Source organism: Janthinobacterium sp. JF4 (assembly GCF_059617925.1).
The window spans coordinates 1-57,368 of sequence record NZ_JCAQAV010000037.1; the positions used below are offsets into that span (position 1 = coordinate 1).

General features: G+C 64.6%; 45 protein-coding genes and 1 tRNA gene. 27 read left to right on the forward strand and 19 right to left on the reverse strand.

The features are described 5' to 3' along the window. The first annotated feature begins 464 nt into the window (after positions 1–464). The 5 genes from rnr (at position 465) to udk (ending at position 6,107) form a co-directional block, all read left to right on the forward strand. A complete protein-coding gene (rnr, locus tag AC54AF_RS21555) occupies positions 465–3,011 on the forward strand; it encodes a ribonuclease R (protein WP_496638161.1) in 2,547 nt (848 codons plus the stop codon). Positions 3,012–3,026: 15 nt separating this feature from the next. Then, a complete protein-coding gene (rlmB, locus tag AC54AF_RS21560; RefSeq protein WP_131686828.1) occupies positions 3,027–3,770 on the forward strand; it encodes a 23S rRNA (guanosine(2251)-2'-O)-methyltransferase RlmB in 744 nt (247 codons plus the stop codon). A gap of 134 nt (positions 3,771–3,904) precedes the next feature. After that, a complete protein-coding gene (gene cysE, locus AC54AF_RS21565; RefSeq protein ID WP_496638162.1) occupies positions 3,905–4,654 on the forward strand; it encodes a serine O-acetyltransferase in 750 nt (249 codons plus the stop codon). Between the two features lie 10 nt (positions 4,655–4,664). Then, positions 4,665–5,363, forward strand: a complete 699-nt coding sequence (locus AC54AF_RS21570) for a YceH family protein (protein WP_496638163.1) — start codon at positions 4,665–4,667, stop codon at positions 5,361–5,363. 108 nt (positions 5,364–5,471) lie between these two features. After that, positions 5,472–6,107, forward strand: a complete 636-nt coding sequence (gene udk / locus AC54AF_RS21575) for a uridine kinase (protein WP_496638164.1) — start codon at positions 5,472–5,474, stop codon at positions 6,105–6,107. Between the two features lie 9 nt (positions 6,108–6,116). Here udk and AC54AF_RS21580 read toward each other — a convergent pair whose 3' ends face one another. The 7 genes from AC54AF_RS21580 to AC54AF_RS21610 all read right to left on the reverse strand — a co-directional run bounded on the left by AC54AF_RS21580 (position 6,117) and on the right by AC54AF_RS21610 (position 20,878). Next, positions 6,117–7,286, reverse strand: a complete 1,170-nt coding sequence (locus tag AC54AF_RS21580) for an HlyD family type I secretion periplasmic adaptor subunit (protein ID WP_496638165.1) — start codon at positions 7,284–7,286, stop codon at positions 6,117–6,119. Further along, positions 7,283–9,415 carry an ATP-binding cassette domain-containing protein gene (locus AC54AF_RS21585; protein WP_496638166.1) on the reverse strand — a complete coding sequence of 711 codons (2,133 nt, stop codon included), beginning with the start codon at positions 9,413–9,415 and terminating at the stop codon, positions 7,283–7,285. The genes AC54AF_RS21580 and AC54AF_RS21585 overlap by 4 nt, the downstream gene beginning before the upstream one ends. Before the next feature lie 28 nt (positions 9,416–9,443). Next, entirely contained in the window at positions 9,444–10,667 is a 1,224-nt protein-coding gene (locus AC54AF_RS21590) for a TolC family protein (RefSeq protein WP_496638167.1), read from the reverse strand. A gap of 179 nt (positions 10,668–10,846) precedes the next feature. Then, positions 10,847–17,872 (reverse strand): hypothetical protein, encoded by a 7,026-nt coding sequence (locus AC54AF_RS21595; protein WP_496638168.1) that lies wholly within the window; start codon positions 17,870–17,872, stop codon positions 10,847–10,849. 758 nt (positions 17,873–18,630) lie between these two features. After that, positions 18,631–19,632, reverse strand: coding sequence for a hypothetical protein (locus AC54AF_RS21600; protein ID WP_496638169.1), 1,002 nt, complete (start codon positions 19,630–19,632; stop codon positions 18,631–18,633). After that, positions 19,629–20,501, reverse strand: a complete 873-nt coding sequence (locus AC54AF_RS21605; RefSeq protein WP_496638170.1) for an ABC transporter ATP-binding protein — start codon at positions 20,499–20,501, stop codon at positions 19,629–19,631. The genes AC54AF_RS21600 and AC54AF_RS21605 overlap by 4 nt, the downstream gene beginning before the upstream one ends. Then, positions 20,498–20,878, reverse strand: coding sequence for a GntR family transcriptional regulator (locus AC54AF_RS21610; protein ID WP_496638171.1), 381 nt, complete (start codon positions 20,876–20,878; stop codon positions 20,498–20,500). The genes AC54AF_RS21605 and AC54AF_RS21610 overlap by 4 nt, the downstream gene beginning before the upstream one ends. A 219-nt stretch (positions 20,879–21,097) precedes the next feature. Here AC54AF_RS21610 and AC54AF_RS21615 point away from each other — a divergent pair, with 219 nt between their 5' ends. Further along, entirely contained in the window at positions 21,098–23,359 is a 2,262-nt protein-coding gene (locus tag AC54AF_RS21615; protein ID WP_496638172.1) for an NHL repeat-containing protein, read from the forward strand. Here AC54AF_RS21615 and AC54AF_RS21620 read toward each other — a convergent pair. The 4 genes from AC54AF_RS21620 to AC54AF_RS21635 form a co-directional block, all read right to left on the reverse strand. Further along, a complete protein-coding gene (locus AC54AF_RS21620; protein WP_496638173.1) occupies positions 23,356–24,075 on the reverse strand; it encodes a DUF72 domain-containing protein in 720 nt (239 codons plus the stop codon). The two genes, AC54AF_RS21615 and AC54AF_RS21620, sit on opposite strands and share 4 nt — an antisense overlap. 69 nt (positions 24,076–24,144) lie before the next feature. Continuing rightward, entirely contained in the window at positions 24,145–24,900 is a 756-nt protein-coding gene (locus AC54AF_RS21625; RefSeq protein WP_496638174.1) for a UDP-2,3-diacylglucosamine diphosphatase, read from the reverse strand. An 86-nt stretch (positions 24,901–24,986) separates the two neighbouring features. Next, the gene (locus AC54AF_RS21630) at positions 24,987–25,478 is read right to left on the reverse strand and encodes a peptidylprolyl isomerase (protein WP_034756945.1); all 492 of its coding nucleotides are present in this window, start codon (positions 25,476–25,478) and stop codon (positions 24,987–24,989) included. A 73-nt stretch (positions 25,479–25,551) separates the two neighbouring features. Beyond that, positions 25,552–26,181, reverse strand: a complete 630-nt coding sequence (locus AC54AF_RS21635) for a peptidylprolyl isomerase (RefSeq protein ID WP_496638175.1) — start codon at positions 26,179–26,181, stop codon at positions 25,552–25,554. Between the two features lie 278 nt (positions 26,182–26,459). Here AC54AF_RS21635 and cysS point away from each other — a divergent pair, with 278 nt between their 5' ends. The 13 genes from cysS (at position 26,460) to AC54AF_RS21700 (ending at position 38,183) form a co-directional block, all read left to right on the forward strand. Beyond that, positions 26,460–27,857, forward strand: coding sequence for a cysteine--tRNA ligase (gene cysS / locus AC54AF_RS21640; protein WP_496638176.1), 1,398 nt, complete (start codon positions 26,460–26,462; stop codon positions 27,855–27,857). Further along, a complete protein-coding gene (locus AC54AF_RS21645; protein WP_496638197.1) occupies positions 27,857–28,576 on the forward strand; it encodes a DNA-3-methyladenine glycosylase family protein in 720 nt (239 codons plus the stop codon). Before cysS ends, AC54AF_RS21645 begins: the two co-directional genes overlap by 1 nt. A gap of 54 nt (positions 28,577–28,630) precedes the next feature. After that, positions 28,631–29,605: an acetyl-CoA carboxylase carboxyltransferase subunit alpha gene (locus tag AC54AF_RS21650; RefSeq protein WP_034756951.1), complete on the forward strand. Its 975-nt coding sequence runs from the start codon at positions 28,631–28,633 to the stop codon at positions 29,603–29,605. Positions 29,606–29,752: 147 nt separating this feature from the next. Then, the gene (gene tilS, locus AC54AF_RS21655) at positions 29,753–31,171 is read left to right on the forward strand and encodes a tRNA lysidine(34) synthetase TilS (protein WP_496638177.1); all 1,419 of its coding nucleotides are present in this window, start codon (positions 29,753–29,755) and stop codon (positions 31,169–31,171) included. 196 nt (positions 31,172–31,367) lie between these two features. Next, on the forward strand, positions 31,368–32,615 hold the full coding sequence (locus AC54AF_RS21660; protein ID WP_035817435.1) for an aspartate kinase: 1,248 nt from the start codon (positions 31,368–31,370) through the stop codon (positions 32,613–32,615). A gap of 110 nt (positions 32,616–32,725) precedes the next feature. Next, a tRNA-Ser gene (locus AC54AF_RS21665) sits at positions 32,726–32,818 on the forward strand. Positions 32,819–33,086: 268 nt separating this feature from the next. Then, positions 33,087–33,680, forward strand: a complete 594-nt coding sequence (locus AC54AF_RS21670) for a hypothetical protein (protein WP_496638178.1) — start codon at positions 33,087–33,089, stop codon at positions 33,678–33,680. A gap of 276 nt (positions 33,681–33,956) precedes the next feature. Continuing rightward, the gene (locus tag AC54AF_RS21675; RefSeq protein WP_496638198.1) at positions 33,957–34,484 is read left to right on the forward strand and encodes a DUF2325 domain-containing protein; all 528 of its coding nucleotides are present in this window, start codon (positions 33,957–33,959) and stop codon (positions 34,482–34,484) included. Between the two features lie 59 nt (positions 34,485–34,543). Continuing rightward, positions 34,544–35,374 carry a TlpA family protein disulfide reductase gene (locus AC54AF_RS21680; RefSeq protein WP_496638179.1) on the forward strand — a complete coding sequence of 277 codons (831 nt, stop codon included), beginning with the start codon at positions 34,544–34,546 and terminating at the stop codon, positions 35,372–35,374. A gap of 37 nt (positions 35,375–35,411) precedes the next feature. Beyond that, positions 35,412–35,687 carry a metal/formaldehyde-sensitive transcriptional repressor gene (locus AC54AF_RS21685; protein ID WP_496638180.1) on the forward strand — a complete coding sequence of 92 codons (276 nt, stop codon included), beginning with the start codon at positions 35,412–35,414 and terminating at the stop codon, positions 35,685–35,687. Positions 35,688–35,697: 10 nt separating this feature from the next. Then, positions 35,698–36,654, forward strand: coding sequence for a CDF family Co(II)/Ni(II) efflux transporter DmeF (dmeF, locus tag AC54AF_RS21690; RefSeq protein ID WP_496638181.1), 957 nt, complete (start codon positions 35,698–35,700; stop codon positions 36,652–36,654). Between the two features lie 91 nt (positions 36,655–36,745). Then, positions 36,746–37,087 carry a zinc ribbon domain-containing protein YjdM gene (locus AC54AF_RS21695; RefSeq protein ID WP_131686765.1) on the forward strand — a complete coding sequence of 114 codons (342 nt, stop codon included), beginning with the start codon at positions 36,746–36,748 and terminating at the stop codon, positions 37,085–37,087. A gap of 64 nt (positions 37,088–37,151) precedes the next feature. Then, positions 37,152–38,183: an RNA methyltransferase gene (locus AC54AF_RS21700; protein ID WP_496638182.1), complete on the forward strand. Its 1,032-nt coding sequence runs from the start codon at positions 37,152–37,154 to the stop codon at positions 38,181–38,183. Here the strand turns inward: AC54AF_RS21700 and AC54AF_RS21705 are convergent. Then, positions 38,180–38,584, reverse strand: coding sequence for a hypothetical protein (locus AC54AF_RS21705; RefSeq protein WP_496638183.1), 405 nt, complete (start codon positions 38,582–38,584; stop codon positions 38,180–38,182). The two genes, AC54AF_RS21700 and AC54AF_RS21705, sit on opposite strands and share 4 nt — an antisense overlap. 258 nt (positions 38,585–38,842) lie before the next feature. Between AC54AF_RS21705 and AC54AF_RS21710 the strand changes: the two genes are divergently transcribed. After that, positions 38,843–39,520 (forward strand): phosphoribosylanthranilate isomerase, encoded by a 678-nt coding sequence (locus tag AC54AF_RS21710; RefSeq protein ID WP_496638184.1) that lies wholly within the window; start codon positions 38,843–38,845, stop codon positions 39,518–39,520. A gap of 387 nt (positions 39,521–39,907) precedes the next feature. Here the strand turns inward: AC54AF_RS21710 and AC54AF_RS21715 are convergent, their stop codons facing one another. From AC54AF_RS21715 to AC54AF_RS21740, 6 genes are all read right to left on the reverse strand, one after another. Further along, a complete protein-coding gene (locus tag AC54AF_RS21715) occupies positions 39,908–40,468 on the reverse strand; it encodes a 4'-phosphopantetheinyl transferase family protein (RefSeq protein ID WP_496638185.1) in 561 nt (186 codons plus the stop codon). Next, a complete protein-coding gene (locus AC54AF_RS21720; protein WP_496638186.1) occupies positions 40,468–44,523 on the reverse strand; it encodes a Pls/PosA family non-ribosomal peptide synthetase in 4,056 nt (1,351 codons plus the stop codon). The genes AC54AF_RS21715 and AC54AF_RS21720 overlap by 1 nt, the downstream gene beginning before the upstream one ends. A 146-nt stretch (positions 44,524–44,669) precedes the next feature. After that, positions 44,670–45,374: an anaerobic ribonucleoside-triphosphate reductase activating protein gene (locus AC54AF_RS21725; protein WP_496638187.1), complete on the reverse strand. Its 705-nt coding sequence runs from the start codon at positions 45,372–45,374 to the stop codon at positions 44,670–44,672. Further along, a complete protein-coding gene (gene nrdD / locus AC54AF_RS21730) occupies positions 45,367–45,564 on the reverse strand; it encodes an anaerobic ribonucleoside-triphosphate reductase (protein ID WP_071078116.1) in 198 nt (65 codons plus the stop codon). Before nrdD ends, AC54AF_RS21725 begins: the two co-directional genes overlap by 8 nt. Next, positions 45,561–47,309: a ribonucleoside triphosphate reductase gene (locus AC54AF_RS21735; RefSeq protein ID WP_496638188.1), complete on the reverse strand. Its 1,749-nt coding sequence runs from the start codon at positions 47,307–47,309 to the stop codon at positions 45,561–45,563. Before AC54AF_RS21735 ends, nrdD begins: the two co-directional genes overlap by 4 nt. Before the next feature lie 118 nt (positions 47,310–47,427). Further along, the gene (locus AC54AF_RS21740) at positions 47,428–47,844 is read right to left on the reverse strand and encodes a hypothetical protein (protein WP_496638189.1); all 417 of its coding nucleotides are present in this window, start codon (positions 47,842–47,844) and stop codon (positions 47,428–47,430) included. A 161-nt stretch (positions 47,845–48,005) separates the two neighbouring features. Between AC54AF_RS21740 and ubiU the strand changes: the two genes are divergently transcribed. From ubiU to ubiT, 3 genes are read left to right on the forward strand one after another with little or no spacing between them, the layout of a single operon-like run. Then, the gene (ubiU, locus tag AC54AF_RS21745) at positions 48,006–49,043 is read left to right on the forward strand and encodes a ubiquinone anaerobic biosynthesis protein UbiU (protein ID WP_496638190.1); all 1,038 of its coding nucleotides are present in this window, start codon (positions 48,006–48,008) and stop codon (positions 49,041–49,043) included. Between the two features lie 9 nt (positions 49,044–49,052). After that, on the forward strand, positions 49,053–49,949 hold the full coding sequence (gene ubiV / locus AC54AF_RS21750; protein WP_496638191.1) for a ubiquinone anaerobic biosynthesis protein UbiV: 897 nt from the start codon (positions 49,053–49,055) through the stop codon (positions 49,947–49,949). Positions 49,950–49,969: 20 nt separating this feature from the next. Further along, entirely contained in the window at positions 49,970–50,497 is a 528-nt protein-coding gene (ubiT, locus tag AC54AF_RS21755; RefSeq protein ID WP_131686755.1) for a ubiquinone anaerobic biosynthesis accessory factor UbiT, read from the forward strand. 20 nt (positions 50,498–50,517) lie between these two features. Here the strand turns inward: ubiT and AC54AF_RS21760 are convergent, their stop codons facing one another. Beyond that, complete coding sequence (locus tag AC54AF_RS21760; RefSeq protein WP_496638192.1) at positions 50,518–50,781, reverse strand: heavy-metal-associated domain-containing protein; 264 nt, start codon at positions 50,779–50,781, stop codon at positions 50,518–50,520. 248 nt (positions 50,782–51,029) lie between these two features. Between AC54AF_RS21760 and AC54AF_RS21765 the strand changes: the two genes are divergently transcribed. From AC54AF_RS21765 to AC54AF_RS21780, 4 genes are all read left to right on the forward strand, one after another. Further along, positions 51,030–51,899: a substrate-binding periplasmic protein gene (locus AC54AF_RS21765; RefSeq protein ID WP_496638193.1), complete on the forward strand. Its 870-nt coding sequence runs from the start codon at positions 51,030–51,032 to the stop codon at positions 51,897–51,899. Positions 51,900–52,161: 262 nt separating this feature from the next. Beyond that, positions 52,162–53,844, forward strand: a complete 1,683-nt coding sequence (gene aspT, locus AC54AF_RS21770) for an aspartate-alanine antiporter (protein WP_496638194.1) — start codon at positions 52,162–52,164, stop codon at positions 53,842–53,844. Positions 53,845–53,900: 56 nt separating this feature from the next. Next, positions 53,901–55,589: an aspartate-alanine antiporter gene (aspT, locus tag AC54AF_RS21775; RefSeq protein ID WP_496638195.1), complete on the forward strand. Its 1,689-nt coding sequence runs from the start codon at positions 53,901–53,903 to the stop codon at positions 55,587–55,589. Between the two features lie 56 nt (positions 55,590–55,645). Beyond that, a complete protein-coding gene (locus tag AC54AF_RS21780; protein ID WP_496638196.1) occupies positions 55,646–57,256 on the forward strand; it encodes a bifunctional aspartate transaminase/aspartate 4-decarboxylase in 1,611 nt (536 codons plus the stop codon). The last annotated feature ends 112 nt before the right edge of the window (positions 57,257–57,368 follow it).

A 57,368-nucleotide genomic window follows, 5' to 3' on the forward strand; every position in this document is an offset into this window, starting at 1 on the left:
CCCGAAGGCACATGGACCTGAACCATGCGCGTCTACCAATTCCGCCACGTGGGCACTGATGCTGCTGTGACTTACAACATTTTACTGCTCGAGTACTTGTCGCAAAATAACTTCACAACAATTCTGCTATTATAGCGGTTTGAAGAGTTTTGCGCCAGATGAGCTTTCGCTCCATACTGCACATCAACCCTGTACCGCTTTCCTGCAACCGCATTCCCGTGAAGGTTTGTCGCTGCAAGAGACCAAGATTATAGAGCAATATTTGCCGAAGTCAAATGCATTGCGCAGCTTTTCCCCTTTTTTTCATCGGCGGGGCACTTGTTCGGTTTCCGCTACGCTGTCCGTTAGGCAAACCAAGGCGTCCTCCGGTACACTATCGAACATCACCGTGTCAATATTGACGGTGATGTCATCGGTCTTTGTTCTCCGTTTGATCACTGTCAATAACAACTATAGAAATACTTTTGAGCCAAAATACCCACACCATCCCCAGCCGGGAGGACATTCTCGGCATATTCCGCAGCGTCAACGCGCCTCTCGACCCGCAGTCTCTCGGGAAAACGCTGCAAGTGCATGCCGATTCCATGGATGTCCTGGTCCGTCGCCTGAAGGCGATGGAGCGCGACGGCCAGCTCAAGTCTGATGCCAGCGGTGTTTTCAGCCTGGCCGACCAGAGCGCGCTTGTCGCCGGTCGCGTCACCAGTCACCGCGATGGCTTCGGCTTTGTCATTCCCGACGACGCCAGCGCCGACCTGTTCCTGCCTGAGAAAGAAATGCAGAAAGTACTGCATGGCGACAAGGTCATGGCCCGCATCGTCGGCACGGACCGCCGCGGCCGTCCGGAAGGCACGATCGTCGAAGTCACCTACCGCGCCAATACCCACGTCATCGGCCGCCTGATCCAGGAAAACGGTACCTGGGTCGTGGCGCCGGAAGACCAGCGCATCGGCCAGGACATTGTAGTCACCGGTTCGGTGGGCAAGGCGAAGGCCGGCCAGATCGTCAGCGTCGAGCTGACCGAGCAACCGATGCGCTTCAAGCAGCCGGTCGGCAAGATCGTCGAAGTGCTCGGTGCGCTCGATGATCCCGGCATGGAAATCGAAATTGCCGTGCGCAAATTCAACGTGCCGCATATCTTCTCCGCCGCCGCCCTCAAGCAAGCTGAGAAACTGCCGTTCGAAGTGCGCGCCGCCGACCTGAAAGACCGCGTCGACTTGCGCGACGTGCCATTGGTGACCATCGATGGCGAAGACGCGCGCGACTTCGACGATGCCGTGTATTGCGAACCCGTCAAGATCGGCCGCGCCAACTGCTTCCGCCTGATCGTGGCGATTGCCGACGTCAGCCATTACGTGAAGCCGAACGACGCGCTCGATGCCGATGCGCTCGAACGCAGCACGTCCGTCTACTTCCCGCGCCGTGTGATCCCGATGCTGCCGGAAAAACTGTCGAATGGCCTGTGCTCGCTGAACCCTGCCGTCGACCGTTTGACCCTCGTCTGCGACGCCGTCGTCAGCGACAAGGGCGAGCTGAAGGCGTACCAGTTCTACCCGGCCGTGATCCATTCGGCCGCGCGCCTGACCTATGACGAAGTCGCTGCCGTGCTGGGCAACACCCAGGGACCCGAAGCGGCACGCCGCGCGGACATCCTGCCGCATTTGCAGAATCTGGACGCCGTCTACCGCGCCTTGCTGAAAGCGCGCACGGAGCGTGGCGCCATCGATTTCGAGACGACGGAAACGTACATCGTCTGCAATAGCGCCGGCAAGATCGAAAAGATCATCCCCCGCACGCGCAACGAAGCGCACAAGATCATCGAAGAGTGCATGCTGGCGGCCAACGTATGCGCGGCCGATTTGCTGCTGCGTAACAAGCATCCAGGCACCTACCGCATCCACGCCAGCCCGACCAAGGAAAAGCTCACGCAAGTGCGCACCTTCCTCAAGCAGGTCGGCCTGAACCTGACGGGTGGCGACACGCCATCGGCCTCGGATTACCAGGCCCTGATGCAGCAGATCAAGGCGCGTCCCGACGCGGCCCTGCTGCAAACGATGCTGCTGCGCTCGATGCAGCAAGCCGTCTACAGCCCGGACAATATCGGCCACTTCGGCCTGGCCTACGAGGCGTATGCCCACTTTACCAGCCCGATCCGCCGCTACCCCGACCTGCTGACGCACCGCGCCATCAAGGCTATTCTGCAAGGCAAGAAATACGAGCCGAAGCTGTCCGAGAAGACCGTGCTGAACACGAACGTGTCGAACGCCACGCGCAAGCAGCAGGCCAAGGACAAGGCCGACGGCAAGCCGAAGAAGACGGACCTGACCATCTGGGACGCGCTGGGCGTGCATTGCTCGGCCAACGAGCGCCGTGCCGACGAAGCGTCGCGCGACGTGGAAGCGTGGCTGAAGTGCTACTTCATGCAAGACAAACTGGGCGAAGAGTTCACCGGCACCATCACCGGCGTGACCACCTTCGGCGTGTTCGTGCAACTCGACACCCTGTTTGTCGAGGGCCTGGTGCACGTCACCGAGCTGGGCACCGATTACTTCCAGTACGACGATGCGCGCCATGAATTGCGCGGCGAACGCACGGGAAAACGTTATCAATTGACGGACCGTCTGACGGTGCAAGTGGCGCGTGTCGACCTGGAAACGCGCAAGATCGACCTGCGTCTGGTGACCGATGCGGAGCTGGCGGGCGAAGAAGCGCCGGCCAAGCCGCACGGCGGCGGCAAGCGCAAGGGCGACAAGAAATCGATGGTCAAGCCCGGTCCTGCGACCGAGCAGCGCCACGAGATCAAAGCCAGCGTCACAACCGGCAAGGCTGGCAATGGTTCCGGCGGCCGTTCCAATGGCACCAAGGCGCAAGCCAAGCCTGCAGCCAAGGCAGCCCCGAAGGAAGCCCCCAAGGCCGCCGCGCCAAAGCGCAGCAATAAACCAGCCGCGGCACCCGCCGCGGCGGCACCACGTGCAGCAAAAACTGTATCAAAATCAAGCAAGAACAAGCGATAAAAGAAACGATAACAAATGAAGAATAAAATGATTTTCGGCTTCCACGCCGTCACCTCGCGCCTGCGTCATGAAGCGTCGTCCGTGGAAGAAATTTTCGTCGATGCCAGCCGCGTCGACGGCCGCATGAAAGACATGATTGCCGCCGCCAAGGCTGCCAACGTGCGCGTCATGCCTGTCGACTCGTCGCGTCTGGACAAGATCGTCGGCACGCGCCGCCATCAGGGCGTGATCGCGTTTGCCTCGCAGCTGTCGCTGGCACGCAATCTCGATGAGCTGCTGGACGCCATCGATGGCCCGCCGCTGCTGTTGATTCTCGACGGCATCACCGACCCGCACAACCTGGGCGCCTGTCTGCGCGTGGCCGACGGCGTCGGCGCACATGCCGTCATCGTGCCGAAGGACCGCGCCGTGGGCTTGAATGCCACGGCCGCCAAGGTCGCCAGCGGTGCCGCCGAAACCGTCCCGTACATCACCGTGACGAATCTGGCGCGCACCATGCGTGAACTGAAAGAACGCGGCATCTGGCTGATCGGCACCACCGACGACGGCGAAAAAGGCTTGTATGAAGCCGATTTCACGGGCCCGACGGCCCTGGTCATGGGTTCCGAAGGCGAAGGCATGCGCCGCTTGACGCGCGACACCTGCGACATCCTCGTCAGCATCCCGATGTTCGGCTCCGTCGAGAGCTTGAACGTGTCGGTCGCTTCCGGTGTCTGTCTGTACGAAGCCCGCCGCCAGCGCATCGCTTTAGAAGCTTAAGTTAGCGTTATTTGGGGCCAGACCCGCCGGGTCTGACCCCAGCTTGCCGTTGAGCAGCTTCTCAACGGCAGCCCCCTCCAGCAGTCCCCCTCCGAATACGCTACCATTTGCGTTCCACCTTATTCATTTTCATTATGTTCCACCACCTGCGCGAAGACATCAACAGCATCATCGAACGTGACCCGGCCGCCCGCAATGGCTGGGAGGTGCTGACCTGTTATCCTGGCTTGCACGCCATTGTCATGCACGGCTGGGCGCACTGGTGCTGGACGCGGCGCATGAAGTGGGTAGGGCGCTTCATTTCGTATATCGCCCGCATCATCACGGGCATCGAGATCCATCCTGGCGCGCTCATCGGCCGGCGCGTCTTCATCGACCATGGCTTCGGCGTGGTGATCGGCGAGACGGCCGTCGTCGGCGACGATTGCACCATCTACCAGGGCGTGACTCTGGGCGGCACCTCGCTGCACAGCGGCAGCAAACGCCATCCGACGCTGGAGCGTGGCGTCATCGTCGGCGCCGGCGCCCAGGTGCTGGGCAGTTTCACGGTGGGCGAGTACGCCAAGGTGGGCTCGAACGCCGTGCTGCTCAAACCCGTGCCGGCCGGCGCCACGGCCGTCGGCAATCCGGCCCACGTCGTGCAGAAAGACGTCAATGCGCTGCGCGAAGGCAGCACGGCGCACCTGTTCGCCGCGTATGGCGTCACGCCCAACGGCGACGATCCGCTCTCCAAGGCTCTGCAAGGCCTGATCACGCATGCCGTGGCGCAGGAACAGCGCATCGAAACCATCCTCGCTACCCTGAAGGCGGCGGGCATCTGCTGCCAGGGCGTGCCCGAGTGTGATAAATTCGATTCCGAGCAAATGAACAAGCTGGTTGATTAAGGATACAGGCATGACTACAGATGCAAACGCAGCAGAAAAAAGCAGTGACAATCCGAATCTGCTCGACCCGTTCGAGATCCGCGTGCTGGCCGTGCTGGCCGAAAAGGAAGCGCTGACGCCGGACAGCTACCCGCTTTCCCTGAATGCCCTGACGAACGGCTGCAATCAATTGTCCAGCCGCGACCCCGTCATGGCCCTGTCCGAGGAAACCGTCTACGACGTGCTGCAGCGTTTGATGCAGCGCAAGTTCGTCAACGGCATCACGCAGGCGGGCGCCAGGGTCGCCAAGTATGAACACCGCATGCGCATCAAGTGGTCGCTGGAGCAAGATAAGCTGGCCATCCTGGCGATCTTGATGCTGCGCGGCTTGCAGACGGCCGGCGAAATCCGCAGCCGCAGCGGCCGCGTGCATGAATTCAGGTCGGTGGCGGAAGTGGAATCCGGCCTGCAGTTCCTGATCGACAAATACCCGCCGCTGGTGGCCAAGCTGGCAGTCGCCCCCGGCGCCAAGGAGCCGCGCTATGGCCACTTGCTGGGCGGCGAGGCAGCGCTGGCGCAGATCGAGACGGCAGCCGGTTTCGCCGGCGCCGTCAGCGCGCCGCAGCAGGGCAGCAGGGTGGCCCAGCTGGAACAGGAAGTGCTGCAATTGCGCAGCGACTTCGATGGCCTGGCGGCGCAGTTCGAGGCGTTCCGCAAGCAGTTCGAATGATGGTGCAGCCCGGATGACGCGGCGTGCCGCCGCGCATCCGAGCTGCGGAACATCATTCTGCATCGGCCGCTCCCTGTCAGTCCGGCCCCGTTTCCGGTATCATTCGGCATGAATACTATTTCCTTCCAACCGTTTGTTATTGGTGTCGCTGGCGGAAGCGGCAGTGGCAAGTCAACCGTATCCCAACAAGTGCTGGCGTCCTTTGGCGCCGACATGGTCTCGGTCGTGATGCAGGACGACTACTACTGCGACCAAACCCATCTCTCCCCTGAAGTCCGGCGCCAGCAGAATTACGACCATCCGCAGGCGTTCGAATGGCCATTGCTGGTGCAGCATATCCAGGCCTTGCGCAATGGCGAGGCGATCGAGATGCCCGAGTACGATTTCACGCTGCACAATCGTTCCAGCAGGACCATTCCCGTCAAGCCGGCGCCGGTGATCGTCATCGAAGGCTTGTTTGCCCTGTATGACGAAAACTTGCGCGACATGATGTCGCTGAAGATCTTTGTCGACACCGCCTCCGACGTGCGCTTCATCCGCCGCATGCAGCGCGATATCACGGAACGTGGCCGCTCGGTGGAAAGCGTCATCGAGCAGTATCTGGAAACGGTGCGCCCGATGCACAAGCAATTCATCGAACCGACCAAGCGCAATGCCGACGTCATTTTGCCGCACGGCGCCAACGGCCCCGCGGTCGACATGATCACGGCCAAGGTGGCCAGCGTCATCGGCCAGTTGAAATAGCCCGCGACATTACCGCTCCCCCATCGACTCTGAAATCGTCTTGGTGATCGGTTTCGTCAGGTAGCGCAAGACCGTCTTGCGGCCCGTGTTGATTTCCACGGTGGCCGTCATGCCGGGCTGGATCAAAATCGGCTCGCCATTCTTGCCCATCAGCTTGCGCCCGCTGGTCTTGATCTGCACGCGGTAGTACGGCTGCTCGTTGCCCTTGTTGTCTTCACTTAAGGTGTCCGCGCTGATGTAGCTGACGGTGCCGCGCAGGCGCCCGTAGATGCCGTAGTCGTAGGCGTCCAGTTTCACGGCCGTGGGCAGGCCGGGCTTGATGAAGGCGATGTCGGCCGGTTTGACCTTCGCCTCGATGATCAGGTCATCGTCCGTCGGCACGAGCTGCAGGATTTCCTCGCCCGGCCTGGCCACGCCGCCCAGAGTGGTGAGGCGCACGTTGCGCACGATGCCGTCGGTGGGCGCGTAGATATCCGTCGAGCCCAGCTGCTCCTTGCGCTGCGTCACCGTCTGCAGCACGCCGGCCAGGTCTTCCTGGGCCTTCACCAGGTCCGTCTGGCTGTCTTGCAGGTATTTGTTGCGCCGGTTGGTGATCTGCGCCTGGATGTCGACCACTTGCCGCCGCAGTTTCAGCACTTCGGCGCGGCTGACGTCTCCCGTTTCCAGCAGCGGCAAGTTCATTTCCAGCTCTTCCTTGATCAGCTTCATGGCGCTGTCCAGCGAGCTCACTTCCGCCTGCACGGCGCCCTGGCGCTTGCTGAACAGGGCCAGCTGGTTGGCGCGAAACTCGGGGAATGCCTGCAGCTCGGGCGGGAACTTCGGCGCGCCGCCAAACACCTCGGCTTGCAGGCGCGCCACTGCCGCCTTCAGCCCGGCCGCCTTGGCCGTGCTTTCCAGATAGCTCGTTTCGGCCCGCGTGCGGTCGAAGCGCGCCAGCAATGCTCCCTTTTTCACGACGCTGCCTTCATGCACGCGCAACTCGGCCAGCACGCCGCCATCGGCCACCTGGATGATCTGGTTGCGCGAACTGGCGATCACCTGGCCGTTGGCGCGCGTGACCTGGTCCAGCTGCGCCCACGACGCCCAGGCGATGACGCAAGCCAGCGCTAGCGCGCAGCTCCAGATCAGCACCCGGCCCCGTTTCGCTTCCTCTTTGGCTTCGGCCTTGGCCAGTCTCATGCGACGGCTCCTCGCGCCACCGGCGCAGTGGCGGGACTGGGCACGCCCTGCGGCTTGCCCGACAGCTTGGCCAGGACAAGGTCGCGCGGGCCGTCGAGCAGCACCCGTCCCGCCTGCAGCACCACCAGGCGGTCGAGCAGGGGCAGCAGGGCGTTCTTGTGCGTGGTGGCGACCATGGTCACGCCTTCGGCCGCCAGTTCGCCCAACAGCCCCACGATGCGCGCTTCCGTCTTCGCATCCATGGCGCCCGTCGGTTCATCGAGCAGCCAGATGCGCGGCTTGGCCAGCAGCAGGCGCGTGACGGCGATCAACTGGCGCTGGCCACCCGACACGCCGCGCCCGCCTTCGGTCATACCGAGCGCCAGGCCCCGCGGCTGGCCCAGTATCAGCTCGATCAAGCCCGTGCGTTTGGCCGCCGCCAGGATCGCTTCCTCGCCCGGGTCGGCCAGTCCCAATAGCAGGTTGTCGCGCAGGGTGCCGCTGAACAGCCGCGTTTCCTGCGGCAGGTAGCCGACCATTTCGCGCACCACGGCCGGCGCCAGCAGGGCCATGTCGACGTCGCCCAGGTAAGCCTTGCCTTCGGCCGGCTGGTACAGGCCCGAGGCCAGTTTCAGCAGGGTGCTCTTGCCCGAGCCGATGGCGCCCACCAGGCCCACCCGCTCGCCGGGATGGATGGCGAGGTTTTCCACTTCCAGCGCCACCTTTTGCGCGCCGCCATACGTAAAGCGGATGCGTTCGAAGCGCAAGCCCGTATCCAGGCTGCGCGGCGTCAGCGCGAATTGCGCGTTGTCCGCTTCGTTGGGCAGGCTGATGACCTGTTCCAGGCCGTCGATCGAGGCGCGCGCATGCGCCCACTGCACCATCACGGCGGGCAGCTGCACGATGGGCATCAGCGCGCGGTTACTGATGATGGTGCAGGCCATCAGGGCGCCCATGGTCATCTGGTTTTCCGCCACGAACCAGGCACCCATGGAGATCAGCGCCACGTTGGTCAGCTGCTGGAAGGCGGCCGTGATGTTGTGCGACAGGGCCGCATAGTCGCGGATATTCTGTTCCGCGTGGCTGCTCTCTGCCACCAGTTCGGCCCAGCGCGCCTGCATCATCCATTCGGCGCTGCTGCCCTTGAGCGTTTCCACGCCATCGACGGCTTCCACCAGCAAGCCGGCCTTGCGGTTGCTGGCGTCGAGGTTCTTGCGCGTGTGATTCTCGATGGCGCGCTGGAACATCAGGCCGCACACGAGGGCCAGCGGCAGGGCCACCAGCGGCACCACCACCAGCGGCCCGCCGATGATGGCGATCATGGCGAGAAAAATCACGGCGAAGGGCACGTCCGTCAGCACGAACAGCGATGTCGACGTCAGCACGCCGCGCACCATTTCGAAGCCTTTCACCTGCGCCGCCAGCGTGCCGACGGAAGCGGGGCGCGCCTCCATGCGGATGCCCAGCATGCGCTGGAAAAACCACTCGGACAGTTCATGGTCGACGTCATTGCAAGAGTGGTCGACGATGCGGCTGCGCACCTGCTTGAGGATGAATTCCAGGCCGATCGACAGGGTCACGCCCATCACCAGCACCCACAGGGTGCTGAAGCTCTGGTTCGGGATCACGCGGTCGTACACCTGCATGGAAAACAGCGAGGTGGCCATCGTCAGCAGGGTCACCAGCGCGGTGGCCAGCACGGCGTCGACAAACACGCTTTTCTTCAGCCACAGGGCGTTGCGCACGAGGCCCATGGCGCCGGGGCGGGCGCCGCTTTTTTCGCTGCGGCGCGGCAAGCCGACGCAAGCCAGGCCTGCCAGTGTCGCCAGCTGCAAGGCGCGCCCGTCGACGCCTTCGCCGCGCCAGGCGCCGTCGGCGCCGCGCGACTGCAGCAAGCCCCAGCCCGTGCTGGCGCTGTAGACGGCGAACGGCAGCGCGCCCGGCGTCGGCTCGTGCAGCGGACGGGCCGCGCCTTCCAGCCCGGCCGCCTGCCAGAGGGTGGTCAGGAGCATGGCGGGCGCGCCGCTGTCGTCGGCGTCATCGATCTGGCGCTGCAAATTGGCCAGGCGCGCGGCCGGCACGTGCTGGCCCGTCAGGCGGGCGGCCCGCTCGATGAGTGTCGGCAAGCCATGTTTGATGGAGGTATCCACGCTGTCTCCTGTCTGCATCATGTCGGTGTCAATGCGCGTGTGCCCTGGCCGCCGGTGCCGTGCGCCCGGCCAGGGTGCCCGTTTGCGCTGCCAGGCGCAGGCTGGCGGCAATCGCTTGCGCGCGCGTGTCTTCCAGCGAAAACTGCGCCTGGGTCGCTTCGCGCACGGCGTTGAGCACGTCGTTCCAGCTCTTGCGGCCGATCACGTACTGGCGCGCATATGATTCGAATACCTGCGTCGAGGTGGTGCTGGCCTCGCCCGCGTTGTCCAGGCGCTGGCGGCTCGCTTCGGCCTCGTTCCAGTCCAGCGTGAAACGCTCGCGCACCTCGCGTTCGGCCACGTCGTGCGCGGCGCGCGCGCCTTCGCGCCGGGCCACGGCGGCATCCACGCCAGCCTTGGCCGACAGGCCGGCGCCCGGCTGCGCCTGCAGCACCAGCATGGCGCGCGCGCGGTTGTCGGCATTGATGCCGCCCGTGGGCTTTTCCATGCGCAGCACCACCTTCGGCATGTAGGCCGAGCGCTGCAGGGTGATCTCGGAATCGGCTGCCTGCGCCTCGAAAGCGAGGCGCTGCAGGGTGGGGGAATAGCCGATGGCCTGGCGCATGACCCGTTCCAGGCTGGTGTCGGGCAAAGGTTCTCCCACGCCGACGCCCGTGGCGCTGACCAGGCGTACGGGTTTGCCGGCCAGCTGCGACAGCTGCGCCAGCGCGTTTTCCAGCGCCTGGCGAGCATTCGATACGTCGTTGGCCGCCTGGTAGGCGCGCGATTCGGCCAGGCGCTGGTCCGTTTGCGAGCTGACCGACTGCGCGACGCGGCGCTTGATCATGTCGAGCAGGCGCTGGTGCTCGGCCAGGCCCGCCTGCGCCGAGCGCACGCGCGCCGTCTGGCGCAGCGCTTCCGTGTAGGCGGCGATCACGCGCAGGGACAGGGCCAGGCGTTCTTCCTCGATGGCGGCGCCGGCCGCATCGACCCGGCTGCCGGCCGCATCGATGCCGGCGTCGATGCGCCCGCCGCTCCACAGCGGCTGCTCGACGCGCACCACGCCGCCCGTTTCCTGCGAACCGGTGGGCACTTCTGCCGACAGGCTGGGAAAGCGCTGCCACTGCGCGCCATCGAGCTCGGCGCGCGCGGCCGCCTGCGCCGAGCGCTTGCCCTGCACGGCGGGATGGCTTTGCAGCGCCTGCTGCAGGACCTGGTCGAAGCTCCAGGCGGTGGCGCCCTGGGCGCCGGCGAAAGAGGATGCCGATGCCATGGCCACGGCCGCCAGCAAGGCCGCGATGCGTGGCAGTGAGGACCATGCTGGGAAACCGCGTAATCTCATCCCGTATTTTTCCGGCACCAGGCCTGACGCATTTCAAGGTGTGGCGGGAGCGCGCTGTTTTGCGCTCCCGCCGCCGTGCCAGGCGCGGCGCCTGGCGTGGGTGCCCCGCCTCAGACGACGAAGTTGGCCGCCGTCAGTTGCGTGATGTTCACCCCGCTCAGCAGCACCAGCGCCGTGTCGATGGCGTTGGCGTTGCTCAGGTCACTCGAGTGATACACCGTCACGGCACCGCTGTTTTGCACATCGGCGATGACGATGTAGCCCTGGCCCGACAAGACGCTGCTGTCGGCCGCGATGGCGCCGGCCGCCGCGCCGATCGACACGGACGTGCCGTCGAAGATGAACAGGTTGTCGTTGTTAAAGTCCGTGCTCAGATTGACGCCCACGGCCACCGCTGCCGTCAGGTCGGCGATGGCCGACATGTCGATCACGTCGCCGCCGGCGGCCGGCAGGCCGGTGCTGAAGTCGGCCACCGTCAGCGGGTTGTGCAGGGCATTCTGGCTCAGCACGAACAGCTGGCTCGCGTCCGTCAGGTCGGCCAGGGCCTGGGCCGCCGCCGCTGCGGCGGCATCGGCATTTGCCGCCACCGTCAGCGAGTCCGCGTCCGTCAGGTCCGCCTGCGCCTGCGCCTGCAGGGCGGCGGCCGCTGCCGCATCGGCGGCCAGGTGCAGGGCGTCGGCATCGGTCTGGGCGGCCGTTTGCGCCGCTGCCAGCGCCGCTGCCGCCGCCGCATCGGCAGCCTGGGTGAGGGCTGCGGCATCGGTCTGGTCGGCCAGGGCTTGCGCGGCGGCGGCGTTGGCGGCGTCCGCATTCGCCACGACGGCCAAGGCACTGGCGTCGGTCTGCGCGGGGAGGGCATTGGCTTGCGCCAGGGCTGCGTCGGCAGCCTGCGCGTCGGCATTGGCCTGGGCCGCCGCCGCGTCGTCCGCCTGCGCTGCGTTGGCATTGGCATGCGCTTGCGCCGCTGCTGCCGCCGCGCCGGCGGCGGCGGCATCGTCGGCCTGCGCCGCTTGCAGGGCCAGCAGGGAAGCGGCGGCCTGCGCCTGCGCCAGCGGCGCGGCCGCATCGGCGGCATGGGCTGCCAGCGCCGCCGCCGCCGCGTTGCTGGCGTTGACCGTGGCCGCCGCTGCCGCCGCATCGTCGGCCTGTGCCGCCTGGGTCAGCGCCAGCGAGGCGGCGGCCTGGGCGGCAGCTGCCGCGGCGGCGTCATCGTCGTTCTGCGCTGCCGTGGCTGCCGCCAGTGCGCTGGCCGCCGTTGCCGCCGTACTGACGGCGAGGGCGTCGGCGGCGATGGCGGCCGTGTGCGCGGCGGTGGCGGCGGCGGCATTCGCCGCTGCCTGATTGGCGGCCGTGTCATCGGCCTGCGCCGCCTGGGCGGCCAGCAGCGACGCTGCCGCTGCGGCGGCGCTGGCGCCGGCGGCGGCATCGGCGGCGGCAGCGGCCGTGGCAGCCGTTTGCGCCAGCGCGGCGGTGGCGGCGGCGTCTGCTGCGGCCTGGTCGTCGGCGACAGCGGCGTTGTGGGCCGCCTGGGCGTTGGCGGCATTGGCCGCTGCCAGCGCGGCTGCCGCGTCATCGGCCTGCGCCGCTTGCGTGGCAGCCAGGGTAATGGCGGCCGCGACGGCCGCTGCCGCTGCCGCCACGTCGGCGTCATGCGCGTTTTGCGCCGCCAGCTGGGCGGCCGCAGCCGCTGCGGCGGTGGCGGCGACGTCGGCGTCGGCGGCCAGGGCCGCATTGAGCGCCAGTTGCGCATTGGCGGCGGCCGTGGCTGCCGCCGCGGCGGTGGCGTCGTCCGCCTGGGCATTGAGGGTGGCGGCCAGGGAACTGGCCGCTTGCGCCGCCGCCGCTGCTGCTGCAGCATCGGCGTTTTGCGCGGCGACGGCCGCCGCATGCGCGGCCGCCGCATTGTTGGCGGCGGTGACGGCCGCCGCATCGTCGGCCTGGGCCGCCGCCAGCGCCGCATGGGCGGCCGCCGCATTGGCATTGGCCTGGGCCGCGTCATCGGCCGCAGTCTGGGCGGCGAGGAGCAGGTTCAGTTTCAGCGTCTTGTCATTGTCGGCATCCAGGGCGTTGGTATCGGCCGTCACGGCGGCGTTCAGGTTGGCGATGGCCGCGTTGAGCGCCGCATGCGCGTCGAGCGCTGCCGTGTCGGCCAGTTGCGCCGCCATGGTGGCGGCCGCCGACAGGGCGGCCGTGTGCGCGGCATTGGCGGCGGCATCGTCGGCGGCCAGCGCCGCGCTGGCTGCTGCCAGCGCGTTGTTGGCTGTCGTGGCGAGCAAGGCCAGGGCGCTGTCGGCCAGCAGCGCGGCATCGGCGATGAGCTGGGCCGCTGCCGCCGCTGCCGCCGTGCTTGCCGCCGTGGCGTCGTCGGCATCGGCGGCATTCGTGGCGGCGAGCGAGGCGCTGGCCGCCACTATCGCCGCGTTGAGGGTGGTGGTGGCGGTATTCAGGGCTGTCTGGGCGTTGCTCGCCGCCGTCGCCGCAGCGCCAGCGGCATTGTCGTCTGCCAGCGCCTGGTTCAGCGCGGCCAGTGCGTTCGCTGCCGTTGCCGCAGTCGTGCCGACGGCGAGATCGGCAGCCTGCGCGGCCTGCGTGGCTGCCAGCGAGATGGATGCCGCGAGGGCGGCGGCGGCAGCGGCGATATCGTCCGCTTGCGCATGCTGCGTGGCGGCGGCCGAGATGGCTGCCACGGCGGCGGCAGCGGCGGCTGCCGTGTCGGCGGCGGTGGCGGCCACGGCGGCTGCCGTGGCATTGGTCGAGTTCAGCACGGCGGCGGCGGCAGCCGCATCGTCGGCCAGGGCCGCATTCAGGGAGGTCAGCGCGTTGGCGGCGATGGTGGCGGTGCTGGCGGCGGCATTGTCGGCCAGTTGCGCCGCTTGCGCGGCCGCTTGAGACGCATTGGCGATGGTGGCGGCCGTGGCGGCCGCCAGATCATCGGCGACGGCGGCGGCGGTGGCCGCGCTGGCCGTCACGGCGGCGGCGGCCGTGGCGGCCGCATTCGCGTCCGCCTGCAAGGCCGCATTCAGGGCGGCCAGGGCATTGGCCGCCGTCGCTGCCGTTGCGGCGGCGGCGCTATCGGCCGCCTGCGCCGCCTGGGCCGCGGCCAGCGAGGTGGCAGCCACGCCGGCGGCGGTGGCCGCGAGCGTGTCGTCCAGCGCCGCCGCCGTCGCTGCGGCCTGGGAAGTCAGGGCCAGGGTGGCGGCGGCGGTGGCGGCATTGTCGGCCGCCACCGCATTGTTCAGGGCGGTCAGGGATGCGGCGGCGGCCGCCGCTGTCGAAGCGGCCGCCGCGTCATCGGCCTGCGCCGATTGCGCGGCGGCAAGCGACAAGGAGGCCGTGGTGGCGGCGAGGGTGGAGGCCAGTGCCGCCACCAGATCGAACGGATGGGCGGCCGAATAGGCGGCCAGGGCCGCGGCATTCGCCGCATCGTTGTTGGCGACGGTGGTCAGGGCGGCCGCATCCGTCAAGGCGGCCTTGGTGGCTGCCACGGTGGCGGCCGTGACGTCGAGCGTGTGGGCAGTACCCAGCAGGACGGCGTCGGTGAGGCCGGCGACGGTGGCCGCCGCCGTGGCGGCGGTGGCATTGACGGTCGCCACCAGGCCCAGGGCGACGGCATCCGTCAGGTTGGCCGTCGTTTGTGCGGCGGTGGCGGCGGCCGCATCGACGGTGGCCGTCAAGCCCAGGGCCACGGCGTCGGTCAGGGCGGCCGTGGCCGCTGCCGTGTTGGCGGCGGCCGTGGCGGCGGTCGAGACGGTGCCCAGGGCGACGGCATCGGTCAGGCTGGCAACAGCGGCAGCGGCGCTGGCGGCCGTGTTGGCGACCGTCGAGACGAGGCCCAGTGCCACGGCGTCCGTCAGGTTGGCCGTCGTTTGCAGGGCGGTAGCGGCAGCCGCGTCGGCCGTGGCGACCAGGCCCAATGCCGTGGCATCTGTCAGCGCGGCGGTGGCGGCAGCCGTATTGGCGGCCGTGGTGGCCGCTGTCGAGAGCGTGCCCAGGGCCACCGCATCGGTCAGGTTGGCCACATTCGTCGCCGTATTGGCGGCGGCAGCGGCGGCCGTGGCGAGCAGGCCCAGGGCGGCTGCATCGGTCAGGTTGGCCGTTGCCTGCAAGGCGCTGGCGGCGGTCGCGTCGGCCGTGGAAAGGAGTCCCAGCGCCGTGGCATCCGTCAGCGCGGCCAGGTTGGCGGCGGAGGTGGCGACCAGCGCATCGGCGTTCGAGATAAGGCTCAGCGCGATGGCATCCGTCTGGCCAGCCGTCGTGACGGCCGCAGCGGCAGCCGCATCGGCGGCCGACGAGACCAGGCCCAGGGCTGCGGCGTCGGTCTGGTTGGCAACAAATTGTGCCGCCGTCAGCGCGTTTTGCGCCAGCGTATTGGCGGCCGTCAAGGAGGTGACGGCCGCCTGGGCGGCCAGTTCAGCGGCAGCGTCGGCGGTGGATAGCAGGCCCAGCGCGCCGGCATCGGTCAGCGCGGCCGTGGCGGCGGCAGCCGCAGCGGCGGCCTGTGCCGCGGCAGCTGCGCTGACGGCCGAGATATCGACGCCGCCCAGCGCGGCGGCAGCTTCCGCCGTCGAGACGGCGGCCGCCGCAGCGGCGATGAGCGCATCGGCATCGGTCAGGGCGGCGGTGGCTTGCAAGCCGGCTGCCGTCAGCGCATCGGCGGTGGAGATGCCGGCCAGGATGGTGGCATCGAACAGGGCGGCAGTGATATCGGCATTGTCGGCGCCGAGCTGCAAGGAGTTGACGGTGGCCGTCAGATCGAGCACGCTGGTCTGGCCGGCCGTGACGTTGGCGGCCAGGGCGGCGAGGTTGGCCAGATTGAAGGCATTCAGGGCGACGTTGACGTCCAGCAGGCTGGCTTGCGCATTGGCGGCGGCCGCATCGGCATCGGCCTGGTCAGCTGCTTGCTGCAGGGCGACGACATCGGTCTGGTCGGCAACCGTCTGCGCATTGGCGGCATCGCTGGCGGCCGCCGCGTCGGCAGCGGCCAGGGCGGCCGCATCCGTCTGGTTGGCCGTCGTTTGCGCCGCCAGCGCGGCGGCGGCATCGGCGTCGGAAATCACTTGCAGGGCTGCCGCGTCCGTCAATGCCGCTTGCGCGGCGGCGCCAGCGGCCGTGCTGGCTGCCGCATCGGCCGTGATTTGCAGGGCGGCCGCGTCGCTCAGGCTGGCAGTGACGACGGCATTCGCGGCCACGGTGGCGGCAAGGGCTGCTGCGGCGTCAAGCGCTGCGGCATCGCTACTGGCGGCCAATGCGGCGGCCGCCGCCGCGGCAGCATCGGCGTCGGAAATCAGGGCCAGCGCAGCCGCATCCGTCAAGCCGGCCTGGAGTTGTGCTGCGTCCGACGCCGCGGTGGCGGCGTCGGCGATCAGTCCCAGGGTGGGCGCGTCCGTCATGTTCGCTTGCGTCTGTGCATTGGCGGCGCTCGTGGCGGCGGCAGCAGCGGCGGCTTGCAGGGCGACGGCGTCAGTAGCGTTGGCGATGGCAGCGTCCTGGGCAGCAACGCCGGCAGCGGCGTCCGCTGCCATGCTCAAGGCGACGGCATCGGTCAGGCCCGCTTGCGTGCTGGCCGCAGCGGCGGCATTCGCGGCGGCGGTGGCGGCGATACCGAGTGCTGCAGCGTCGCTGGCATTGGCGGCGGCTGCCGCATTCGCTGCTGCGGTGGTGGCGGCATTCGAGGCGGCGGCCAGCGCGGCGGCATCGGTGGCGGCGGCCACGCTGGCGGCTGCGGCCGCATTGGCGGCATCGGCATCGGAGACCAGCGCCAGGGCGGCGGCATCGGTCAGGCTGGCCTGGATGCCGGCCGCGACGGCGGCATTGGCGGCGGCCGTGGCCGCCAGGTCCAGCGCGGCGGCGTCCGTGGCATTGGCCAGCGCCGTGGCTGCGGCAGCGGCGGCGGCATCATTGGCCGCGATGACGCCGAGCGCTGCCGCATCGCTCAGCGCCGCCTGGGTGCTGGCTGCTGTGGCGACGACATCGGCTGCATCGGCGATGGCCTGCAGTGCCGGAGCGTTGCTCTGGTCCGCTTGCGTTTGCGCCGCATCGGCAGCGGCGTGCGCGGCGGCGGCGTTGGCAGCGGCCGTGGCGGCAGCCGCATCAGCATTTTGCGCCGACGTGGCGGCGGCCTGGGAGATGGCGGCGGTAGCGGCCGCGGCAGCGGCAGCGTTGTCGTCATTCGTGGCGGCGCCAGCGGCCGCTTGTGCGCCGGGGACGACAGCGGCCGTGCTGGCCGCCAGGGTATCGTCGCTGGTGGCGGTATTGGCAGCGAGCAAGGCTGCCGCCGCTGCAGCGGCTGCCTGTGCCGCCAGTTGGTCGGCCAGGATGGCGGCATTCGCCGCTGCCAGCGAAGCTGCTGCCGTGGCTGCCGCCGCAGCGGCGCTGGCGTCATCTGCCAGAGCGTTGTTGGCGGCGGCGACAGCCGCAGCGGCGGCCAGCACGGCCGCGTCGGTCACGACGGTGGTGGTGGATTGATTTCCCGTGCCCCCCTGGCCGCCGGTCGAGCCACCCGTGCCGCCGGTGCCGCCCGTACCCGTGCCGCCTGTACCGCCTGTCCCCGTGCCACCGGTGCCTCCTGTCCCCGTCCCACCCGTACCGGAACCGCCAGCTGCGGCGCCACCTCCGCCGCCACCACCTGCCGCGGCGGCAACGAGGCCAAGGCCACCGAGCGCACCGAGCACGCCAAGTCCGCCCAGGCCACCCGCAGCGCCGGCGCCGGCACCTGCGCCAGCCGATGCGCCGGCGACATCGACGACACTGCCGCTGGGGATGCCAGCGGCGCCAGCACCAGCGCCAGCGGCACCACCGTTGTTATCGCTTTGTGGCGTGCCGGAATCGGCGCCGCCGTTGCCAGCCTGGCCTGCGGCCGCGCCACCGCCACCGGCTGCCAAGGCGGCTGCTGCAGCCACCGCTGCGGCCGTGCCCAGGGCGGCGGCATTGCCGCTATCGGTGCTTCCCGTGACTTCCACGACATTTTCAGGCGGCATGGTCGCGCTGGCATCGGCCCCTTTGATCAGTTCATCTTCGTCATATTGCTTGCGGTCGCCGGCTTTTGGATTGACGGTTTTTTTTGCGGGCGTTGCGATCTTGGCGGCAGCGCCTTCTGCATTGACGGGAACTTGGGCTGGATTTTGGATGGTGGCCATTTTGAAGTCTCCGGAATAGGTTGTATGTTTGTTCAATTTCTTTGGATATTAAAAAATCAATAATATGATTCGGTTCCTTTTATTACTCCGGCGAGGCTTGGGCCGTGGTTGAACTCAGGTGTTTCCGATGTTGATAGTGGCAAGTAAAACATAATTGGAAAAAAAACGCTGGCGGAAGAGAGCGCTTCTTCAGCACTATTAAAAATGTCATTTTTATATATCTTTGTTGTGTCGCCGCTTTCCTGTCTTTTGTGGTGCCGGCAACTGGCTTGCCAGGAGATACTCGCTGCCAGGCTGTGGCCTCCGCACGAAGAATGTACTGGCGCTCACTCTGAAGGTAGTTTCATATTTGAAACTTATAATTCCATTTTGATTATTTTGCATGCCATTATTTTCGCTAGCGTTGCGCAAGGGAATAGTCACGAATTGTCACGAAATGGGTGTTTCCTGCTGAGTCTGCTGTAGAGCTTCCCTATTTCGCCGCCTTTTATCTTGAAAAGCATCTTGCTATCGAAGTGCTAGTTGTTGTTTTTTGACTGCCGATTATAAAATGTGGCCGTAATAAAATATTACAGAAATAATTATTTGCAATTTTCATATCGATTAATGCTATCAAATGAATAGCCTTGATATGGCGAGGGGGATTTTTGATAATAACTATCAGCCAGGTAGTTATTATTTCAGGGAGCAGAACGGCGTGGAAATGGAAAACGCCCCGGCGGACGGGGCGTTTTGTCGGGGATGGTGATAATGTGGTGTCAGCCTTCCTCGCGCCAGCTACGCAGGCGGATGGCGGCGTAAATCAACGCCGCGCCTGCCGCCGCGCCCAGCCAGACGGCTGGCAAGGCCAGGCTGGACCAGGAATTGCTGAACACGTCGATGCGTGTCATGTGCGATCCTCCCTCAGTCAGGGCGTGCATGCGCGGCAGCAGTTCCGGTTCGAACAGGTACCAGCTGCCGGGGAGGGTGCCCAGCAGGGCGCGGCCGATGACGTTCATCTGTATCCATTCGACGCCGCTTTCCGTCTGCGTCAGCTTGCCGGCCCAGACTGTCAGGATGAGCAACAGCAGCGGCACGCCGACGGCCCACAGGAAGACTTTCGACCTGGCCCAGCTCGATACCATCAGCAGCCAGCCTACCGTCGGCAAGGCCCACAGGCAATACACGGGCAGCAAGCCGAACACGCGCAGCGGTCCCAGGTAGAGGCCGGAAGAGCCGAGCAGTTCGGCAAACACGTGGATGCCGTTGGCTGCCAGCACGCCGCTGAGGATCAGGATCAGGGCCAGCGAAGTCAGGCTGGCGGTGGCGGCCACGATCAGCGGCGCGACCAGCAGGGCGATGGCCGCTTTCGACAGCACCGTCTGCGCGTCCGAGATGGGCAGCGATTTCCAGAACAGCACGCTGCGGTCGCGGCGGTCGTCATGCAGGGCGCTCAGGCAATAGAAGAACACGAGGAAGCCCAGTGCCAGGAACAGCGGCGCGGCCGCATACGTGTAGTTGTTGGCGACGGCATCGATGATTTCCGTGCGGCGCGGACCGAAGGTGCGGGTACTGAAGATGGTGCTCCAGGAAATTTCCTCGCCATTGACGATGAGCGCCGTGTGCATCTTGGTCCTTGCGACGGTCGCGGCCGCCATCAGGGCGCCCAGCACCGTCATGACGACGCCGATCACGGCAGGCGTCCACAGCAGCATGCCCTTGTGTTCCCACAACTCACGCCGGATCAGCCATTGCATCTTGTTTGCAGGGGAAATACTCATTGGTACGATCCTTTCATGGTCGCGACAAACAGGTCAGCCAGGCTGGGCGTGCGCACTTCGCCCAGGGCGGCCAGCTGGGTGCGGGCGACGCCGTCGAACAGCATCACCGACTTGCCGAATACGCTGCGTTCGCTGATCGGCTGCAGGGCGCGCGCCGGATTGACGTGCTGCGGTCCCACCATCACCTCGATGTAGCGCTCGCCCACTTCTTCCATGCTCGATGCCAGCACGATCTTGCCGTCGCGGATGAACATCAGGTCGCTGAGGATGTGTTCCACTTCCTCGATCTGGTGCGTGGTGATGACGATGGTCTTGTTTTCATCGAAATAATCTTCCAGCAAGTTCTGGTAGAACTGCTTGCGGTACAGGATGTCCAGGCCCAGGGTCGGCTCGTCGAGCACCAGTAGTTTGGCGTCGATCGCCATCACCAGTGCCAGGTGCAGCTGCACCACCATGCCCTTGGACATGGCCTTGACCTTCATCTTCGGCGACAGTTTGGTATGGGCCAGATAGCGTTCGGCCTTGCTGCGGTCGAAACGTGGATGCACACCGGCAACGAAATCGATGGCGTCGGCCACGCGCAGCCAGCCTGGCAGGATGGCCACGTCGGCGATGAAGCACACGTCTTCCATCAGCGCGTCGCGCTGCACGCGGGGATCGCGGCCCAGCACCGACAAGTCGCCATCGAAGCCCGTCAGGCCCAGGATGGCTTTCAGGGTGGTGGTCTTGCCGGAGCCGTTAGGCCCGATCAGGCCGACGATGCGCCCCGGCGCGATATCGAAGCTGATGCCGTCGATGGCCGTCTGCTTGCCATATTGCTTGCGCAGGCCGCGCGCGCTGATGACGCAGTCTTTGTTCAATGCATTCATGCGTTCTCTCCGTGTGCGCCACTGTCGCGGCTCGCTTGCAGCAGTTGATCGAGGTCCAGGCCCAGGCGGGTGATGTGCTCCAGCAAGGCCGGCCATTCTTCGCGCAGGAAGCGCTCGCGTTCACTGGCCAGCAATTTGTCGCGGGCGCCTTCCAAGACATACATACCGAGTCCTCTGCGTTTTTCCACCAGGGCATCGTCGACCAGTTCCTGGTAAGCGCGCGAAACCGTGATGGGATTCAATTGATAATCGGCCGCCACCTGGCGCACCGAAGGCAAGGCGTCGCCGGACTGCAGCACGCCATCGAGCATCATGCCCACCACCCTGGCCTTGAGCTGGCGGTAGATGGGGCTATTGTCATTCCATTCCGCGCTCATGGGATGCGCTCCGACAAGGGCGGGGCGGCGCGGCGCGTAAAAAGTGCTGTAGGCATCGAAGCTCCGTGATGTAGTTGATCAGTGTTGTAGTTAACTATAACAGTAAAAAATCGCATGTCAATACAATCTGTGTATTTTCAACATTGTTAAACGGGTAATATGCTGGCTCCAGAATAATTCCTAATGGCAACTATTCGGAGGAAATCTTCCTCAATAGCCATGAAAGCAATGATGAGAATGACGTGTATGGAGAAACAGAATCTGCTAGGGCGCGCGGCCTGCGGCATGGCCTTGCTAATCGGACTGAGCGCCTGCGGCGGCGGATCCGATGGTTCCAGCGCTGCCGGTGCGCCGGTCGTTCCGGTGGCTGAGGCACCGAGCTACCTGGTGGGCGGCACGGTGAGCGGCCTGGTGCCCGGCACCCAGGTCGTGCTGGCGAACGGTAACGACAAAGTCACTATTACCGCCAACGGCGCCTTTCACTTTGCCGGCAAGCTGGTGCCGGGCGCCAGCTACGAAGGCAAGATCGAGAGCACGTCCGAAGGCCTCGGTTGCAGCATCGCCAAGGGCGCGGCGACGGTGGGCAATGCCGACGTCAACACCTTGGCCGTGCGTTGCCTGCCCGTCGTGCTGGCGGGCGTGCAGGAGAAAATCCAGAATGTGTCCGGCATGGTGCAAGATGCAGCGGGCAACTATTACATCGCCGATGCTGTCCGGCAAGTCATCCATAAGGTCACGCCGGCCGGCGCCTTGAGCGTGCACGCGGGTATCTCGGGCAAGCCTGGCGCCGAAGATGGCGCCGCTGCCACAGCCACTTTCCACATGAGTAGCGGAATTTCGATCCTGACCATCGATCGCGCGGAAAATCTCTATCTTTTCGAGAATTGCAATGCACTCTTGCGCAAGATTACGCCAGCCGGCGTGGTCAGCACGGTGGCGGGACAGCGCAGCGCGGCATGCGACTGGTCTGCCCCGGAAGCGGTGGTCGCTGATGGAAAAGGGGCACTGGCGCAATTCGGCTGGACTACGGGCATGGCCATGGATAGCAATGGCGATGTCCTGCTTGCTGATGCTGAGCGGCAAATGATTCGCCGCGTGACACCCGGAGGGCTCGTCAGTTCCGAGAAGCTGGTTGATAGCCGGGGATATCGGATATCCCCATCGCAACTGGCTGCCGATGCCAGCGGCACGATCTACTTCAGCGACGGGATTGGCAGCCGGATATATCGTTGGCAGCAGGGAGTGGTCGTCGTGGTTGCGGGAAGCAACAAGCGTGTGAGCGAGGACGGCAAAGGCGCCGCCGCCAGCTTCCGCAATATTCGCGGCATGGCGGTCGACCGTGACGGCAATGTGCTGGCGGCAGACGTCACCACTATTCGCCGTATGACGCCGGATGGTGACGTGACGACCCTGGTTGGAGGGGCGGTGACGGACGCGGCTGGCGTTTCCGCCGGCTGGACGTATCTCAATTCCCTATTGTTGGAGTCTTCAGGCGCCATGATAGTCCACGATGCCAGCAAGCACCGTTTGGTCCGTTTCGACGCGACAAAGGTGTTGTCCGCCATGCCATTCATGCCAGGAAATATGGGTGTGACTGAGGCTGTGGGCGGGGCTGCCCGTGTGGGATATGTGGGTAGCTCTGGCATGTGCAGCGATCCTGCGGGTAACGTCTATCTGCTCGATATGACAAACAAGGTGCTGCGCCGTGTCACCCCGGATGGCGCATTCAGCGTCTACGCGGGCATGGCTGGTGTCGCCGGCAGCAATGACGGGCCGCGCGCAAGCGCGACCATGCTTGGGCCTGTCGCGATCGCCTGCGACAAGGATGGCGCCGTGTATTTTGCCGACAAGGCAGCGGCTGGCACTGCGTTTAATTTGCGCAAGATCTGCAAGGATGGCCAGGTATCCACGCAAGAAGCTTTGCCTGCCGGCAGCGGTAAGCCTTTGCAGTATCGGCTGGCGATCGACAAGGACGGCTATGTGGCCTGGCTGGGCTGGGGGGCCGACGGCATCTTCCGCCGCCCTCCCGGGGGAGCGTTCTCGGCTTTCCTGTCATTTGAAACCCTGACGCACTCACTGGGCGACACTGGGTATGGCTGGGAATATATGGACCCGGGCAGCCTTGTTTTTGACAGCAAGGGCAATCTGTATTTTGACGATCATGTGCATCAAGTTGTCTTCAAGGTTGATCGTGCAGGCAAGGCTGGCGTTTTTGCCGGTACCTTGAACAAGGGCAGCGGTGGCGATGGCCCGCCAGGCGTAGGTGGCCTGTCGTTTACGGGGGCGCCCAGCCTAGCCTTCGATGCGAGCGATAATCTGTATCTGAGCGGCCAGGGCTGGGTGCGCAAGATCGATGCGGCTGGCGTCATTTCCACGCCAGCATTGGCATGGGGCCGTCCGGACATTAGTATCCTTGCCTTCGGCAGCGGTACCTTGTATGGCTTCACGACCCAGGCGGTGCTGCAGACGCCGTTGCATTAGGCGGTGCTCTGCGCTTGCAAGTCCAGCGCATTGAACAGGGCGGCCCCGGCCGCCGTGTTGTCGAAGATGCACCAGCTATCCGCCTGCGCCGATGCGTGCAATTCGGCGGCCAGCGCCGCCAGGTAGCTGGCCGGATAGTCCGAATAGTATATTGTCGGGCTGCCGTGCAGGCGCAGGTAGGCCACGCTGGTGGTGGGCACGTGCGGGCCCGGCTGTCCCGCAGGCGGATCGGCGCGCACGCGCGTGATCCCTTGCATCGTTAACAGCTCGGTCGCGCCTGCGTCGAACCAGCTGGGGTGGCGCGCTTCGCAAGCAAGCATGCCGTCGAAGCGCTGGCGCAGCGCATGGAAAAATGCGGCGGCCACGTCCGCCTCGAAACGCAGGCTGGGCGGCAGCTGCACCAGCACGCAGCCCAGTTTATTCCCCAGTTGCATGACTTCTCCCGCAAAGCGATCCAGTTCGGCCTCGCCATCGCGCAAACGCCGTTCGTGCGTGATGCTGCGCGGCAATTTCACGCTGAAGCGGAAATGTTCAGGCACGCTGGCGGCCCAGCGCGCGTAAGTGGCGCTCTGGTGCGAGCGGTAGAAGGAGCTGTTGATTTCCACGCAGGGCAAGACACTGGCATAGCGCTGCAGGTGGCTGTCATCAAGGGGGAAGCGGCTGGCGGCGGCGCTGGAAATGCTCCAGCCGGCCGTGCCGATGTAAACAGTATGCATGGCGCCATTACAGCAAGTGCAGGCGGGCGCGGCTATAGGACAAACGCCCGTGCGGCGGTCGGCGCAAGCCTAGTCGATGACGTCGCCGTTCAGATCGTGGCGCGTGATGTTGCCGCGCGCGTCGATGGCGATCCAGCCGCCGCGCGGCTGTTCCGGCGCCGTCACGTCGCATTCCCAGTCTGGCAGAACATAGCGCAAGGTGTTGCCGACCTGGTGCAGGGCAGGGCGGTGCGTGTGGCCGTGAATCATCACGGTGCTCGCGTGTTCGGCAAATACTTGTGCGACAGCATCGGGCGTGACATCCATGATATCCATGGATTTTTCGCCATTGTGCTCGCGGCTGCTTTGACGCAAACCGTCGATGATGGCCTTGCGCTGCGCCAGCGGCATGGACAGGAACTGTTTTTGCCAGGCGGGCTGGCGCACCATGGCGCGAAACTCCATGTAGCTGACGTCTTTCGTGCATTCGGCGTCGCCATGCAGCAAGACGATGCGCCGGCCGGCGATCGTGGCCACGTGCGGTTCGCTCAGCAAAGTGGCGCCGGCGGCGGCGGCGAAGCCGGAGCCGACCAGAAAGTCGCGGTTGCCGGCGATCCAGTAGACGTGTACGCCTGCATCGCTGACGGCGCGGATGGCGGCCGTCATGCGCGCATTGAACGGGTCTTCCAGGTCATCGTCGCCGGCCCAGTATTCAAACAGGTCGCCTAACAGATACAGCGCTTGCGCGTATTGCGCATGATGTTCCAGGAAAGAAAGAAACGCCGCGCTGGTGCGCGGGTGCGAGCTCTGCAGATGCAGGTCGGAAATAAAGAGTGCGGCAGGCATTGTCATCGTTCAACGCTCCCAAGAAGTGATGTGCATGGAGAGGCGAAAACGCTGCAATGCCTGTTATTCATGATGCTGAAGCCTGATTAAGCGGCTTCTACCTTCTCGATGATGACGTCCGTCACTGGCACATCGGCGAACATGCCGGCGCGCGAGGTTTTCACGGCGCGGATGGCGTCGACGACTTCCTTGCCTTCGGTGACTTTACCGAATACGGCGTAGCCCCAGCCGTCCTGGCCTGGATAGTCGAGGAAGCTGTTGTTCTTGATATTGATGAAGAACTGGGCCGATGCCGAATGCGGATCCGACGTGCGGGCCATGGCCAGCGTGTAGGTGTCGTTTTTCAGGCCGTTCTTGGCTTCGTTTTCTACGGTGGTGTCGGCCGGCTTTTGTTTCATGCCTGGCTCGAAGCCGCCGCCCTGGATCATGAAGCCGTCGATGACGCGGTGGAAAATCGTGTTGTCGTAGTGACCGGCTTTCATGTAGGCCAGGAAGTTGGCAACCGTTTTCGGCGCTTTCTCGGCGTCCAGTTCAGCGGTGATCTTGCCCAGATTGGTGGTGATGATGACGGAGGTCATGATGATCCTTAATAAATTGGATGAATAATTGATTCAGCGGCGCCAGGCAGGCCGGTGCCGCAAAAACGCTATTTTACAGTTTTGCGGGCGCTGTCTTGAGTAAAGTCGCCGATTCGATCACCACGGGGGTGACGGGCACGTTCTGGTGCGGGCCCTTGTCCGCCACGGGCACGGCCTTGATCTTGTCGACTACGTCCATGCCACTGACGACTTTGCCGAACACCGTGTAGCCGAAGCCGTCGCGGCCAGGGTAGTCGAGCGCGCCATTGTCGCCCACGTTGATAAAAAACTGCGCGGTGGCCGAATGCGGGTCGCCCGTGCGCGCCATGGCGATGCTGTAGGTGACGTTGTGCAAGCCGTTTTGCGCTTCGTTCTTGATCGGCGCCTTGGTGGCTTTCTGCTTCATGTTCTTGTCGAAGCCGCCGCCCTGTATCATGAAACCGTTGATGACGCGGTGAAATACGGTGCCCTTGTAGTAACCGCTGTTGACATACTGCAGGAAATTGGCCACGCTTTTCGGGGCTTTTTCCTGGTCCAGTTCCAGCACGATCTCGCCCATGCTGGTTTTCAGGGCCACGTGCGGCGTGGGGTCGACGGCGGTTGCCGGCGCGGCTGCCACGACGGCGCTGCCCAGTGTCAGGCCGGCAAACAGGGTGCAAAAGCGGGCCAGAAAAGACAGGCGTTTCGATTTGATTTCTTGCATGAAGGCGTCCTTGATCGTTATTTTTCTCTAAACTTGCTTTATTGCTAAAAGAAGTGAGTTTCGGTTGAACATCGTAAAAACCTGATCCATATCGGGCCAGTATGGTTTTTATCAATGTTATACTTGACCGCTAACGCCCTAATTCTAACAAACAAGAACAACAATATAGCGGGTCGACCAGTCTCGGCGCACACGGCAGTTCTGTGGCGCGGCACCCCCGGTGTCCGCGCCTGTCTGTCGTTTTGCCAGGCTGGCGGCCGCTCCACTTGCAAAGTACGATGAGCAATCTAAAGATTTACAACACCCTGGCTCGCGAGAAGCAGGTATTCGTCCCGATGGAAGCGGGCAAGGTACGCATGTACGTGTGCGGCATGACCATCTACGATTATTGTCATATTGGCCATGCGCGCATGATGATGGCGTTCGATGTCATCTACCGCTGGCTGAAAGCCTCCGGCTTCGACGTCACCTATGTGCGCAACATTACGGACATCGACGACAAGATCATCCGCCGCGCCGTGGAAAACGGCGAGACGATTTCCCAGCTGACGACGCGTTTCACCCAGTACATGGATGAAGACACGGCCGCGCTGGGTATCTTGACGCCCGACCATACGCCGCGCGCCACCGAATACGTGCCGCAGATGCTGCGCCTGATCGAACAGCTGGAAGCGAAGGACCTCGCTTACCAGGGTTCGGATGGCGATGTGAACTATGCCGTGCGCAATTTCCCCCACTACGGCAAGCTGTCGGGCAAGTCGCTTGACGACCTGCGCGCAGGCGAAAGAGTCGACGTGAACACGGGCAAGCGCGATCCGCTCGACTTCGTGCTGTGGAAGTCGTCGAAGGATGCCGAGCCGGAAGAGGTCAAGTGGGATTCGAAGTGGGGCAAGGGGCGCCCGGGCTGGCATATCGAATGCTCGGCCATGTCGTGCGCCCTGCTCGGGGAACAGTTCGACATCCATGGCGGCGGCGCGGACTTGCAATTCCCGCACCACGAAAACGAGATTGCCCAATCCGAAGGCGCGTTCGGCCATACCAGCGTGAATTACTGGATCCATAACGGCTTCGTGCGCCTGGACAATGAAAAAATGTCCAAGTCGCTCGGCAATTTCTTCACCATCCGCGAAGTGCTGCAAAAGTTCGATGCCGAAGTGATCCGCTTCTTCATCCTGCGCGCACACTACCGCAGCCCGCTGAACTATTCGGACGTGCATCTCGATGATGCGCGCCTGTCCCTGACCCGTTTGTACACGGCGCTGGCTGACGTGGCGGTGGAAGAGGGCGCCATCGACTGGAGCGAAGCGCACGCCGTGCGCGTGGCCGAGGCGATGGATGACGATTTCAACACGCCGCTGGCCGTGGCAGCCCTGTTCGACCTGGCGACGGAAGTCAACAAGAGCAAGTCGCCATCCCTGGCGCGTCAATTGAAGGGTCTGGCGGGCGTGTTCGGCTTGCTCGAGCGCACGCCGCAGCAATTCCTGCAGGCGACCGTCGGCGCTGCCGCTGGTGGGCAGGACGAGGCTGCCGGCATCGAAGCGGCCATTGCGGCGCGCAGCGCGGCGAAAAAGGCGCGCGATTTTGCGCAGTCCGACAAGATCCGCGCCGAACTGCTGGCGGCGGGCATCATTCTCGAAGACAAGCCTGACGGCTCGACCAACTGGCGCCGCGCATGATGGCTACGTCCAGGGAAAATGGGGAAGCGCCCAAGGTGACGGACTTGGCGCAAGTGATCCAGGTGCCGCACTACTGGGAAGAGGCGAAGATCGAGCTGATGAAGCGCGACCGCATCATGAAAAAGCTCATCCCGCAATTTGGCGACCTGCATCTGGTCGGCCACAGCGACCCGTTTACGACCCTGGCCCGTTCGCTGGTGGGGCAGCAGATCACGCCCAAGGCGGCCGATGCCGCCTGGAAAAAGCTGCTGGCCGCTTGCCCGAAATGCACGCCTTCGCAAGTATTGAAGGCAGGCGCCGAGCAGTTGTCCGCTTGCGGCTTGTCCAAACGCAAGACCGAATACATCCTCGACCTGGCCGATCATTTCAAGGCCAAGCGCGTGCACGCGAGCCAGTGGGATCAGATGGATGACGAAGCCGTCATCGCCGAACTGGTGCAGATCCGCGGCATTGGCCGCTGGACAGCCGAGATGTTTCTGATATTTAATCTGCTCCGGCCGAATGTCTTGCCGCTCGACGACCCCGGTTTGATCCAGGGCATCAGCGTCAATTACTTCTCCGGCGAACCAGTTTCCCGCAGCGATGCGCGCGAGGTTTCCGCCAATTGGGAACCGTGGCGCACCGTGGCGACGTGGTATCTGTGGCGCAGTCTCGACCCTGCAGCCGCCCCTGCCGCAACCGATGCAGCCCCCGGCGCAGCAGCCGGTACGGTAAAATAAACATAGATGACGCCGCGCGCCCTGGCGCCGTGGCCGGTAAAACCTGGAGGTACAATGACTAAAACGACTTTCCTCAATTTTGAACAGCCGATCGCGGAACTCGATTCCAAGATCGAAGAGTTGCGTTTCGTGCAAGACGATTCGGCCGTCGACATCTCGGAAGAGATCGACCGCCTGGCCAAGAAGAGCCAGCAGCTGACCAAAGATATCTACGCCAAGCTGACGCCTTGGCAAGTGGCGCAGATCGCGCGCCACCCGCAGCGCCCCTACACCATGGATTATGTGAATGAAATCTTTACCGATTTTCACGAATTGCATGGCGACCGCAGCTACGCGGACGATCTGTCCGTCGTCGGCGGCCTGGCCCGCTTCAACGGCCAGCCGTGCATGGTCATTGGCCACCAGAAGGGCCGTGACACGAAGGAGCGCGCCATGCGCAATTTCGGCATGCCGAAACCGGAAGGCTACCGCAAGGCCATGCGCCTGATGAAAGTGGCTGAAAAGTTCAACCTGCCCATCTTCACCTTCGTCGACACGCCCGGCGCCTTCCCCGGCATCGATGCGGAAGAGCGCGGCCAGTCGGAAGCCATCGGCCATAACCTGTACGTGATGGCCGAGCTGAAAGTGCCGCTGATCGCCACCATCATCGGTGAAGGTGGTTCCGGCGGCGCGCTGGCGATTGCCGTGGGCGATGCCGTGCTGATGCTGCAATACTCGACCTATGCCGTGATTTCGCCGGAAGGCTGCGCCTCGATCCTGTGGAAGAGCGCCGAGCGCGCCTCCGATGCGGCCGAAGCGCTGGGCCTGACGGCCCACCGCCTGAAAGCCATGGGCCTGATCGACAAGATCATCAACGAACCGCTGGGCGGCGCCCACCGCGATCCGAAACAGATGGCCACCTTGCTCAAACGGGCGCTGGCCGACACCCTGCGCCAGTTCCATGGCATGAAAACCAAGGACCTGCTGGCCGCGCGCCATGAAAAACTGCTGAGCTACGGCAAGTTCAAGGAAACCACGCCCAGCGAGTAAGCCGTCGCAGGTCGGCGTAGGTCGGCTTAGCGCAGCGTAAGCCGACATGACGTAAGCCGACAAGACAGTAGAACACACCAGGGACAGTCCGCTAAACGACACCATCCGTTTAGCAGCCTGTCCCTCTTTGCATTCCCGGAGTCCTGATTGAAAAAGCAACAAACCGCCACCGTCGCCGATACCTTCACCCGCGCGCTGGACGCCTGCGCGATGCCAGCGGGCGGCCCCGTCGGCATCGCCCTGAGCGGCGGCCTCGATTCCTCGGCCCTGCTGCACCTGGCGCATGCGTGGGCGCAGCAGCACGGCGTGGTTCTTTACGCGTTTCACGTGCACCACGGCCTGAGCCCGAATGCGGATGCCTGGCTGGCCCATTGCGAGCAGTTGTGCGCCAGCATGGGCATCGCCTTCGAGGCACGCCGTGTCACCCTGGAAAAAAATGCGAAGACGGGCACGGAAGAGGCGGCCCGCAAGCGCCGTTATGCAGCCCTGGGCGAACTGTGCGCCACGCATGGCGTGCGTCTGCTGCTGACGGCCCACCACCAGGACGATCAGGCCGAGACGGTGCTGCTGCAATTGCTGCGCGGCTCCGGCACGGCGGGCCTGTCCGGCATGGATGGCGCCAACAGCGCGCCCGAGCTGCTGGGCAACCCGGACCTGGTGATGGCGCGCCCGCTGCTGCCCGTGTCGCGCAGGCAACTCGAAGCGTACGTGGCGCAACATGCGATTGCGCACATCCACGACGAATCGAACGACGATCCCCGCTTTGCCCGCAACGCCTTGCGGCACCAGGTGATGCCCGTGCTGGCGCAGGCGTTTCCCGGTTTCCAGGAACGCTTTGCCCGCAGCGCCCAGCATGCGCAATCGGCGCAGCGCCTGTTGACGGAACTGGCGACGCAGGATTTGGCTGCTTGTCTCGATGGCGACTGCATCGAACTGGCGAAATTGCGCGCGCTGAGCGCGGACCGCTGCTACAACCTGCTGCGCCACTGGTTCGGCACGCGCGGCTTGCGCATGCCGTCGACGGCATGGCTGGCGGAAATGCTGGCGCAACTGCTGGAGGCGCGGCCCGATGCGCAATTGCTGGTGACGCATCCCGAATGCCATGTGCGGCGCCACCGCGACCGTTTATATCTGACGCCGAAGCTCAATGACCTGGCCGGCATGCGCGAGCGTGACGACGCGGGCATTCCCGGACTGGAAAAGGCTGGCCAGCAATTTGTGTGGCAAGGCGAGGCGAGCCTGGCGTTTCCCGCGTATGGCGGCGTGCTGCATTTCGATGCGGTGGAAGAGGGCGGCCAGGGCATCGATATTGCCTGGTTGCAATCTCAAACCTTGACGATCGACTTCCGCCAGGGCGGCGAGCGCTTGAAACTGGCCTTGAACCGTCCCACCAAGAGCTTGAAATACCATTATCAGGCGTTTGACGTGCCCGCCTGGGAACGCGAACGGCTGCCCCTTGTCTGTGCGGCGCAACAATTGCTGTTCGCGGCCGGTATCGGCCTCGATTGCCATTGCCTGAGTCTGCTGGACCGTCCCCGCGTCGCCTTGCGCTGGCTCTCCTGCTGAGCGTAAGGGCCGCCGCCAGGGCCACTCCCGGGGTGGCCGGCAAGTGGCTGCTCAAGCCGGCTGGACTGCATGGATTGGTTATTTCCATATGCGCAATCGGTATGAGCTAATGCGCTTTTTAGCTTGTTATTTTGCATTGCGGCATGTAGAGTAAAGCCCTCCTTTTTTATTCTTCTTGAGCGGAAACTTCACTCTTATGGCTTTAATCGTCCACAAATATGGCGGTACGTCGATGGGCTCGACTGACCGTATCAAGAATGTCGCCAAGCGCGTTGCCAAGTGGCACGACGCTGGGCATCAAATCGTGGTGGTGCCATCCGCCATGTCGGGCGAAACCAACCGCCTGATTGGACTGGCCAAGGAAATCATGGATCAACCCGATCCCCGTGAACTTGACATGATCGCCTCGACAGGCGAACAAGTGTCCGTCGGCCTATTGTCGATGGCATTGCTGGCGATCGGCAAACAAGCCGTATCCTATGCTGGCTGGCAAGTCGCGATCAAGACCGATTCCGCCTTTACCAAGGCACGCATCCAGTCGATCGATGACGAAAAAGTCAAACGCGACCTCGATGCGGGCAAGATTGTCATCATTACCGGTTTCCAGGGCGTCGACGAACACGACAACATCGCGACTCTGGGCCGCGGCGGTTCGGACACCTCGGCCGTGGCCATTGCCGCTGCCATGAAGGCAGCCGAATGCCTGATCTTCACGGACGTCGATGGCGTCTACACGACCGATCCGCGCGTGGTCTCCGAGGCGCGCCGCCTGAAGACCATCACCTTTGAAGAAATGCTGGAACTGGCTTCGCTGGGCTCCAAAGTGCTGCAAACGCGTTCGGTGGAATTTGCCGGCAACTACCGCGTGCCCACGCGCGTGCTGTCGTCGCTGACCGACCCGATGTTGCCGCTGGAAATAGAAGCCAATTCAGGCACCCTGATTTCGTTTGAGGAAGATACAAACATGGAACAAGCAGTCATCTCCGGCATCGCCTTCAACCGCGATGAAGCCAAAATCACCGTGCTCGGCGTGCCCGACCGCCCAGGCGTGGCGTACCACATCCTGGGACCGGTGGCGGACGCGAATATCGAAGTCGACATGATCATACAGAATCAGTCGGTCGACGGTAAAACGGACTTCACCTTCACCGTCTCGCGCGGCGAATACACGCGCGCGCTGGCGGTGCTGGAAGCGAACCGCGAATCGCTGGGCGCGGCCAGCATCACGGGCGACGCTAAAGTGTCGAAACTGTCCGTCGTCGGCGTGGGCATGCGCAGCCATGTTGGCGTGGCGTCGCAAATGTTCCGTACCCTGTCGGAAGAGGGCATCAACATCATGATGATCTCCACTTCCGAGATCAAGATCTCCGTGCTGATCGATGAAAAGTACATGGAACTGGCCGTGCGCGCGCTGCATAAAGCGTTCGAGCTGGAAAAAGCTTAAATATCCAAAAATATTGCCCCACGCCCTTGACCAAAGGGGGGGCAGTCGATATTATGACGTTCGTCGCTGCAGCGCAGTTAGCTACAGAGACATAGTTGAGTAATCAGCTAGGAGACGTGGCCGAGTGGCCGAAGGCACATCCCTGCTAAGGATGCATACGGCTTATACCTGTATCGTGGGTTCGAATCCCACCGTCTCCGCCAGAATCAAACAAAAAAGCCTCCCCTGCGGGAGGCTTTTTTGTTTGTCTGGACGGAACGGTGGGATTCGAAGGGCTGGGCCGTGCCGGCCCAGCCCTCTCCGAATCGCCCAACCACCGCGCTGCGCGCGGGACGTTGGCCGCGCAGCGGCCAACGACGTCCCCTCATCTCAGGCTCCAGCAGCCAGCACACACGCGGGGCAGCCAGCCGCGCGCAGTCCTCGCTGCGGTACAGTGCAGTCTTCGCCAACTCCATCTCAAATGTAAACCACATGACCACAAAAAAGCACGCCGCCGCAGCTGCCATGCTATGCGCCACCCTCTCGCCCGCCATGGCCGCGCCACCGTTCCTGGACGTGCTGGTGTATGAGTACGGGCAATGCGTGCAGCCCGCCTATCACCAGGCGGATATGCTGTTCTACGATGGGCCCGGCAGCTACCAGCTTGCCGTGAAGGACGAGACGTATACGATCGCCTTGCTGGAGCGCATGGGCTTTTCCTTGCAGGCGGGCATAGGCGGGCCCGTGGCGGCCGTCGTCAAGCTGGACCGGCCGCCAACGGGACAGTTCGAGGAGCAGGCGCGCTGGCGTGAACGCTGGCTGCGCGATGTGGCCGAGCGCAGCGGCGTGGAGCTTGAAGAACGGGCGCTGGCCGGCGGCGCGCGCCTGCTGGCCGTGAACAAGGGCGAGATCAAGGGGAACTATGTGGGCCAGTCCCTGCTGATCGATCCAAGACGGCAGTTGTTCATCGATATCGCGTGGCCGAACACCCTGGACATTTATCGCGGTGCCGATGGCCTGCGCCATGTGCGGCAAGTGCAGGACGACGTCTGGCAGCGCCTGCTGTCCTGTCCACCTGCCGCCTGATGCAAGCATGATGGCGCCGATACCCCTACAGCGCGCACGCGCATACGTAAATAATAATGATTCTCATTTATAATGCGAACAATGGGGTAGCGATGGGCTGGCGCCATGGCGCCATGGGCGGTGAAGGAGGGCATGATGGGCAGTGTGTATGGCAACGAGGACGCGATCGCGCGTGAGCATCGCGTGCTGATGGGGGAATATGGCCGCGCGCAGGCGCGCTGCAGTGCGCAGCTGGCTGCGCAGGCGGCCCGCATCGCGCAGCTGGAGTCGGAATTGCTGCGCGCGCGGGCGCAGGTCGTGATCCGCGATACGAAGCTGGCGCTGGCGCGCGACGAACTGGCCGAACTGGCGGCCAGCGTGCCTGGCTTGCCGACGCGTGCCAGGCTGGCGCGCAAGGTCGAATGGCTCGGTGAGCGCGTGCAGGACCTGATGCGCGAATTGCTGCGCCTGCAGTGGCTGCCCGTGCCAGCCTTGCAGGCCGACGTGCGCGAAAAAGCCGTGCTATATGTGGGCAACTATTCAGGCCTGGAGCCGGGCCGGGACGCGGGCGGCGCCAACGTGGCGCAGCAAGCGATCGAGCAGGCCGGCGGGCGCTTCCTGCATCATGCGGGCGGCGACGATGCGGCAGCGCTGGAAGCGGGCCTGGTGGCGGCCGACCTGGTGATTTGCCAGACGGGCTGCGTCAGCCACGACGCCTACTGGCGCGTGCACGATCACTGCAAGCGCACGGGCAAGCAGTGCGTGCTGGTGGACCAGCCGCAAGCCATGCATTTCGTGCGCAAAGAGGCGTTGGCCGCTTCTTAACGCCGGCTTAATCCACCTGGGCCACAATGTCCGTCCCTTCGACGTGATAGAAAGCGCCCATGCTGTCCCTGCAAATCGGCCCCCTGGCCCTGCCCACGGGCCTCGTCCTGCTGTTCGTCTTCCTGTGCGTCGCCTACGCCGTGGCGGGCTGGCTGCGCCGATACCGTCAACTGCCGGACGCCGGCCCCCTCGTTTCCGACATGCTGATCGCCGGCCTGCTGGCGGCGCGCCTGGCATTCGTCTTGCGCTGGCATGAACAGTATCTGGCGGCGCCCTGGTCCATCCTGAATATCCGCGACGGCGGTTTCATGGCGCCGGCCGGTATCGCCGCCGCGCTGGCCATCGCCGCGTGGCGCTGCCGGCGTCCCGCCATGACGGCCATGCGCCGTCCCCTGGCCATCAGTGTGGCGTCCGGCGCGCTGGCCTGGGGCGTGCTGAGCGCCGGCATATCGCTGGCGTATGACAAGCCGGTGGCCTTGCCCGTCGTGGCACTGCACACAGTCGATGGCGCGCCGGTGACCCTGGCGGCGCTGGCCGGCGGCAAGCCGCTGGTGGTGAACTTGTGGGCCAGCTGGTGCCCGCCATGCCGGCGCGAGATGCCCGTGCTGGCCGCCGCGCAGCAGGCGCGCGCCGATATCGTCTTCGTGTATGCGAACCAGCGCGAGGATGCGGCGGCCGCCAGCGCTTTCCTGGGCAGCAGCGGCGTCACCCTGCGCAATGTGGTGCTCGACAGCGAGGCGGCGCTGGGCAAGGCGGCCGGCTCCTCGGCCCTGCCCACCACCCTGTTCTATGACGCGCAGGGGCGCCTGGTCGATACCCACCTGGGCGAATTGTCCGATGCTTCGCTGGCCAGCAAGCTGCAGAAGATAGCGCCACCCGGTTCTCTCTGATAGTATACCCCCCTATAGTATTTATTGGGGTGGCATCATGGGACACACGACGCATAACAAGACCAGGCTGCTCAATCGGGTGAAGCGCATCCGCGGCCAGGTGGAAGGCCTGGAGCGGGGCCTGGAAGAGGGCCGCGACTGCGGCGAAGTGCTGCAGCTGATCGCCGCCGTGCGCGGCGCCGTGAATGGCCTGATGGCCGAAGTCATCGAAGAGCACTTGCGCGAGCACGTGGCCAGTCCAGATATCTCCGCCGACGAGCGGGCCAGGGGCGCCGACGACATCGCGGCCATTCTGCGCACCTACCTCAAATAGGGAGAGCGCCATGCAAACGCCATTCATCAAGGAAGACCTCTCCGCCTGGCAGCACGAACACGTTTTTGACAGCGGCAATGGCAAGGCGGAACGCCGCGCGCGCCTCGTCATGTGGATCACCCTGGCCACCATGGCGCTGGAAATCGTCGCCGGCTGGTGGTACAACTCCATGGCACTGCTGGCCGACGGCTGGCATATGAGTTCGCACGCGCTGGCCATCGGCCTGGCCGCGTTTGCGTATGCGGCGGCGCGCCGCTATGCGCGCGACCCCCGTTTCGCCTTCGGCACGTGGAAGATCGAGGTGCTGGCCGGCTACACCAGCGCCATCCTGCTGCTCGGCGTGGCCGTGCTGATGGTGGCGGCCTCCGTCGAGCGCCTGTTCTCGCCGCAGCCCATCGCGTATCCGCAGGCGATGGCGGTGGCGGCCTTCGGCTTGGCTGTCAACCTCGTGTGCGCGCTGATCCTCGGCGGGCACCACGACCATGATCACCACCATGGCCATGGGCATGACCATCACGGCCACCACCATGGCGAAGACCTGAACATGAAGGCCGCGTACCTCCACGTGCTGGCCGATGCCGCCACATCCGTGCTGGCCATCGTTGCGCTGGGCGGCGCGTGGGCCTACGGCTGGCGCTGGCTCGACCCGGTGATGGGTATCGCGGGCGCCGTGCTGGTGGCGCTGTGGGCGAAAAAGCTGGTGCAGGAGACGGGCAAGGTCTTGCTGGACCGCGAGATGGACCATCCGGTGGTGGACGAAATCCGCGAGGCCGTGGAAGTGGAAAGCGCCGGCGACACGCCGCGCATCGTCGACCTGCACGTGTGGAGAGTCGGCACGCAGCTGTATTCGTGCGCCTTGTCCGTCGTCAGCCGCGACGCCAGCCTGACGGCGGCCCAGCTGCGCGCGCGCATCGGCATTCACGAGGAAATTGTCCACAGCACCATCGAGATTGTGCGCCGCCCTTGATAATGATGGCGAAAAAAGCAAGCTGATGCGGGGCGTAGGCAGTATAATGTCGGCTTTTACAGCACGCGCTGTTCACCAGACAGAGAAGACAATGAGCACATTACCACCATGCCCGCAATGCAAATCCGAATTCACGTACGAAGACGGCAGCCAGTTGATCTGCCCTGAATGCGCGCATGAATGGTCGGCCACGGCTGCAGAAGCAGCGGAAGAGGGCGCCAAGGTATACCGCGACTCGGCCGGCAACATCCTGCAGGACGGCGACACGGTCAGCGTCATCAAGGACTTGAAATTGAAGGGCGGCGGCGGTGTCGTCAAGATGGGCACCAAGGTCAAGAACATCCGCCTGGTCGACAGCGACCACGATATCGACTGCAAGATCGACGGCTTCGGTTCCATGAGCCTGAAGACCGAGTTCGTCAAGAAGGTCTAAGGCTTTTGCCTGTCATACGGCGCGCTGGCTTCGTTCCTGCGCGCCGTTTTTTTATTCAGAATCCATGCAAATCGATCATCTCCGCCAGCGCCTGCGCGCCTTGGGCGCCAAGCCCCTGCACGAACAGCGCGTGCTGCGCGACTGGATACAGGGGCAGCCGCACGACCAGGGCCGGCGCCGCGCCGAGGATTTTTTGCCGCTGCCCGTGCGCGAGGCGCTGCCTGCGCTCGATGCCGAACTGCAGGGCATGCTGAAACTGCTCAGCACCCATCCGGGCGCGGACGGTTCCGCGCGCCTGCTGGTGGGACTGCACGATGGCCAGACGGTGGAAAGCGTGCTGCTGCCGCGCGACGGCCTGTGCGTGTCCAGCCAGGTCGGCTGCGCCGTCGGCTGCCAGTTCTGCATGACGGGCCGCGACGGCTTGATCCGGCAAGTGAGCAGCGGCGAGATCGTCGCCCAGGTGGTGCTGGCGCGCACCATGCGTCCCGTGAAAAAAGTCGTCTTCATGGGCATGGGTGAACCGGCGCATAACCTCGCCAATGTGATGGAAGCGATCGAGCTGCTGGGCACCGAGGGCAATATCGGCCACAAGAACCTCGTGTTCTCCACCGTGGGCGACCCGCGCGCCTTCGAGCGCCTGCCGCAGGGAAGGGTCAAGCCGGCGCTGGCCCTGTCGCTGCACACCACCAAGCCGGCGCTGCGCGACCAGCTGCTGCCGCGCGCGCCCAAGCTGTCGCCGCGCGAACTGGTGGACTTTGGCGAAGCGTATGCGCGCCTGACCGGCTACCCGGTGCAGTATCAATGGACCCTGATGGAAGGCGTCAACGATGGCGAGGACGAGATGGACGGCATCGTGGAACTCTTGAAGGGCAAGTACGCGGTGCTGAACATGATCCCGTATAACACCATCGCTGACTTGCCGTTCAAGCGTCCCAGCTGGGAAAAGGCGCGCGCGATCGCCGCCGCCCTGCACGCGCGCGGCGTGCTGACCAAATTGCGCGATTCGGCCGGGCAGGACGTGGAGGGCGGCTGCGGGCAGTTGCGGGCGCGTGAAGCGAAGGGTAGGGTCATTCCCATCCGCGCCAGCGGCGCCTAGAGGCCACCGAGCAAATCGTTTTCATTCAGTATCGCGAATGCGATTTCGGGATGCGCTGCCAGGCAACGGCGCACGGCGGCCGGAATGGCGGCGCGCGTCTTGCGGCACAGGCCGGGCCGTTCCAGCAGGCGGATCTGGAAGCCGCGCACGGTGCGCACTTCGCCGCTGCCCGGTGTGATCTGCAATTCCACGCCCAGGTTGCTCTTCAGCAGCAGCTGCAGCTTCTGCAACTGCGCATGGGTGGCGATGCCGTCGATATGCGCGAGCAGGCGCTTTTCTTCCGTCAGGTTCAGGCGCAGGATGGCAAGGTCCGCCTGCGGATCGTCGAGCAGGCGCTCGCGTTCGCAGTCGCATAACTGCGGCGGACACTCCTTGCGGACTTCAAAATCGACGATACGCATGTGCGGCTTCCAATGGCAACCCCGGATAAATCAAGTATCGTCCGGCACCTGGCGCGTGTCAATCAGCGCGGGCTGAGGATCAGGCGCCATCGGATCGACCCTTGTTCGCTGCCGTGCGGCGGCGTGAGTGGCCTTCCGTCGGGACGAAGTGGGTGGCCCCATTCTGGCACGCATTCGCGCGCGGCCTTGACCGCGTGTCTTGGCGCGTGCGCCGCCCTGTGTTGTAATGTTGCTCATCCCATTTGAACACGCAAGGCCATGAGAACCCGCATCAAGATCTGCTGCATCGCTTCCATCGACGAAGCGCAACTGGCCATCGCCGCCGGTGCCGACGCGCTGGGCCTGGTGGCCGCCATGCCGTCCGGTCCCGGCCCGATTCCCGACGCGCGCATCGCGCAGATCGCCGCCTGGACGCCGCCGCCCGTGGCCACCTTTCTATTGACTGCCGAGACGACGGCGCAGCGCATCGTGGAACACGTGCAGGCCACCCAGCCATCCACCGTGCAGATCGTCGGGCATGTCGATCCCGGCGAAGTGGCGCAGCTGGCGCGGCAGCTGCCGCACGTGCGGCGCGTGCAGGTGATCCACGTGGAGGGGCCAGAGGCGCTGGCGCTGATCCCCGCTTATTCGCCCCATGTGCATGCCTTTTTGCTCGATTCGGGTCGCCCCGGTGCGCGGGTCCCGGAGCTGGGTGGCACGGGCCGCACGCACGACTGGTCCGTCAGTGCGCGCTTCGTGCGCGCCAGCCCCCGTCCCGTCTTCCTGGCCGGTGGCCTGGATGCCGCCAACGTGGCCGATGCCCTGCGCCAGGTGCGTCCCTACGGCATTGACCTGTGCTCGCGCGTGCGCACCGATGGCAAGCTCGACGTCATGAAGCTGGCCCTGCTGATGGCCGCCGTGCGCGACGTGGATGCGGCGCTGTATGCGGAAGGCTGATCGCCGTCGCCAATGCGTTCATCTCGCGCACGAGCGCTGCTGTCAACGCCGCCCCCATGCAGCTGGCCGCGCCATCAGGCGCATGTTCTCCGGGACGATGGTGATGTCCGTGTTGGTTTCGACCAGGCAAGCCTTCCTGGTGCGGTGACTGCCTGATTTGATATTGGCCTGGCCCCGGCATTCGGGTTACAGTGGACAGGTCTGCTGTCACTGCAAAGGAATGGCCATGCTGGAATTGATCGGAGTGCTGGGATTGCTCGTCAGTATTATCGTCAAACTGATTTTCGTCCAGATCGGCGGGGCGGCCGAGGGTAAAGAGGATTGATAGGGAGTCAACCCAACAGCGTAAAGCTGGGGTCAGTTCTTTCGGAATCGGAATACGGTCTATTAGACCGTATTCCCCCGTCGGGTCTGACCCCGGGTTGTCGCCAACATAGCCACGAAATTTTGCGGTGTCTCCACAGCTTGCAAATGACAATTCAATGCTACCCCATCCCACTCCGTCAACTGCAAGCCCGCGCACTTGAGCGCCGCCTCGCGCGCCGTCCACGCCCGCGCCAGGGCCAATGGACGCCGGCCGGCGGGACAGGCGGCCAGTTCATCGGCCGCCTGCGGCCCCAGGTATTCGCGCGCCAGATTCGCCCAGTCGGGAATGTCCTGCACGCGCATCACATCGATGCCGACAGGGCCATGCAGGTGGACGGCGGCCAGCGACAGTCCCTCGTCATGGGAAAATGATAGTCCTGCCGCGCGGCCGGCCAGCAGCAAGCGGGGAGGGGCGCCCGGCATTGACGCCACCGAGACGGCCTCGATGTCCATCTCCAGCCACTGCGCGGCCGCCTCGCGCACGGTCTGGCGCAGGTGAACACGCGCTTGCATGCGGGACGGCGGCGGCACAATGCCGATCACCAGCAAGCCCTCTGCCGACCAGAACATCGTCGAATCCATCAGCTGCGCAGGGGCGCGGCCGGGCAGCCGGCCCAGTTGCTGCCGGCGGGGATATGTTCCCCCTTCATCACCAGGGTCAAGGGGCCCAGGCGCGCGTTGTCGCCTACCCTGGCGCTGTACAGCACGGAGCTGCGCGGGCCCAGGTAGACGCGCTGGCCGATCTCCACGTGGTCGATCTTCATCACGCGGTCTTCGAACAAATGCGTCTGTGGACAGGTGAGGGCGTTCAATTCGCTGTAGTCGCCGATGTGCACGCAGTCGAATTCCGTGAGGTCCGTCGTGTCCATGTAGACGCCGCGGCCGATCTTGCAGCCGAACAGGCGGAAGGCCAGCGGCAGCCATGGCGTGCCGCGCAGGTAACGCATGAAGTTGGGCACGGCGATGCCTTCGTACAGGTTGGTCACGCCTTCCGATATCCACACGAACGGCGTCCACATGGGCGCCGCGTGCTTGCGGTAGCGTCCCAGCAGCAGCCACTTGAACAGCACGACCACCAAAAAATTGCCGATGCCGTAGGCCAGGCCGGCGATAGCCAGGTCGCCCACCACTTCGCCCCAGCGTCCCGCGCCCGCAATCGGCATCACGTCCAGCACCAGGGTGTAGCCGACGGCGATCACCACCGCGTGCGGCGCGACGATGCGGAACGCTTCGATCAGGCTGCGGCCCAGGCGGCGCAACAGCGATGGCTTGAACGTCAGGTGCTCGGCAAAGCCGCTGACCTGCTCGCGCGCGGGCAGGTGCATGGGGGGAGAGCCCAGCCAGGTGTCGCCGCTGTGCATCTGTTCATTGCGCGGCGCATGCGTGTGCACGCCGATCAGCACGTGTTCGGGCAGCGTGGTGCCGTCCGGGATATAGCTGCCGTTGCCGACAAAGCTGCGGTGCGAAATGACGGTGGGGCGCATGGTCATCCAGCCGCCGTCGATCTGCTCGTCGCCCAGCATGACGGCGTCGGCGATGAAGGTGTCGTCGCCCAGGGTCAGCATGTCGGGCACCACGCCCAGCGCCGTCGAAATCTCGGCGCCCTTGCCCACCTTGGCGCCCAGCAGGCGATACCAGTACGGCGCGTACACGGTGGCGTAGATGCCGTGCAGGACGTTCAGGCTCGATTCCTGGATATGGCTGACCAGCCACTTGGCGCAATAGAGATTGCTGTGCATGGGCGAGCTGCCCGGCTTCAGGCGCGGCAGCGCACCCCAGCGGATGGCGGCCGACAGCAGGGCCGTGAGCACGATCAGCACGGCGCTGGCGGGGAAGGCCAGCAGGAAGTAGCGGGCCAGCTGGGTCGTCACGTCGCGGCCCTGCAGCCACGGCATCATTTCGCGCTCGTCGAACCAGTCGATCAGCACGAAGCTGGGGAAGACGGGCATGAAGAACAGCACGGCGATGAGGACCATGCCGAAGCAGAAGAACAGGGTTTCGCCCGTCAGGCGCAGGCGCGAGACGGCGGGGCGCGGCGGCTGGCTGGCCACGTCAAACGCGCCAATGTCGCGCGCGGGAGAACCTGTGTAAACCCGCCCCGCAGGCACCGAGGCGCCATCGGCCAGCGCCGACTGGCCCTCCAGGTGGCCGAAGGCGCCCACACTGGTATTGCCTTCCATGATCGCGTAAGAGCTGATGCAGGCGTCGTCGCCGATGCGGATCTGGCCCAGCAGCAAACGGCCCCGTTCGACCCTGGCATTTTCAAAGTTGACGGCATTGCCCACGCTGACGTTGTCGCCGATGGACAGCAGGTCGGGCGCGCGCAAGGTCATCGAACCGATGACCACTTCCCTGCCCACTTTCGCGCCCAGCGCGCGCAGCCACCAGCTGTTCAGGGACGAGCCGCTGAGCAGGTAGGCGGGCGCCGATTCGACCAGGCGGTCGGCCAGCCACCAGCGGTAGTACGTCACGCCCCACAGCGGATAGCTACCCGGCTTCAAACGTCCGGCGATCAGCCACTTGCCGGCGATCGCGATGGCAAATTCGGCCAGGGTCGCGAGCAAGAACACGCCGATCGAGGCGGCGATGGCGCGCGGCACGGTGTCGCCCGTGTCACCCGTGAAGAAGTGGTAGGTGAAGAAGGGCGCCATCCACTGCGCCATGCGCAAGGTGACGAGGCCCGGCACGGCTGCCGCCTGCGCCGCGCCGCAGATCCAGCGCTTCAGGGTCGATGGCGGCGTCCACTGCGCTTCCGGCGTGGCCAGTGCGGGCGCCTCGTTCAGGACGGCGGCGATCTTGCCGATCTGCCGGTTCTGGTAAATGTCGCGCACCGTCATGTGGGCGTAGGCCGGATCGGCGCGCAGGGCGGACGCCAGGCGCGCGGCCAGGAAGGAGTGGCCGCCGAGGTCGCTGAAGAAGTCCAGTTGGCGCAAGATCGCCTGGCCGGGGAACAGCTTGGCCAGGGCCGCGAACAGGGCCGCTTCGGCCGGCGTTTCCGGCACGTCCGATACACCCGCCTCGCCGGCCGGCGGGGCGGACAAGGGCATGGCCTTCAGGGCCTTCCTGTCGATTTTTCCCGAGGTCAGGCGCGGCATCAGCGGCAGCAATTCAAAACGGCCCGGCACCATATATGGCGGCAAGTGCAGGTTCAGGGCCGCGCGCAGCGTTTTCGCGGCCAGGGCATCGCCGGGCGCCTCGTCGCCGCCGACGATATACGCCACCAGCTGGTCGATGCCGTCATCCTTGCGCAGCAACACGGCCACCGTGCCCACGCCCGCCTGCTGCGCCAGCACGGCTTCGATCTCGCCCAGCTCCACGCGGAAGCCGCGAATCTTCACCTGGTCGTCGGCGCGGCCCAGGCACAGCACCTGGCCATCGGCATCGATGCGGGCCAGGTCGCCCGTGCGGTACAGGCGCGCGTCCTCCTCGCTGCTCGCCCACGGGTTGGGCAGGAATTTTTCCAGCGTCAGGTCGGGCCGGCCCAGGTAGCCGTCGGCCAGGCCGGGGCCGATGATGCACAATTCTCCCGTCTCGCCGCGCGCCAGCAAAGTCAATGGACGGTTTTCTCCCGGCTCGCTCACCTGCAGCACCAGCAAGCCGTAGTTGGGCAGCGGCGTGCCGATGGTCACCGGTTCGCCGGGCCGCAACCGCGCCAGGCTGCACGAGACGGTCGCTTCCGTGGGACCGTAGGTGTTGAACATGGCGCGGCCCGGGCGCGACCAGCGCTCGACCAGGGATTCCGGGCACATCTCGCCGCCCAGATTGATCAGGCGCAGGCTCGGTACTTCCTCGGCGAACAGGGCCAGCAGGGTCGGCACGGCGTGCAGCACGGTGACCTTGTTTTCGGCCAGCGCGCGCGGCAAGGCTTCCGGGTCGCCCGAGATATCCTTGGGACCGAGCCACAGGGTGGCGCCCACCAGGTAGGCGATCCAGATTTCTTCGAACGACATATCGAAGGCGACGGAAAAACCCTGGTAGACGGTGTCGGCTTGCGTCACTTCCAGCACGGCGTTTTCGCTGCGCAGGAAGTGGCAGATGCTGCGCTGATTGATCAATATGCCCTTGGGCTTGCCCGTGGAGCCGGACGTGTAGATCACGTACGCGGGATGTTCGGGCAGCACGCTTGCGCGCGCGGGCAGCACTTCGCCCGGCGCGGCGGGGGCCAGCAGGCTTTCCGCCGTCCACACGGGGCGCTGGATGCCCGCGTCAAACAGGCGCGGCGCGAATTGCGCGCAGCTGACGACGCCAGCGCCATTGGCGTCATCGAGGCACACTTGCAGGCGCTCGACGGGCGTGTCTTCATCGACGGGCAGCCAGGCGGCGCCCGCCTTGGCGATGGCCGCCTGCATCAGCAGCAGCGGGGCGCCGCGCGGCAGCCACAGGGCCACGATGTCGCCGGGCTTGACGCCAGCCGCCACCAGGCGCGACGCGGCCAGGCCAGCCTGGGCATCGAGTTGCGCATACGTGATGCGGCGTCCGCCATCGATCAGCGCGATCTGCTGGGGGCAGCGGTGGGCCGTCGCTTCCAGCAGGTCGGCCAGCACTTCCTCGCGCAGCAGATCGGCTCGCGGCGGGCCGTACAGGATGTCGGCGTGGGTGGAAGGAGTGCCTGGGCTGACTGCGGTGAAATCGTTCATGGATGACGCTTATCTGTGATGCGGAGTATGGAATCTGACGGGCTGCGCGTGGCGCGGCACAGTCGATACATTACAGCACGCAAGACATTTCAGCGTTGCAGAACGGGGAATTTTGCGGGGCTTTCGGCAATTGTGTGGCTGCAGGCTCAACTGCCATGATTACGGAATGTAAATCGCTGAAACATGGCGCCGATTTGCGCCAACGTGTGCGCCGCCGGATAGCCGTGCAGGGGGCGGCCCGCCAGCGCCGCGTCCGCGCAGCCTTCGGCGCGGAACTGCTGCAGTACGTAGTTGTCGACGCCTTTGGCGGCCAGGGTGGTGGCCAATGCCAGCAACTGTTCATCCGGCAGCAGGTCCGGGTGGGTGGTGGTGCGGCACTCATAGGGCACGCCGCTGGCCAGGATGGCGTCCAGGCAGGCGCGCGCCGGATCGCCGCTGCCAGCCACGCCGGTCACATGACGATAGCCGGCAAACGGCGCCTTGATGTCGAAGCCGACCCAGTCGACCAGGGGCAGCACTTCCTGCAGGCGCTGCGGATAGATGCAAGCCGTGTGCAGGCCGATGCCGAACCCCAGTTCCCTGACGTCCAGCATGGCGCGCCCCAGCGCCGGGTCCATGCACGCTTCGCCGCCGCTGAAGACGACGGCATCGACCAGGCCCACGCGGCGGCGCAGCCAGGCCAGCACGTCCTGCCACGGCATGGTGCCCTGCGGCGTGCGCGCCTGCAGGTGCGGATTGTGGCAATAGCCGCAACGCCAGGGGCAGCCCTGCACGAACACCACGGCGGCCAGCTTGCCCGGGTAGTCGGTGGCGGAAAAGGGCGTCAGGCCGCCCACTTTCAACTCAGCCACGGCAGGCGGGCTGGCCAACCCGGGCGCTCGCTTCCGTAAAATACTGGCGCTCGTGGAATTCGCCCTGCTTGCCGATGTTGAACGAGGCGACGGGGCGGTGGTAGCCCATCACGCGGGTCCAGATTTCGCAGCGCTGGCGTTCGCTGTCGAGCAGGGTGATGGCGGGAGTGAAGTCGGGACGTGCATTCATGGTGTTTCCTTGAGTGGGTGAGCGAGATCGGACTGCTTGCGGGCGATCAGTTCCGCGTCGCAGGTGGGACAGAATTCATGTTTGCCGGCCAGGTAGCCATGGCGCGGACAGATGGAAAACGTGGGCGTGACCGTGATATAGGGCAGCGAGAAGCGGCTCAGGGCGCGTTTCACCAGCTCGCGGCAGGCGTTCGCGTCCGACAGCGCTTCCGTCATGTACAGGTGCAGCACCGTGCCGCCCGTGTACTTGCGCTGCAGCGCGTCCTGCAATTCCAGGGCCTCGAACGGGTCGTCCGTATGGCCGACGGGCAGCTGCGACGAGTTCGTGTAATACGGATTGTCCGTGGTGCCGGCCTGCAGGATGGCGGGATAGCGCTTGCGGTCTTCGCGGGCGAAGCGGTAGGTGGTGCCCTCGGCCGGCGTCGCTTCCAGGTTGTACATATGGCCCGTCTCTTCCTGGAATTGCACCATGCGGGCGCGCACGTGGTCGAGCAGGCGCATGGCCAGCGCATGACCTTCTGGCGCCGTGATGTCGTAGGCGTCGCCGCTGAAATTGCGGATCATTTCGTTGATGCCGTTGACGCCCAGGGTGGAAAAGTGGTTGCGCAGGGTGCCCAGGTAGCGCTTCGTGTAGGGGAACAGGCCTTGCTGCATCAGTTCCTCGATGGTGTGGCGCTTGATTTCCAGGCTGGTCTTGCCCAGTTCCAGCAGGCGGTCCAGATCGGCCAGCAAGGCTGGCTCGTCGCCGCGCCACAGGTGGCCCAGGCGCGCGCAGTTGATGGTCACCACGCCCAGGGAACCGGTCTGCTCGGCCGAGCCGAACAGGCCGTTGCCGCGTTTCAGCAGTTCGCGCAAGTCCAGCTGCAATCGGCAGCACATGGAGCGGATCATGTTCGGCTTGAGTTCCGAATTGATGAAGTTCTGGAAGTAGGGCAGGCCGTAGCGGGCCGTCATCTCGAACAGGCGTTCCGCATTTTCGCTATGCCAGTCGAAGTCCTCGGTGATGTTATACGTCGGGATGGGGAAGGTGAAGACGCGGCCCTTGGCGTCGCCCGCCATCATGATCTCGATGTAGGCGCGGTTGATCATGTCCATCTCCGCCTGCAGCTCGCCATAGCTGAAGCCCATCTCCTGGCCGGCGATGACGGGAATCTGCTCGCGCAGGTCGTCCGGGCAGACCCAGTCGAAGGTGAGGTTGGTAAACGGCGTCTGCGTGCCCCAGCGCGATGGCACGTTGAGGTTGAAGATCAGCTCCTGCATGTACTGGCGCACGTCTTCGTAGCGCAGGCTGTCCTTGCGGATGTAGGGCGCCATGTAGGTGTCGAAGGAGCTGAACGCCTGCGCGCCGGCCCATTCGTTTTGCAGGGTGCCGAGGAAATTGACGATCTGCCCGATGGCGCTCGACATGTGTTTCGGAGGACCCGATTCGATCTTGCCCGGCACGCCATTCAAGCCTTCGTGCAGCAGGGTGCGCAGCGACCAGCCGGCGCAATAGCCGGCCAGCATGTCGAGGTCGTGGATGTGCAGCGCCGCTTCGCGGTGCGCCGCGCCCACTTCCGGCGGATACACCTGGTCCAGCCAGTAGTTGGCGATGACCTTGCCCGACACATTGAGTATCAGGCCGCCCAGCGAGTAACCCTGATTGGCGTTGGCGTTCACGCGCCAGTCGCGCCGCTCCAGGTATTCATTGATGGACGCGGCGACATCGACCTGGCCGCGTGTGGGGGAAACTGCATTTGTCGTCATGAAACCTCCAATAAACACAACATGCGGTGTTTTTATGGAGATTAATCACTAAATGTAGTGACGTCAAAGGGCGCGTGCAGTTGCGTGACGAATCCTTGATGCAGGTGAAAAAACCACCTTAGCCGGTTTTGTTCCAGCGCGTTTCGCGCAGGATCAGCCAGCTCGCGCAAAAGAACGCGGCGCCGCAGGCGGCGATGCTGGCGACGGAGGCGGGCAGCACGTGCGCCCAGATTTCCAGCGGCGAATAGGTACTCCAGCTGGCCACGCGCGCGTCGAAGGTGACGTAGTTCGCCAGCAGCCAATAGACGGCCAGCAGGCCCGTGCAGAAGGCAGCCTGACGCAGCAGCGGCATTTGGCGGCGCGCGAACACGGCCAGCAGGAATAGCAGCAGCACGCCCGGATACGCGCCCAGCACCTCCGGCGACAGCACGGAGATGGTCCCTGCGTCATAGCCATCGACCGGGCCGGCCCACTGCACTTGCAGCGCGGTGAGGAACAGGGTGAGCAGGAAAATCAGCAGCGGTTTGCGGGTCATGGCGGGCAATCGGACAGGGAGAAAAGTGGGCATTTTACAGCCAGGTCAAGCAAGTTGAACGCGCGCCAGCCATGCATGCATTCCTTCACCTGCGTCAAGGACTGGGCGGTATGGGCGGGGCTATAGTCTGCACCCTGAGCCGATACAGGACTGTGAACATCATGATGCTTGAATCAACCACCGCCACCCGCGTGGCCGGACCGCTGGAACTGGTCTGCCCCGCCGGCAGCCTGCCTGCCTTGAAAGCGGCCGTCGACAATGGCGCCGACACCGTGTACCTGGGTTTTCGCGATGCCACGAATGCGCGCAATTTCGCCGGCCTCAATTTCGACGAGAAGGCCATCGCCGAAGGCGTGCGCTACGCCCATCAATATGGACGCAAGGTGCTGCTGGCGCTGAACACCTATCCGCAGCCGCACAACTGGGCCGTGTGGCGCAGCGCCATCGACCGCGCCGCGCAGGCCGGCATCGACGCCATGATCGTGGCCGATCCTGGCCTGATGGCGTATGCAAGCGAGCACCACCCGCAGCTGCGCCTGCACCTGTCCGTGCAGGGCTCGGCCACCAATTACGAGGCCATCAATTTTTACCGCGAACACTTCGGCATCGCCCGCGCCGTGCTGCCGCGCGTGCTGTCGATGGCGCAGGTGGAGCAGCTGATCGCCAAGACGGAAGTCGAGATCGAGGTCTTTGGCTTCGGCAGCCTGTGCGTGATGGTCGAAGGGCGCTGCGCGCTGTCGTCGTATGCGACGGGCGAGGCGCCGAATACGCACGGCGTGTGCTCGCCGGCGAAATCCGTGCGCTGGCTGGAAACGCCGAACGGCCTCGAATCGCGCCTGAACGGCGTGCTGATCGACCGCTACGCGCCCGGCGAAAACGCCAGCTATCCCACCCTGTGCAAGGGGCGTTTCGAAGTCAACGACGAAGAGTATTACGCCATCGAGGAGCCGGCCAGCCTGAATACGCTGGCGCTGCTGCCGCAACTGATCGCCATGGGCGTGCGGGCCGTGAAAATCGAAGGGCGCCAGCGCAGTCCCGCCTACGTGGCGCAAGTCACGCGCGTGTGGCGCGAAGCGATCGACGCCTGCCGCGAAGGCAATGCGCGCTACGCCGTCAAGCCGGGCTGGATGGCGGCCATGGACAAGTTGGCCGAGGGCCAGCAGCACACTTTAGGTGCTTACCATAGATCTTGGAAATAGAGGATGAACATGCTGAAGCTTTCACTGGGTCCCTTGCTGTACTACTGGCCGCGCGCCACCGTTTTCGAGTTTTACCAGCAGATCGCCGGCAGCGCCGTCGATGTCGTGTACCTGGGCGAAACCGTGTGCTCGCGCCGGCATGAGGTGCGCCTGGCCGACTGGCTCGATATCGCCGACATGCTGGCCGCTGCCGGCAAAGAGGTGGTGCTGTCGACGCAGGCGCTGATCGAGGCGGGCGCGGAACTGGCGACCCTGCGCCGCATCACGGGCAATGGCCGCTACGGCGTCGAGGCCAACGACATGGGCGCCGTGCACTGCATGGAAAAGGGCACGTCCTTCGTCGCCGGCCCCCATTTGAACCTGTTCAACGGCCCCAGCCTGCAACTGCTGGCGCGCCTGGGCGCGCGGCGCTGGGTGATGCCGCTGGAAATGGGGCAGACGGCGCTGGCCGAGATGCAGCGCCAGAAACCGGAAGGGCTGGAGACGGAAGTATTCGCCTACGGCCGCATGCCGCTGGCGTTTTCCGCGCGCTGCTTCACGGCGCGCAACCGCAACCTGCCGAAGGACGATTGCGGCTACAGCTGCCTGGAAGAGCCGGACGGCCTGCTGCTGCGCACGCGCGACGAAGTGCCCTTCCTCGTGCTGAATGGCACGCAGACGCAGTCGGCGCTGGTCTACAACCTGGTGCGCGAACTCGATGCCATGCGCGACATGGGTGTGGCGGTGGCGCGCATCAGCCCGCAGGCCATGCACACGGAACAAGTCATCGCCACCTTCGACCGCGCCCGCCGCGGCCAGGTCAGCGGCGTTGGCGCTCAGGCCCAGCTGGCGGCCTGCCAGCCGGCCGGCGCCTGCGACGGCTACTGGCACGGCCAGCCCGGAATGGAACAGCACGCCGCTCATTGAACGCATCGAAAGGAAGCACCATGCAAGATCAACTGGAAAGATTGCCCGTCCCGGCCAAGCCCGCCATGAGCAAGCCCGCCATGTCGTACCGGCTGCCCGAACCGCTGGCCGAATTGCTGTCCAAGCTGCCGCCGTATCCCGCCTCCTGGCTGTTCGTGCAAGGCTTGAACCGCTTGCTGGCGCCGCAATTGCCCGACGACGTGCGGCGCAGCCTGGAGGGGCGCAGCCTGCGCTTGCGCCTGCTCGATGCGGGCATCGCCTTCGATTTCGAGTGGCAGGGCACGGTGTTCGTGGCGGAGCGCTATGTCGACGTGCCGGACCTGTGCATCGCCGCCAGCGTGCATGATCTGATGCTGCTGGCGCGGCGCCAGGAAGATCCGGACACGCTGTTCTTCAGCCGCCGCCTGAGCCTGGAAGGCGATACGGAACTGGGCCTGCTGTTCAAAAATACGCTCGACGCCATCGAGTTGCCGCCGTTTGACTTGCAGGCGTTGGGACCGCGCCGCGTGCTGGCGCATCTGCGCGACCGGGGCGCGCGGGAAGGCTGAGCGGAAAAGAGCGGCAGCGTTCAGTGGCGGCAGTGGCCGCAGGCGCCGCTGCACGAGCCCAGCTGTTCTTCGTCCGTCGCCTCGCCCATGAAACCGGCGTCGTTGACGGCGGCCAGCAGGCGTTCCTGCGTGGCCAGCCGTTCGTCAAATTGCACCGTGGCGCCGTGGCGCGCCAGCGAGACGCACACGGTGGCCACGCCGGTGACGGCTTCGAGCGCACCCGTCAACCTGTCGGCGCAGCCTTCGTGATCCATCCCGATAATATTCAAGCGCGCTGTCTGCATGGGTTCCTCTTGTTTTTCAGATAAAAAAACAGCGTAGGCGAGGGGTATGCATGCCGTCCAGAGCAGCACGCAAGATTTATTTTGTATTTGCGGTTTTGTTGATCTGGATTAATTCCAGCCTCTCCTGCTCAGTCCAAAACTGCTGGTGTTTTATACACAGTTGCCGTATTCCAGTCGACAAGCGTGCTCTGCTGCGCGATACTGCCATCCTGATAAGAACGCTATGCAAGCGCTGGAAAGGCGGGGCCATGCAGCGCCGCCCCCTGCTCAAGTTCGCCGCGCTGTGGCCGTTGGGCGTGGCCGCCGCCGGCACCTCGCCGCCGCTGCCGCTCGTGTATCCGCGCCACCAGGCACTCGATGATCCGCAGCAAGGTTATGTGACGGCCTTGCTGCAACAGGCGCTGGCGCGTTCGGGCCAGGATTATGTCTTGCGCCGCTCCGAACTGCGCATGGTGCAGACGCGCGCGATGCAGGAAATCGCCATGGCGTCGGGCAGCGTCGATGTCGTCTGGACCATGACGAGCCGCGCGCGCGAAACGCAATTGCTGCCGGTGCGCATTCCCATCGACCGCGGTTTGATCGGCTGGCGCGTGGCCCTGATCCAGGCGCGCCAGCCGCAGCTGCTGCGCGACGTGCGCAGCATCGCCGCCCTGGCGCGGCTGTCGGCCGGCCAGATGCGCGACTGGCCCGACTCCGCCATCCTGCAGGCGAATGGCTTGCGCCTCGATACCTCGAGTACCTATGAGGGCCTGTTCCAGCAACTGGCGGCGGGGCGCATCGACTACTTTCCCCGTTCCGTGATCGAGGCGCAAAGCGAGCTGGCCAGTCATGCGCAATTGCCGCTGGCACTCGACGCCCACCTGGTCATCCGCTACCCGGCCGCGTTGTACTTTTTTGTCGGCAAGCACCGGCCGGAATTGGCCCGCCACATTGAAACGGGACTGGAAACCATGCTTGCCGATGGCAGTTTCGCGCAGCTGTTCCAGCGACATTTCGGCCACCTCGCGCAGGGTCTGAAGCTGTCCCATCGGTATGTGCTGGAGCTGGCCAATCCCGACTTGCCGAAGGAGACGCCGCTGGCGCGCAAGGCACTTTGGTATCGTCCAAAACATTACTAATAGTATTGTTGATCAGTGTCAAATAGCCGCTTCAATCGTGCGCAGGATGTTTGCTGAAACACAAGGCGAGTTCAACAGAACACCTGTTGACACTTGTAAAATTTTCACCGAACATGATTCCACGTTGCAACCTTTCCCCAGCACGGGCCTCCATGGCCAGTGCTGCGCGGGAAGCCGTGCGCCCGTTCAACAGCCAGCTGCCGTCAGCCGCTGAACGCCCCGTTCCCTTGTAACCATCCGTTATCTTTTCGAAGGTTTTCCCATGCTCGATTCGATCACGTCCGTATTGCACCAGGTGCCGGAACTGGCCCTGTTCCTGGCGCTGGCGCTCGGTTACGCGGTAGGGCAGATACGCTTCGGTCCCATCCAGCTCGGTGGCGTGTGCGGCACCCTGATCGCGGCGCTGCTGATCGGCCAGCTGGGCATCACCCTGGACGCCAGCGTCAAGAATGTCTTCTTCATGCTGTTCATCTTTGCCCTCGGCTATGCGGGCGGTCCCCAGTTTTTTGCCAATCTGAATGCCAAGGGCTTGCGCTTGGGAATACTCTGCCTGATCGAAGTGGTGGTGGTGTTGGCGCTGGTGCTGCTGGCCACGCGTTTCCTGGGCCTGGACCAGGGGACGGCGGCCGGCATGATGGCGGGCGCGGCGACGGAGTCGGCCGTCGTCGGCACGGCCACGGACGCCATCTCCAAGCTGGCACTGCCGGCCGCCCGCATCGCCGAGTTGCAGGCCAACGTGGTCACCGCGTATTCGATCACGTATATCTTCGGCCTGATCGCCATCGTCATCGCCACCAGCCAGATTTTCCCGCTGTTGCTGCGCGTTAACCTGCGCGAAGAAGCGGATAAATTATGGGAAAAGATGGGCGGCGCGCAGACCGATGGCGACGGGGTGCAGGCGACGCCGGACATGGTGGGCCGCGCCTACCGCATCAGCCGCGGCGCGGGGCGCCGCCTCGATGCCTTGCAGCATATTTTCGCGGGCCGCGCCAGCATCACGCGCGTGCGCCGGCATGGCAAGGTCTTGCCCTTGGAACCTGCGCTGCGCCTGCGCAACAACGACGAAGTGCTGGTGATCGGCCACCGTCCCGCGCTGGTGGCGGCCGAAGCCATCCTGGGCGAGGAATTTGCCGACACGACGGGCTTGAACATGGCCGTCTCCGCCGTGGAAGTGCTGCTGCAGCAAGCATCGCTGGTCGGCCAGCCCTTGCGCCAGCTGGCCTTGCCCTCCGGCGTGCACGTGGCGGCCGTCGTGCGTGGCGAATACAGCATGCCGCCCCTGCCGGACATGGCCCTGCAGCGCGGCGACGTGCTGCGCCTGTACGGCACGACGCAAGGGCGCGAGCTGAATGCGGCGCTGGCCGCCATCGGCAAGCGCGTGCCCACCGGCGATCGCAGCAATGTCGTCTACGCCAGCATCGGCATCGTGCTGGGGGTGTATATCGGCGGCTTCAGTGCCAAGCTGGGCGGCATCCCCTTTTCGCTGGGCACGGGCGGCGGCGCCTTGCTGACGGGCCTCGTGTTCGGCTGGTACCAGGCGAGAAAACCGGGCATGCAGGGCATCCCGCCCAGCGCGCTCGACATGATGAAGGATATCGGCCTGGCCACCTTCATCGCCTGCGTGGGCCTGGCCTCGGGACCGCAGGCGATCGATCTGATCCGCCAGTACGGGCTGTCGCTGCCGCTGATGGGCGTATTGATCGCCGTCATCCCCGCCTCGCTCTCCTTGCTGGTAGGCCACTTTTTCCTCAAGCTGGAAGCGCCCGTGCTCTTGGGCGCCATTGCCGGCCAGCAGTGCAGCACGCCGGCCCTGTCGGCCGTGCAGAACGCTGCCGGCAATTCCACGCCCTTGCTGGGCTACACGATTACCTATGCGATTTCGAACGTGGTGCTGCCTCTGCTGGGGCCGCTCATCGTGGCCCTGGCCGGCTCCGTCCACGCATGAGCAGCTTGCAAGAGCACAGGCAGTAAAGAATTCCTTCAACACGAAAGGCGGTCTGTATGGAATGGTTGCATGAGTTATTCAAGAAGTCGCCCGAAATTGCCTTGTTTCTCTCCCTGGCAGTGGGCTACTACATCGGCAAGATCAAGTTCGGCTCGTTTCAGCTGGGCGGGGTTGCCGGTTCACTGCTGGTGGCGGTCCTCGTCAGCCAGGTAGGCGTCGCCATCGATCCCGGCGTCAAGTCGGTGCTGTTCGCGCTGTTCATTTACGCGGTCGGCTATGAAAGCGGGCCGCAGTTCTTCAATTCCCTGGGCCGCCAGTCGGTGCGCGAAATTATCCTGGCCGTCGTGCTGGCCGTGACGGCGCTGCTGACGGTGGTCATCATGGCCAAGGTCTTTGGTCTGGACAAGGGCCTGGCGGCCGGCGTGGCGGCGGGCGGCTTGACGCAGTCGGCCATCATTGGCACGGCCGGCGACGCGATCACCAAGCTGGGCCTGGCGGCCGACGAGGTGGCGCGCCTGCAGGGCAACGTGGCCGTCGGCTATGCCGTCACCTACGTGTTTGGCTCGTTTGGCGCCATCATCGTCTGCGTCAACATCTTGCCGAAACTCATGGGGCGCACCATCCGCGAAGATGCGATCAAGGCGGAAACGGCGCTGCAGGCGGGCGTGCAGGTGCTGGGGCCGGGCCAGACGCCGGCCGCGCCCGACCTGATCGGCCGCATCTACGACGTGGGCCCGGGCGCCGGGCGATCCGTGGCGGAGATCGAAAGCGCCCATCCGAACACGGCCATCACCATCGAGCGCGTGAAACGCAATGGCCAGATCATCGACGTCAGCCCGGACCTGGTGCTGGCGGCCGACGATATCGTGCTGCTGGTGGGCCGGCGCGAAGCCATGCTCAGCGTCTCTTCGCAGCTGGGCAAGGAATTGCACGCCGTCGAAGGCATGGAGCTGGTCATGCAGCGCCGCGACATGGTGCTGACCAACAAGGCTTACCACAACAAGACGGTGGGCGAAATCCGCAATGCGACGGCGCCGGGCGTGCGCCATGGCATCTTTGTCGTCCAGCTGAGCCGCATGGGCAAGATCTTGCCCATGCAATCGGAAACCGTTGTGCAGACGGGCGACGTGGTGACCATCTATGGCGCCGAGCAGGACGTCAAGCGCGTGGCGGCCGAAGTGGGCTACATGATCGTGCCGAGCGCCAAGACGGACTTCGTCTACATGGGCGCCGGCCTCGTCGTCGGGCTGCTGGTGGGCTTGCTGGTGGCGCGCATCGGCTCGATTCCGCTGACCCTGGGCAGCGGCGGCGGCGTGTTGCTGTCGGGCCTGGTATTCGGCTGGTTCCGCGCCAAGCGCCAGACGTTTGGCTACATGCCCAGCGGCGCCGTGCAAATCCTCAAGGATCTGGGCCTGGCCGGTTTCGTTGCCGTCGTCGGCCTCACGTCCGGCCTGCAAGCCGTGCAAACCGTGCGCGAACACGGCCTGACCCTGTTTGGCGTGGGCGTCGTCGTGACCATCCTGCCGATGATCTTGACCATGCTGATTGGCCGCTACATCTTGCGTTATGACAACGTCGCCATCTTCGCGGGCGCCTTGTCCGGTTCGCGCAGCGCCAATCCCGCGTTCGGCGAAGTGCTGAACGCGGCGCAAAACTCGATTCCCACCGTGCCGTTCGCCATCACGTATGCCTTGGCCAACGTTTTCCTGACCTTGCTGGGGCCGCTGATCGTGGCCTTCGTCTGAGTCTGCATGTATGTGCAAGAACCTTCAACATTGTCCGTCTATAAGGAGTAGCAAAAATGGATTTCAGTAACCCAAGCAAACTCGCCCTGTTGAGCCCCTTCGAATTGAAGGATGCGCTGATCCAGACGGCCAAGCAAAGCAACCGTTTGATGCTGAACGCGGGCCGCGGCAACCCGAATTTCCTGGCGACCACCCCACGCCACGGCTTCTTCCAGTTCGGCCAGTTCGCCATGACGGAAGCGGAGCGTTCGTATGTGTACATGGACGACGTGGGTGGTTTTCCCACGCGCGAGGGCATCGAGGCGCGCTTTGAAATCTTCGTGCGCCAGCACGAAGGCACGCCCGGCGTGCACTTCATCGAGGCGGCCGTGTCATACGTGCGCGACCAGCTGGGCCTGAGCGCAGGCGACTTCATCTATGAGATGTGCGAAGCCATTCTCGGTTGCAACTACCCCGTGCCGGACCGCATGCTGCGCCTGTCCGAGAAAATCGTCGGTCAGTATATCCACCGCGAAATGATCGGCGACCATCCATTCATCGGCAACTTTGACATGTACGCCGTCGAGGGCGGCACGGCGGCCATGACGTATCTGTTCGCCAGCCTGAAATCGAACCACATCATCCAGGAAGGCGACACGATCGCCCTGGGCATGCCGATCTTCACGCCCTACATCGAAATTCCCCAGCTCAACGACTACAAGCTGAACACCGTGCACGTCGATGCGCCGCAATCGAACAACTGGCAATTCACCAAGAAGGAACTGGACAAGCTGCTCGATCCGAAAGTGAAAGCCTTCTTCCTCGTCAACCCCAGCAATCCGCCGTCCGTCAAGATCGATGACGAGACCCTGGAATACATCGCCAAGATCATCAAGAAGCGCCCGGACCTGATCATATTGACCGATGACGTGTATGGCACTTTTGCCGACAATTTCGTCTCGCTGTTCGCCATTTGTCCGTTCAACACCATCCTCGTGTATTCGTTCTCGAAATACTTCGGCGCGACGGGCTGGCGCATGGGCGTGGTGGCCACGCATGAAAACAATGTGCTCGACGACAAGATCGCCAAGTTGCCGGAAACCATCAAGAAGCAGCTCGATGCGCGCTATCACTCGATCACCACGGAGCCGCGCCAGCTGAAATTCATCGACCGCCTGGTGGCCGACAGCCGCACGGTGGCGCTGAACCACACGGCCGGCCTGTCCACGCCCGTGCAGGCGCAGATGACCTTGTTCTCGCTGTTCTCGCTGATGGATGAAGAGCAAAAGTACAAGCAGTCGATGAAGCGCATCGTGCTGCGCCGCAAGGAAGCGCTGTACCGCGAATTGGGCTTGCCGATGGTGCACGACGCCAACTCCGTGCGCTACTACCACCTGCTGGACATGGAGTCCTTGGCCGCGCAGATGCATGGCGTGGAGTTTTCGCAGTGGCTGCTGAAAAAGCTGAAGCCGAACGAAGCGCTGTTCCGCCTGGCCGAGGAAACGGGCGTCATCCTGCTGCCGGGGCGCGGCTTTGGCACCACGCATCCGTCCGGCCGCGTGTCGCTGGCCAACCTGAACGAATACGACTACGCCAACATCGGCCGCGCCATCCGCAACATGGCGTCCGAGTTCTTTGCCGTGTTTGAAAAGGAAAAGGAGAAGGGCGGCAAGAAGGCGAAGAAGTAAGCCGCTAGCCGCTTGGTCTGAGTGAAACGGGCGCCCCGCAAGAGGCGCCCGTTTTTATGTGGGTGCGCCCAGCATGGGCGCACTCCTGTGGGTGAAAGTCCCGCCGTAAGCT

What these genes read in the sequence shown, in the direction of transcription:
- AC54AF_RS21695 (WP_131686765.1), top strand. Translation starts at nt 36,746, where the DNA reads ATGAGCACATTACCACCATGCCCGCAATGCAAATCCGAATTCACGTAC.
- AC54AF_RS21705 (WP_496638183.1), bottom strand. Translation starts at nt 38,584, where the DNA reads ATGCGTATCGTCGATTTTGAAGTCCGCAAGGAGTGTCCGCCGCAGTTA.
- AC54AF_RS21625 (WP_496638174.1), bottom strand. Translation starts at nt 24,900, where the DNA reads ATGCCTGCCGCACTCTTTATTTCCGACCTGCATCTGCAGAGCTCGCAC.
- AC54AF_RS21615 (WP_496638172.1), top strand. Translation starts at nt 21,098, where the DNA reads ATGAAAGCAATGATGAGAATGACGTGTATGGAGAAACAGAATCTGCTA.
- AC54AF_RS21645 (WP_496638197.1), top strand. Translation starts at nt 27,857, where the DNA reads ATGGCTACGTCCAGGGAAAATGGGGAAGCGCCCAAGGTGACGGACTTG.
- ubiU (WP_496638190.1), top strand. Translation starts at nt 48,006, where the DNA reads ATGATGCTTGAATCAACCACCGCCACCCGCGTGGCCGGACCGCTGGAA.
- AC54AF_RS21605 (WP_496638170.1), bottom strand. Translation starts at nt 20,501, where the DNA reads ATGAATGCATTGAACAAAGACTGCGTCATCAGCGCGCGCGGCCTGCGC.
- AC54AF_RS21670 (WP_496638178.1), top strand. Translation starts at nt 33,087, where the DNA reads ATGACCACAAAAAAGCACGCCGCCGCAGCTGCCATGCTATGCGCCACC.
- AC54AF_RS21715 (WP_496638185.1), bottom strand. Translation starts at nt 40,468, where the DNA reads ATGGATTCGACGATGTTCTGGTCGGCAGAGGGCTTGCTGGTGATCGGC.
- AC54AF_RS21580 (WP_496638165.1), bottom strand. Translation starts at nt 7,286, where the DNA reads ATGAGACTGGCCAAGGCCGAAGCCAAAGAGGAAGCGAAACGGGGCCGG.
- rlmB (WP_131686828.1), top strand. Translation starts at nt 3,027, where the DNA reads ATGAAGAATAAAATGATTTTCGGCTTCCACGCCGTCACCTCGCGCCTG.
- udk (WP_496638164.1), top strand. Translation starts at nt 5,472, where the DNA reads ATGAATACTATTTCCTTCCAACCGTTTGTTATTGGTGTCGCTGGCGGA.
- AC54AF_RS21765 (WP_496638193.1), top strand. Translation starts at nt 51,030, where the DNA reads ATGCAGCGCCGCCCCCTGCTCAAGTTCGCCGCGCTGTGGCCGTTGGGC.
- cysS (WP_496638176.1), top strand. Translation starts at nt 26,460, where the DNA reads ATGAGCAATCTAAAGATTTACAACACCCTGGCTCGCGAGAAGCAGGTA.
- AC54AF_RS21600 (WP_496638169.1), bottom strand. Translation starts at nt 19,632, where the DNA reads ATGAGTATTTCCCCTGCAAACAAGATGCAATGGCTGATCCGGCGTGAG.
- ubiT (WP_131686755.1), top strand. Translation starts at nt 49,970, where the DNA reads ATGCAAGATCAACTGGAAAGATTGCCCGTCCCGGCCAAGCCCGCCATG.
- AC54AF_RS21720 (WP_496638186.1), bottom strand. Translation starts at nt 44,523, where the DNA reads ATGAACGATTTCACCGCAGTCAGCCCAGGCACTCCTTCCACCCACGCC.
- AC54AF_RS21710 (WP_496638184.1), top strand. Translation starts at nt 38,843, where the DNA reads ATGAGAACCCGCATCAAGATCTGCTGCATCGCTTCCATCGACGAAGCG.
- aspT (WP_496638194.1), top strand. Translation starts at nt 52,162, where the DNA reads ATGCTCGATTCGATCACGTCCGTATTGCACCAGGTGCCGGAACTGGCC.
- AC54AF_RS21735 (WP_496638188.1), bottom strand. Translation starts at nt 47,309, where the DNA reads ATGACGACAAATGCAGTTTCCCCCACACGCGGCCAGGTCGATGTCGCC.
- AC54AF_RS21780 (WP_496638196.1), top strand. Translation starts at nt 55,646, where the DNA reads ATGGATTTCAGTAACCCAAGCAAACTCGCCCTGTTGAGCCCCTTCGAA.
- AC54AF_RS21630 (WP_034756945.1), bottom strand. Translation starts at nt 25,478, where the DNA reads ATGACCTCCGTCATCATCACCACCAATCTGGGCAAGATCACCGCTGAA.
- aspT (WP_496638195.1), top strand. Translation starts at nt 53,901, where the DNA reads ATGGAATGGTTGCATGAGTTATTCAAGAAGTCGCCCGAAATTGCCTTG.
- nrdD (WP_071078116.1), bottom strand. Translation starts at nt 45,564, where the DNA reads ATGAATGCACGTCCCGACTTCACTCCCGCCATCACCCTGCTCGACAGC.
- AC54AF_RS21650 (WP_034756951.1), top strand. Translation starts at nt 28,631, where the DNA reads ATGACTAAAACGACTTTCCTCAATTTTGAACAGCCGATCGCGGAACTC.
- dmeF (WP_496638181.1), top strand. Translation starts at nt 35,698, where the DNA reads ATGCAAACGCCATTCATCAAGGAAGACCTCTCCGCCTGGCAGCACGAA.
- AC54AF_RS21570 (WP_496638163.1), top strand. Translation starts at nt 4,665, where the DNA reads ATGACTACAGATGCAAACGCAGCAGAAAAAAGCAGTGACAATCCGAAT.
- AC54AF_RS21590 (WP_496638167.1), bottom strand. Translation starts at nt 10,667, where the DNA reads ATGGCATCGGCATCCTCTTTCGCCGGCGCCCAGGGCGCCACCGCCTGG.
- AC54AF_RS21595 (WP_496638168.1), bottom strand. Translation starts at nt 17,872, where the DNA reads ATGGCCACCATCCAAAATCCAGCCCAAGTTCCCGTCAATGCAGAAGGC.
- AC54AF_RS21680 (WP_496638179.1), top strand. Translation starts at nt 34,544, where the DNA reads ATGCTGTCCCTGCAAATCGGCCCCCTGGCCCTGCCCACGGGCCTCGTC.
- ubiV (WP_496638191.1), top strand. Translation starts at nt 49,053, where the DNA reads ATGCTGAAGCTTTCACTGGGTCCCTTGCTGTACTACTGGCCGCGCGCC.
- AC54AF_RS21635 (WP_496638175.1), bottom strand. Translation starts at nt 26,181, where the DNA reads ATGCAAGAAATCAAATCGAAACGCCTGTCTTTTCTGGCCCGCTTTTGC.
- cysE (WP_496638162.1), top strand. Translation starts at nt 3,905, where the DNA reads ATGTTCCACCACCTGCGCGAAGACATCAACAGCATCATCGAACGTGAC.
- AC54AF_RS21740 (WP_496638189.1), bottom strand. Translation starts at nt 47,844, where the DNA reads ATGACCCGCAAACCGCTGCTGATTTTCCTGCTCACCCTGTTCCTCACC.
- AC54AF_RS21700 (WP_496638182.1), top strand. Translation starts at nt 37,152, where the DNA reads ATGCAAATCGATCATCTCCGCCAGCGCCTGCGCGCCTTGGGCGCCAAG.
- AC54AF_RS21620 (WP_496638173.1), bottom strand. Translation starts at nt 24,075, where the DNA reads ATGCATACTGTTTACATCGGCACGGCCGGCTGGAGCATTTCCAGCGCC.
- AC54AF_RS21760 (WP_496638192.1), bottom strand. Translation starts at nt 50,781, where the DNA reads ATGCAGACAGCGCGCTTGAATATTATCGGGATGGATCACGAAGGCTGC.
- AC54AF_RS21610 (WP_496638171.1), bottom strand. Translation starts at nt 20,878, where the DNA reads ATGAGCGCGGAATGGAATGACAATAGCCCCATCTACCGCCAGCTCAAG.
- AC54AF_RS21660 (WP_035817435.1), top strand. Translation starts at nt 31,368, where the DNA reads ATGGCTTTAATCGTCCACAAATATGGCGGTACGTCGATGGGCTCGACT.
- AC54AF_RS21685 (WP_496638180.1), top strand. Translation starts at nt 35,412, where the DNA reads ATGGGACACACGACGCATAACAAGACCAGGCTGCTCAATCGGGTGAAG.